The following is a 57671-nucleotide window of genomic DNA, read 5'->3' as shown; positions in this document are numbered from 1 at the left end:
GGGACACCTCTCCCCAACGAGAGGCATTTATCTGTAAGGATAGCATTGATGGCTACTCAGCAACCGGCAACGCGGCCGGCCAACCCGCGTTTTTCCTCTGGCCCATGTGCCAAACCCCCCACATTTGATGTCACAAAACTGGCCGACGCCGCTCTGGGTCGCAGCCACCGCGCAGCCGTTGGCAAAGCCAAGCTGAAGGACGCCATCGAAGGCACCCGCGACGTTTTGGGCATCCCCGCAGATTACCGCATTGGCATTGTGCCAGCGTCCGACACCGGCGCGGTTGAAATGGCGCTCTGGTCCCTTTTGGGTGCACGCACAGTTGAAATGCTTGCATGGGAAAGCTTTGGCGCAGGTTGGATCACTGATGTTGTGAAACAGCTGAAAATCGACGCTGATGTGAAAACCGCCGAGTATGGCCAGATCGTTGATCTCGCGACAGTTGATACCAAAAACAACGATGTTGTCTTCACATGGAACGGCACCACCTCCGGCGTGCGTGTGCCAAATGCGGACTGGATTGCCGATGACCGCGACGGTCTGACCATTTGTGATGCGACCTCCGCAGCCTTCGCCATGGACCTGCCATGGGACAAGCTGGATGTGACCACGTTCTCTTGGCAGAAAGTACTAGGCGGCGAAGCAGCCCACGGCGTGATCGTGCTCTCCCCGGCTGCCGTTGCGCGTCTGGAAAGCTATACCCCCGCATGGCCACTGCCAAAAATCTTCCGCCTGACCAAAGGCGGCAAGCTGATCGAAGGCATCTTCACCGGCGCGACCATCAACACGCCGTCGATGCTGGCCGTCGAAGACTACCTCTTCGCGCTGGACTGGGCCCGCTCTGAAGGTGGCCTGAAGGGTCTGATCGCGCGGGCTGACGCCAACGCCAAAGCGGTGTTTGATTTCTGCGACGCCAACGACTGGATCGCCAATCTGGCCGAAGACGACACGACACGCTCCAACACCTCCGTGTGTCTGAAGTTCACCGATGACCGCATTCAGGACGGTGCAGCCTTTGCCAAGGCCGTGGCCAAACGTCTGGAAGCGGAAAACATCGCTCTGGACATCGGCGCCTACCGCGACGCGCCAGCCGGTCTGCGCATCTGGTGCGGTGGCACAGTTGAGACTGCGGATCTTGAAGCCATGCTGCCATGGCTGACCTGGGCCTTTGAGGCCGAGATCGCCGCGCAAGCGTAAGACCCTTTGCCCGGCGGCAACGCCGGGCCGCGCCCGACCCTTCCGTTTTGCCGAAGGCAAACTTTCAGTTTGACGGGAGGGCGCTTTCAGCCCCCAGCCAGGGTCAGGCGCAACCCTATCAAACCCATTCAGGCCACACCCGGCCCCCGACATCAAAGGACGCTCCACATGGCTCCCAAAGTACTCGTCTCCGACAAACTCAGCGAAACCGCCGTTCAGATTTTCCGCGATCGTGGCATCGACGTCGACTTCCTGCCGGACCTCGGCAAGGATAAAGACAAGCTGGCCGAAGTGATTGGCCAATACGACGGTCTGGCGATCCGCTCCGCCACCAAGGCGACCGCCAAGCTTCTGGAAAAAGCTGACAACCTGAAAGTCATCGGCCGCGCCGGCATTGGCACCGACAACGTCGACAAAGAAGCCGCCTCCAAAAAAGGTGTGATCGTGATGAACACGCCGTTTGGCAACATGATCACCACCGCCGAACACGCCATCGCGATGATGTTCGCCGTGGCGCGTCAGATCCCTGAAGCCAGCGAATCCACCCACGCCGGCAAATGGGAAAAGTCCAAGTTCATGGGCACCGAGTTGACCAACAAAACCCTTGGCGTGATTGGCGCGGGCAACATCGGCGGCATCGTTTGTGACCGCGCCCGTGGCCTGAAGATGAAAGTGATCGCGTACGATCCCTTCTTGTCCGAAGAAAAAGCTGACAAAATGGGCATTGAAAAAGTGGAGCTCGAAGAGCTGCTGCCACGCGCTGACTTCATCACCCTGCACGTGCCGTTCACTGACGCGACCGCCAACATCCTGTCGGCCGAGAACCTCGCCAAAACCAAAAAGGGCGTGCGTATTGTCAACTGTGCCCGCGGTGGTCTTGTCGACGAAGAAGCGCTTGCCGAGCTGCTGAAATCCGGCCACGTCGCGGGCGCAGCTTTTGACGTGTTCAAAGAAGAGCCAGCCAAAGAAAACGCCCTGTTCAACCTTCCAAACGTTGTCTGCACGCCTCACTTAGGCGCGGCCACCACTGAAGCGCAAGAGAACGTGGCGCTGCAAGTGGCTGAGCAGATGTCCAACTACCTGCTGACCGGCGCTGTGGAAAACGCGCTAAACATGCCCTCCGTGACTGCGGAAGAAGCCAAGGTCATGGGCCCATGGATCAAGCTTGCGGAGCACCTTGGCTCTTTCTCCGGGCAGATGACCGACGAGCCGATCACCGCCATCAACATCCTGTATGACGGTGTTGTCTCTGATATGAACCTTGCTGCGCTGAACTGTGCTGTTGTGGCGGGCATCATGAAAAAGGCCAACCCCGACGTGAACATGGTTTCCGCGCCAGTTGTGGCCAAAGAGCGTGGCATTCAGATCTCCACCACCAACCAGGACAAATCCGGCACCTTTGATGGCTACATCAAAGTGACGGTGGTGACTGACAAACGTGAGCGCTCCATCGCGGGCACCGTATTCTCTGATGGCAAGCCACGGTTCATCCAGATCAAAGGCATCAACATTGACGCCGAAGTGGGCGCAAACATGCTCTACACCACCAACGAAGACGTGCCTGGCATCATTGGTACGCTGGGTCAGACCTTGGGCGAAAACGGCGTGAACATCGCGAACTTTACCCTTGGCCGCGCAGATGTTGGTGGCGAGGCTATCGCGCTTCTTTATGTGGACGAACCTGTGCCAGCAGACGCCCGCGCCAAACTGGCTGAAACCGATATGTTCCGCCAAATCAAACCACTGGTGTTTGACGTCGCTTAAGCGCTGGCATCTAATAACTGAAACGCCGCTCCTTTTGGGGCGGCGTTTTTCATTCGCCGATTGGTTGCACTCCCCGACAGAGCAGTGAACAGTGTGGTCATTGATCAAAGCCAGTTACCGAGGACCGCATCATGATGACCACTTTGCTTGAGAAATCCGAAGACAACACCCCAACACCTGCCCGTGTTGAGCAACTGTTTTTCCAAAGCCGGAACGTGATTGTGGCCGGTCAAATCGATGACAAACTGGCACAGCGTACCGTGACTCATCTTCTTGCTCTGGCAGAGGAAAGTGACGCGCCCATCAACATGTTCATCTCTTCCCCAGGTGGCCACGTGGAAAGCGGCGACATGGTGCATGACATGATTGGCTTCATCAAACCCACTGTGCGCACCATTGGCACCGGCTGGGTGGCCAGCGCAGGGGCGCTGATCTTTGTGGGCGCCAAGCCAGAAAACCGTTTTTGCCTGCCCAACACCCGCTTCCTTCTGCATCAACCTTCTGGTGGCATTGGCGGTCAGGCCACCGACATGGAAATTCAGGCGCAACAGATCCGTATCATGCGCGAGCGGTTTGATGTGCTCTTTTCAAATGCAACAGGTCAGACCAAGGAAAAAATCGCAACGGACACGGCGCGTGATTTTTGGCTCACAGCCCAAGAAGCCATCGATTACGGGCTATGCGGCAACATCATTCAGTCAGCAGACGCGCTGAAATGACGTCTCCTATCTACGCCATCGGCGACATCCACGGCTATCTCGACAAACTAGAAGAGGTTATGGACCAGATTGTCGCTGACGGCGGACCTGACGCAGAGGTTGTGTTTTTGGGCGATCTCGTTGACCGGGGGCCAGACAGCAAGGGTGTGATTGATTTTGTGCTCAATGGGCTGAAACAGGGTCGTAACTGGACCGTATTGAACGGCAACCATGACCGCATGTTCCGCTACTTTATGGAGCCATCCCCCCGCGTAGACATGCGCCTGCGACCGGACCTGTATTGGTTGCACGAACGGCTTGGTGGACGCGAAACTCTGGCCTCTTACGGGCTGCATTTTGGTGCCGAAGCCCGCCTGTCAGAAATCCACGCCGCTGCGCGTGCAACTGTGCCGGCAGAGCACGTCGCGTTTCTGACCAAGCTGCCATATACTGAGCAAAGCAAGGGTCTGCTCTTTGTGCATGCAGGTATCGTCCCAGAGGTGCCTTTGGCGGACCAATCAAATGATGATCTGTGCTGGATTAGAGACGATTTTTTGTCCTATCTACAGCCACACCCTTGGCTGGTCGTGCATGGCCACACACCTGTTGAGCACGCCTCACACCACGGCAATCGTGTGAACCTCGACACAGGGGCCGGGTACGGACGACCCGTTTCAGCCGCAGTTTTTGAGGACGGCAGAGTATGGTCATTGCAGCCCGAAGGTCGCCAAGAGCTTTTGCCAAATCCATAACAGCTACAATGGCAAAAACGCGCACCGAAGTGTGTGTTTTGAATTTGGCTTGCCATACAAGTGGGGCACTTTTATACCCCACTCCGGCGCCGCTGTAGCTCAGCTGGTAGAGCACGTCATTCGTAATGATGGGGTCGTAGGTTCGAGTCCTATCAGCGGCACCAGTTTCCCCACCTTGTCATCCGGTCCAGACCTCCGCCCCGGGCAGATCGTTGTAAACATGCGCCAGTCGGATCAGGCCGTCTGCACCCACACACTCTGTCTGCCAGGCTTTGGAACTGACACCCAACATGCGTGGCATCAGCATTGGCCAAAGCTGATTGTCCTCTGTGGTGAACTCAGACCAGAAAGTGCCCTGCACGCCGATGATGCGCTCTGCGAGGTCCGCATCTGGCACCGGCTCCCAGTTGATCGTGTCCGTAAGCGAGACAAACGCAGCCCAATTTGCGCCCCAGTCATCCTTGTCACTGGTTTGCGCCATGTCGAGATAGATGTGCTGTGCCGGGCTCATGACCACATCATAGCCATTGCGTGCCGCCTCCAAGCCAGGTCCCTGCCCAGTCCAGCTGAATAGGATCGCACCGTTGGCGATGCCGCCATTGGATCCTTTCGCAGCCTCCTCCCAGGCACAGGGGCGCTGGCCGTTTTCAACTGTCTTGGCCCCCAATTTCTGCATCATCCAGCCTTGCAGATCGTCGGTGGTTTCCAGCCCCTCACGTTTCATCAGGTCACGTGCCAGCGGGCTGCCCATCCAAGTGCCTTCCGGCAATTCATCACACCCCAGATGCAAGTGCTGGAACGGGAACAATGCACCTACTTCGGCCATGATGGCTTCCAATACATCCCAAGTCCGTGCAATCGCCGGGTTCACCGCGTTGCCTTTGTAGCCCTGCACGCTGACTTCGGCGCCATTGTCACTTGGATCGCGCAATTCGGGGAATACATGCGTCAGCGCAATCGCATGTGCAGGCACTTCAATCTCAGGCATCACTTCGATGTTGAGCGCCTTGGCATGCGCGATGATTTTGCGCGCCGTGTCTTTGGAATAGCTGCCGCCGGCCTCGATTGCGCCGGAGAACAAGGCTGGCAACAGATGCCCTTCGCCGCACAGCGCTGTTTTTTGCCACAGCTCCGGGAAACATTCGATTTCAAGGCGGAACGCTTCATCATCGGCAAAATGCCAATGGAAGCGGTTGAATTTCAACAGCGCCATCAGGTCGAGCAGGTCCAGTATGGTCTGCGGCTCATAAAAATGACGCGCTGTGTCCAGATGCTGTCCCCGCCAGGCAAACCGTGGCGCATCTTTGATCACACCACAAGGAAGTGATCCGTGTTGCAGCAAAGTCAACAAGGTGATGGCGCCGTAAAACTCGCCACCAAAGCCGCCGGCACGCAGGATCACACCATCGGTGGACACCTCCAGCTCATAGGCGTCTTCCGGCAAATCTGCGTGTTCAACTGTGACCTCTGTATCGCCGACAAAAGACCAACCACGGCGCGTAGCCAAGGCCGCCGCACTTTCAAACGCAGGGCTGTCACAGGCAAACCCAGAGGTTTCCAAAACACCTTCGGAGGCAGCCCAACTCTGTGGTTGGGGCACCAAAGGCAAACCTTCAACCGGCCCGAGATCCGGCAAAACTTGCGGACGGCACCCGGACTCAGGGATGGGCAATGCGATGATCTCTTTTCCGCACCGCAGATACGGCCCCAATGGCAACCAGGCGCGGTTGGCAGGTTTAAAGCCGCCAGCATATTGGATCACCAGTTCATAGGCGTCACCCGCCGCCAAATTTGGCAAGGCAATCTCTGTATAGCTGCCGAGCGTTTTCATCACTGTTCCGCCTGAAACAGCCTCAAATGGGCCCATGCCAGAGAAACAAAAAACCGGGGCGATCAGGTTACGCTCCGGTGTAAAAACACATGTGATGGTGTCGCCCGTGATACGGCTGTCGTAGTGCATGTCAGTCCAATCTGAGTTCGGAAACAAAGTCGTAAATGTCGGAGCGATACAGCCCCCGTGTCAGTTCAATTGGGCGACCAGAACCGAGGTAACCGGTTCGCACAATCTGCAGGACCGCACTGCCTTCCGGCAATTTCATCAAGTCTGCATCAGTCGGAGACAGGTTGAGCGCTGTGACCCGCTGGATCGCCCGCCTGGGTGCACTGTTGTCTCTGCGCAGAATCTCATAAAGTGAGGTCTCGATCAGCTCCGGATCACGCAGGATGTCGCGTGGCAAAGACGAATACTCCAGCGCAATGGGAACACCGCCGGCACTACGCAAACGGTTGATCCGTGAAACTTTTTCATGCGCGGCCAAACCTAGCGTGACCATTTCATCCGGGTTTGGCGAAAACAGACCCCGGGACAGCACTTCCGAGGTGGCTGTCATGCCACGTGCCTGCATGGTTTCGGTAAAAGACACCAGCGAGGACAGAGACTGCTCCAAACGCGGCGAGGCTTCAGCGACAAAAGACCCCGCGCCGCGCCGCTGCTCGATCAACCCTTCTTCGACAAGCTGCGCCACCGCTTTGCGGACGGTCACTCGAGAAATATCTGCCTTGTCCGCCAAATCCCGCTCCGGTGGCAGCTGATCACCTGGCTGCAGACGACCGGTGCGTATCTCTGTGGCGATGTGCCGGGACAGTTGCTGATACCGCGGTCCGCGACCCGCGCGATACCAAGTCTCCGGGTTAAAGATCGTGTCTGCAATGGTCATTTGATTTCCTGACATGGTCTAAAAAACAGTACCAATCTGCCAAAGTTACGCAAGTCCCCTTTGGAAACTATCTTTTACCTCACTGTATTTAATGGGAAATTTTCCTACCGGTTGCTTTGGTATTATATTGGTAGCATTTTGGCTTTTTTGGGGTACCATATTTGCAACGCGGTGATTCGCTCACTGATTCGCCGCACGAAACCAAGGGGGGAAATTGATGGCCGAACTATCCGCACAGGCATCACAACCAGCCGCCAACACCCGCAAACGCGCCATGTCCGAAAATCTTTTCGGCTGGATGTTGGTGGCTCCGGCGATGATCTTTATTGCTGTGATTGTTGCCTGGCCATTGGCCGAAACAATCCGCTTGTCCTTTATGGATGCTGGTTTGGGTGGTGAAGAATTCATCGGGCTTGAAAACTATCAAGATCTGGCCGACAGCCGTAAGTTCCACCAAACCGTCATTCGTACCTTCTATTGGATGTTCCTTTCTGTGGGCATCAAACTGATCATGGGTTTGATTGGCGCGACGCTCCTCAATGCCGCCATCCCAGGCCGTGCCTTGTTCCGCGTGCTGGTCATGCCCCCTTGGGTCATCCCGGTTGCGATTGGCTGTATTGGTTGGTTGTGGCTCTACAACGGTTACTTTGGCGTTTTGTCCGGCGTGATGATGAAACTGGGCATCACCGATGGGCCATTTGAATTCCTCGCCTACAAATCCTCCGCTTTCTACTCCGCCGTTGTGACGGACGTCTGGGTCGGCACACCAATGGTGACACTATTCTTCCTTGCCGCGATGCAGGGTGTATCCCGTGACCTTTATGAAGCCGCATGGGTGGACGGCGCTGGTCGTTGGTACCGCTTCCGCCGCATCACCATTCCTCAGATCATGCCGGTGATTGTCTCCATGGCATTGCTGTCCGCGATCTTCACCTTCAACAGCTTCGAAATCATCTGGATTTTGACCGAAGGTGGTCCACGCAGCGCAACCACCACCCTGATCATCGACACCTACAAGGTTGCAATCGGGAACTACAAATTTGGCGAAGGCGCCGCACGGGCCGTGGTTATCGTTGTCCTGCTGGCCGTGTTCTCGCTCATCTACCTGTTCTTCCTGAACAAAATCAACAAACGCTACGGGGCGAAATGATATGATGGATCGCTACACAAAACTGCAGCTGGTCGGTATCTACGCGGCGCTTGCTGTCTTCCTGACCTTCATCCTGCTGCCCTTCTTTGAGATGTTCATGGCGTCCCTGCGTCCTCTGGAGCACTTGTTCCGCAGCCCCTATCAGTTCTGGTCAGACGACTTCAGCTTGCAGGCCTATAAAGACATGTGGGTGACGGTGCCGCTTCTGGGTCGTTACATCTTCAACTCGATCTTCATCGCAACCTCGGTGACCGTCATTACAATGGTTTTTGTGGTGCCAGCGGCCTACGCCTATGCCCGCCTCGACTTCCCGTTCAAAAACATCAGTCTTGGCATCTTTCTCGGTGTGAACATGTTCACCGGCGCTGTTTTGCTAATCCCGCTCTACCGCGTGCTGCGCACCATGGGCCTTTTGAACACCTACTGGGCGATGATCGTGCCCGGCGTGGCCTTCCTGATCCCCACCGGTATCTGGCTGCTGCGCTCCTATCTGGAAAAAATTCCACGCGAACTGGAAGAGGCGGCTTTTGTGGATGGGGCGTCTCGCATGTACACCCTGCGCCGCGTGGTTCTGCCTCTGGCCGTGCCCGGCCTGATCGTGGTCAGCGTCGCCGTGTTTATCGGTGCCTACGCCCAGCAGTTCCTGTTTGCAATTACCTTCAACCAGACCCGCGAGCTGCAGCCGCTGCCTGCTGGTCTATTCGAATTCATCGGCTACCAGTCGGTGACTTGGAACGAAATGATGGCCGCGGCCTTGGTAGGTGTCCTACCGGTCATGCTCATCTTCCTGTTCCTACAAAAATACCTCGTCGCCGGTTTGACGGCAGGCGCGGTGAAAGAATGAGTTTAACCAAGGGAGAGAAGACTATGAAATTTGTGAAACTCACATTGGGCGCAGCCCTGCTGTCCGGGGCCGCAAGCGGCGCACTGGCAGCAGACACCGAACTGCACTTCATCATGTGTGGCGGCGAAGTCCGCGAAGCTGATCAGGCTGTCGTCGATCAGTTCGAAGCAGACCACGAAGGTGTGTCCGTCAACCTCGAAGCCGTGCCATGGGGCACATGCCAGGACAAATCTCTGACACTGGCCGCTGCGGGTGATCCACCCTCCATCGCCTACATGGGCTCGCGCACCTTGCGTCAGCTGGCCAACAACGACCTGATCGTTGCGGCAAACATCGACGCGGCTGCGCCTTACCAGCCAGGTGTTCTGAACACCGTGACCATCGAGGGCACTCAGTGGGGCTACCCACACGCGTTCTCCACCAAGGCGCTCTACATCAACTGTGGTATCGTTGAAGAGTCCGGCCAGGAATGTGTCGCTCCAGCAACTTGGGATGACATGTACGCAATGGCCAAAGGCGTTGTGGACAACACCGAAGTGGCAGGCGTTGGCCTCTCCGGCAAAGACTTCGACAACACCATGCACCAGTTCCTGAACTACCTGTACTCCAACGGTGGTACCGTGATCGACGGTGCATCCGGCAAAAACATGCTGGACAGCAAAGAGACACGCGAAACTCTGGAATTCTACGGCAAGCTCGTAGACGTTGCACAGGACGGCCCAACCGCATGGGAACGCAGCCAGCTGCGTGATCTGTTCAACGATGGCAAGATCGCTATGTATGTCACCGGTCCTTGGGGTTACGGTCAGCACAACGAAGACATCAACCAGATCGTTGCGCCTATTCCTGCTGGTCCTTCCGGTGAAAGCGGTTCCATCCTGATCACTGACTCGATTGTTGTGTTCAAGGGTTCCGGTCACGAAGATCTGGCCCATGATCTGGCACAGCGCATCACTTCTGGTGACAGCCAGTACGACCTGGACAGCAGCTGGGGTCTGACACCGATCCTGGACTACACCAAGCTGGGTAAAGATGATCCGTACTACAACGACGGCATCTGGCCGACCTTCACTGCTTCGATCGCTACAGGTGGCCCAGAGCCACTCGTAGAAGACTTCAAATCACTGCAGTCTGTGTTCACCAACATGGTTCAGGGCATCATCCTGAAAGACGACACAGTCGACAACCTGGTGACCATCGCAGCTGAAGAGCTCGACGACGCCCTCTAAGGGTTCCTCCCTGCTTCGGGCGCGCCAACTTACGCGGCGTGCCCGGAGTGCCTCCACTCACGAAACTTCTCAGACAAATGGACAGACCCATGGCGACGCTCAACCTGAATGCTATCAACAAGTCCTTCGGTTCCGCCAAGGTGTTGCACGACATCAGCCTGGCAATCGAGGACAAAGAATTTGTGGTCTTCGTTGGCCCCTCCGGCTGCGGCAAATCCACCTTGCTGCGCATCATTGCCGGCCTCGAAGAATCCACGTCCGGCTCAATTCATATCGGCGACGAAGACGTCAGCGACGCAGCCCCTGTGGACCGCGGTATCTCGATGGTGTTCCAATCTTACGCGCTCTACCCGCACCTGAGTGTTTATGAAAACATCGCCTTCCCACTCCGCGTGCAGAAGATGCCAAAAGACGAACTCGAAGAACGCGTTCAACGGGCCGCCGGCATTCTTCAACTCACGGAAAAATTGGACCTGAAGCCGGGCCAACTGTCCGGTGGTCAGCGTCAGCGTGTCGCGATCGGCCGCTCAATTGTACGCAATCCAAAGGTCTTCCTGTTTGACGAACCGCTCTCCAACCTCGACGCCGCCTTGCGGGGCGACATGCGTGTGGAACTGAGCCAACTGCACAGCCAGCTTGATGCCACCATGGTGTATGTGACCCACGACCAAGTCGAAGCCATGACCATGGCAGACCGCATTGTCGTTCTGAACGGCGGCAAAGTGGAACAGTTCGGCTCCCCGATGGAGCTGTATCACCACCCCGCCACCAAATTTGTGGCTGGCTTCATTGGTCAACCCAACATGAACTTTGTGCCAGCAACCGTTCTCGAAACCTCCGGTGCGCTGACTGTGGAACTCGACGGTGGACACAAGATGTCCCTGCCAGTGGACACATCAGGTGTGCGCAAAGGCGACACCGTCGAAGTTGGCATCCGTCCCGAGCACGTGACCCTAAGCGATGAGGGTTTGGACATCACCGTCAATGTGCTGGAACGTCTTGGCGGCATTTCCATCACCTATGGCACAATTGGCAACGGCACCCGTTTCTGCGCGTCCCTGTCCGGCGATGCTCCAATTCAGCAAGGCAAGAACATGCGCCTCTCCGTGGCGCCTGAAGATTGTCATGTGTTCCAATCCAACGGTAATGTTTTGCGCCGTAAATCAGCCCCAGCTTTGGTGGCATAAGGATCTTCCATGCGCGTTGTCACAGCAGGCATAGGCCTTCGGGCCGGGCATGTGCTCTCCATTCTTAAGGAGGCCATGCCAGAGGTGGAATTTGTCGGGTTCTATGATCCGCAGCCCACACATTTAGAGATGATTGGCACGGACGTGCCGCATTACGACACAGTCGAGACTATGCTGGCTGAAACAGCGCCGGATCTCTTCTTTGTAGGCTCCCCCAACAGTTTCCACCTTGAGCATATCAAAGTGGGGCTGGCTGCCGGCGTGCGCATCTTTACGGAAAAACCCGTGGTCACCACCAAAGAGGAGACCATGGAACTGGCCGCTCTGTTGGCCGAACATGGCACCAACAGCGTGATGGTCGGCCTCGTGCTGCGCTATTCCCAGCATATGGTCGATCTGCGCCACGTGCTGGATCAACTTGGCCCCATCACTTCCATGGAAGCCAGCGAGCATATCGCGCCTTATCATGGTGCGTTTTTCATGCGCGATTGGCGGCGCATGGTGCATTGGTCCGGTGGCTTCATGCTCGAAAAATGCTGCCACGACATCGACATTTACAACATGGTGACAGGCTCGCGTCCCTCCCAGGTCGCAAGCTTTGGCGGGCGCAAATCATTTGTTCCGGCATTTGCGCCCGCTTCAAACACCGAAAACGAAATCATGCACCGCAAGAAAAGCGTCTGGCAGAGCATTGATGACCCGTTCCATTCGGACGGCGACATCATCGACTACCAAACCGCCATTTTGCAGTACGAAAGCGGTGCCTCCTTGTCTTTTCACACCAACCTGAACGTGCCGGATGAGCATCGTCGGTTCTGTGTGATGGGGGCAATGGGCATGGCAGAGGGTGACTTTGTACGAGGTTACCTGAAAGCCACAGCACGCGATGGCTCTGTGATTGCGGATCATGACTACACCCAGATGGACAGCGCCCGGGCCTCGGCCCACTACGGCGCGGACCACATGATGGTGGATGACATCGTCGCCTTCCTGAAAGGCGAAACTGAGACTCTACCGGTGGGCGTGGTTGACGCACTGGAAGCAGGCCTCGTGGCGATGGCGCTGGACGAAGCGCGCATCGACGGGAAAATGATCAATATGGCCCCGATCTGGGCCGAATTCGACAAGTTTGGATTGCGAGAATGACAATGAACAGCATCGTACCTGGCGCAATGATGGCCAAAGAGAGTGCAGAGGCCATTGACGTCTTTGCCAAAACCGCGACGCAAGACGTCTCGCTGCCAAAACTGGACGCCGTGCATGCAATCTACACCATTGCGCGTGGCTCCTCTGACGCCGCCGCCAACATCCTGTCTTATGAGTTTATGCGCGAACTTGGTGTGCCAGTGACTTCTCTGCCGCCCTCTGTCTTCTCCATCGGCAAAGGTGTGTCCATGGACAACGCGGCTGCGCTCGTGGTGAGTCAATCCGGCGCATCCGAAGACCTCGTGCGCAGCGCCAAAGGCGCTGCCGCGCGTGGCGCCAAAGTCCTCGCACTAACCAACATCCCGGACAGCCCAGTTGAAGCTGCCGCCGACGCAACAATCGCGATTGGCGCAGGTGCCGAAAACGCTGTGCCAGCCACCAAAACCGTGGTTGGCTCTGTAGCCGCTGGCATGGCTCTTTTGGCAGGAATAGACTCTAATTATGATGCCAAAACTTCGGCGGAGGCCTTGTCGTCAGCCCCCTCTGCCCTGCCAGACGCGGATGCACTGCGCGCCGCCTTTCTGCGCGCGCGCCACTTCTTTGTGATTGGCCGTGACACCGGCTTTGGTGCTGCCCATGAAGTGGCCCTGAAGCTCAAAGAATGCTGCGCCCTGCACGCCGAAGCTTACTCTGCGTCTGAGGTTCTGCACGGCCCGCTGCAACTGGCCACCAACCCGCTGATGGTGCTGATCATGGACACCGGCCAAGCCGACATTCAGGACAGTCTTGATCAAGCCGAGGCCCGTTTCACAGCTGTTGGCTGTGACGTGCACCGCCTGCGCGTGACCGACCTGATCGACACCGAGATCAAGCCTGCCGCCGCCGCCGCTTATCTGCTCGCACTGGTCTACCCGGTTATCCTTGAAACCGCGCTGGCAATGGGTTTGAACCCAGATGCGCCGGAAACCCTGTCGAAAGTGACCCAGACAACATGAGCACCAACTTGGATACCTGGGCCACATGGCGCGAAATTCACCAGCAGCCCGCCGTTTGGCGAGCCTGGGGCGAAGCGCTTGACGTAACTGGCCTACGCAGCTGGATTGTAGCGCAGAACGCAGATGAAGTTTGGTTCTGTGGCGCTGGGACCAGTGCCTATATTGGTGACATCATCGCCGCAGCTGTGCCGGGCACCCGCTCTGTGCCCTCAACCGATCTGGTTGCCAATCCGCGCGCCTTTTTGAGCGGAAACCGTCCCCTGGTGGTCAGCTTTGGCCGCTCTGGCAACTCCACCGAAAGCCTCGGCACGTTGGACGCGCTGGATGCGCTGGCGCCAGATGCTTCACGGTTGCACATCACCTGCAACCCGGATGGCGCATTGGCCACCCGCACATCGCCGGGGCCTCTAAAGGTCATTAACCTGCCCGAAGTCACCCATGACGAAGGCTTTGCCATGACCAGCAGCTTTTCGACGATGTTGCTGACGGCATTGGCCTTGTTTGACGAAGCCTGTGACGTACCAGCCCGCTTTAATGCGCTGGCAGATCAGCTCGAAAGCCTATTGCCACAATTTGGCACCCCGCGCCCCGATCGCGCGGTCTATGTGGGCTCCGGTCCGCTGGCTTTTGCTGCCCGCGAAGCCGCACTCAAGGTTATGGAACTCACCGCCGGTCAAACCCCGGCGCTCTGGGACAGCTCCCTTGGATTCCGTCACGGTCCAAAGTCCTTTGTGCGTGACACAACTTCAATCACAGTGTTCAGCAGCCCGCAGACCCCGACAAACGCCTATGATACTGACCTTGTGACCGAACTGCGCGCGCAGTTCCCGGACGCCCGCGTGACCAACATTGGCCCCAAGGGCGACATCGTCATCGACATGCCATTTGGCACCGCTTGGGCGGCACCGCTTTGCATTGCGTCCTCTCAAATCGACGGTGTGCAATGGGCGGCGGACCTTGGCCTGAATGTGGACAACCCTTTCACCGGCCAAGGCACGCTGTCACGCGTTGTTTCAGGCGTCAAACTGCACGGAGTGGACTAATGACCGTTGCGGGGATCGATCTTGGCGGCACCAAATGTGAGGTACGCCTGTTTGATACAGACTGGAACGAGGTGGCCCGCCACCGCGAACCTACGCCCAAATCCTATGAAGGCCTGGTGCAAACAGTGGCCAATCAAGTGGCCTGGGCCGAAGCAGAATCCGGAGAAAAGCTCCCGGTTGGCATTGGCGCAGCTGGTCTGATCAATCCCCAAACCGGCTTGGCGCTGACCGCCAATTTGCCTGCCACCGACAAGCCGTTTCCGGCGGACATCAACGATGCCGCTGGTCGCCCCATCACCTATGTGAACGACTGCCGCGCTCTGGCACTCTCTGAAGCAGTTTTTGGCGCTGGCAAGGGCCAGAACATCGTTATGTCGCTGATCCTCGGCACGGGTATCGGTGGTGGTATTGTGGTGGATCAGTCTCTGTTGCAAGGCCCAACATTAACCGGTGGTGAATTTGGCCACACCTCCGCGCCTGCCCATATTGTGTCCCGTCACAACCTGCCGATCCGGCGCTGTGGTTGTGGGCGCCTGGGCTGCATTGAGACTTATGTCGCAGGCCCCGGCCTCGCGGCTTTGGCCGAAACGCTGACGGGTCAGAAGGTCACGCCGCCGGAGATCGCAGAACGTCGCCATGGTGACATGTCTGAGGTCTGGGATGTGTGGTGCACTTTGGCTGCCGAGATGATTCACAGCCTGACGCTGACCGCTGATCCGGATGTAATTGTGCTGGGCGGGGGCCTCAGCCAAATCGACGGCGTGATCCAGGATCTCTCGGTTGCCGCACAAAAAGCCCAAATTGGGGATTTCTCCACCGCCCGCCTGACATTGGCACAAGGCGGTGACAGCAGCGGTGCCCGCGGTGCCGCCTATGCCGCTTGGCAGGAGGCCAACACATGACACACGCGCTGCGTTCCATCATCCAGAAAAACCGCGCCGGCACACCGGTGGCAATTCCTTCCGTGTGTTCCGCCCATCCCGATGTGCTGCGCGCTTCACTGGTGTTGGCAGAACGACTGGACCGACAAATCGTGATCGAATCCACCTCCAATCAGGTCAACCAGGACGGCGGCTACACCGGCATCACACCGGAAGGCTTCATCCGCTTTGTTTACGACATTGCCGACCGTGCAAACGTGGCTCGTGAGCGCATTATCTTTGGCGGCGACCACCTTGGTCCGCAAGCGTGGCGCTCCATGTTCGCCGACGCTGCTATGGACAAAGCCCGCGTTCTGGTGCGCGACTATGTCAAAGCCGGATTTGGCAAGATTCATCTCGATTGTTCCGAAGGTTGCGCCGGTGAGGCGCCGCAGCTGACCGACGATCAAACCGCCGAACGTTCCGCCGATCTCGCCCGCGTCTGTGCTGAGGAGAGCGACGACCTGCTGTTTGTTGTTGGCACTGAAGTGCCCCCCCCCGGCGGCGCTCGTGCGGATGAGGACGGCGACATTCCCCCGACCAACGCACAAGATGCGGCTGCAACGCTAAAAGCCCATATCGATACATTTGGTGATCTGGCCCCCTCCATTGGCGGCCTTGTGGTGCAGCCGGGTGTCGAATTTGGCCCCACAGACGTGCACCATCTGCCTTTTAGTCGCGATCCTGGCTTCCTTGCCGCCATCGCCGATCACCCAACTGTATGCCTGGAAGCACACTCAACCGACTATCAACGCCCCTACACCTTTGTGCGCCTTGCGGAACTTGGATTTGCCTTTCAGAAGGTGGGCCCAGCGCTGACCTTCGCATATCGACAGGCCGTGTATGCGCTGGATGCGTTGCGCAAGCCCTCGGGTGTGCTGCGCGCAACGATGGAAGAGTTGATGATGAGTGATCCAAAGTATTGGCAAGGGCACTACCACGGCGACACGGACAGCCTGCGTCGCCAACGCCACTTCGGTCTTGCGGATCGCATCCGCTATTACTGGCCGCAACCCAAAGCCCAATCCGCTGTGCAACAGCTCCTGTCAGACACGCCAGATTCCTTGTCTGAAGCCGCAGTACGCGCCGCTTTTGGCACCACCACTCTGGAACGCGCAGAAAAGCTGTCTGGTTCCCACGCGCAGCGCTTGATCGATGCGCAAATCGAACTGGCGCTGGACCCATATTTCTTTGAGGTATCGTCATGACCGATCGTTGGATCGCCCCGGACCGTCTGTTTGACGGTCACAGCATTCAATCTGGTGTCGCGGTGCGCATCAAAGACGGCCAGATTGCGGAAATTGGCCCGGTGCCAGAAAATGCCAGCAAAATATCCGGCCTGCTGACCCCCGGCTATGTTGACCTTCAAGTCAACGGCGGCGGTGGTGTGTTCCTGAACGAAACCCCAACCCGAGGCGGCATCGCAGCCATCGCAGAAGCCCATCGCCGGTTTGGCACCGTAGCGCTTCTGCCCACCGTAATTACCGACAACGCAGACGTACTGGAAAATGTCGCCAATGCCGCCATTGCAGCTCAAGGCCTGCCCGGCGTAGTTGGGCTTCACATCGAAGGCCCGCATATTTCCAAAGAGCGTCGCGGCACCCATGAGGCGAGCTTCGTGCGCCCGTTTGATGACCGCACCATGGCTGTGGTGACTCACCTGCGTGATATCAACATCCCTGTGATGATCACTCTGGCGCCAGAGGTCACGTCACTCAAAACCATCTCCAAACTGGCCGGCACCGGCGCAGTGGTCTCTATAGGGCATACCAACGCCACCGCCGATCAAGTGAATGAGGCCATCGAAGCTGGCGCAACCTGTGCCACTCACCTGTTTAACGCCATGTCGCCAATGACCAGTCGCGAACCGGGCGCGGTCGGCGCGGTGATCAACTCAAATGTCTATTCTGGCATCATCTGCGACGGCCACCACGTGGCCGACAGCATGGTAGGCTTGGCTGTACGTGCCCGCCCTCAGGCAGATCGCATGATCCTTGTGTCAGATTCTATGTCCACCGTGGGTGGGCCGGATCACTTCGATCTGTACGGTCATCGTGTGGTGCTGAAGAACGGCCGCCTGATCAACAAGGAAGGCAGCCTTGCCGGCGCCCATGTCACTCAGGCTGAGGGCGTGCAGCGATTGATCCACAAAGTGGGTCTCTCCGAAGAAACCGCACTTCGTATGGCCATCTCCACTCCCGCTGCCTGTATCGGTCTGCCAGAAGTTGGACAGCTGGCAAACCGCCGCACGGACGACGTGCTCTTGCTCGGCGCAGATCACGCCGTGGAAGCCACTTTGACCGAAGCGCTTGAGGCCCAAAAGATCGAAAATGCCGCGCAATAGTCTCACTTTTGAGGTCTGCATCGACACCGCAGCTGGCTACGCCGCTTGCGCAGATGTTGTGGACCGCATCGAACTGTGCAGCGCTCTGGATGTGGGCGGATTGACCCCATGCCCCGGCCTGATCGCCGCCGCACAGGACAGCGCTGTCCCCTCACATGTCATGATCCGACCTCGTGCCGGGGATTTTTGCTATGACGCAACAGATCAGAAAGCTATGCGGGCTTCGATCGAGGCCGTCAAAAAAGCTGGCTTGGCAGGTGTCGTGATTGGCGCCTCCAAAGGCGATCAGCTGGACATTGTCACCCTGCGTGAGCTGGTTGCCGCAGCCGAAGGACTCGAGGTCACTTTGCATCGAGTCATAGACCTCCTGCCGGAACCACTGTCCGCAATGGAACAGGCCATTGATCTTGGAATACACCGCATCCTGACCTCCGGTGGCGCCCCGCGCGCCGAGGATGGTCAAGCCACTTTGCAAGCCATGCAAGCAGCGGCAAAAGGGCGGATCGAAATCATGGTGGGCAGCGGTGTTTCAGTCTCTAACTTGGCAGAACTGGCGACAAATACCGGCATCACGTCTTTCCACGCCTCCTGCGGCACTGCGATTCCAGTGGCAGAACATCTGCACCACTTTGGCTTTGCCAAAACGCAAAAGGTCACTGACCGAGACACGGTTCTAGCCTTTCGAAAAACGCTGGACACTCTTTCCGCCTGATCAGCTGCGCAAGGCCTCTGCCAGGGCGTGATACGACTGCTTTGGGGTGCGCTCAAACGTGTCAAAATCCACGTGGATCAGGCCAAAACGCTTTTCATAGCCCAGCGCCCATTCGTAATTGTCCATCAGGGACCAAACATAATACCCAGCCAATGGTACCCCTGCGGCAATAGCCTCTTTGGCCGCCGACAGATGGCGGTTGAGATAATCAATCCGGTGTGGGTCTGCCACTACGCCACCCAAAATCTCATCCGGCGCAGACATGCCGTTTTCGGTCACGTAAATTGGCAAGTCACCTGTATATTCCTGCGCCATGCGTTCCAAAAACGCTCGCAGCGCGTCAGGATATATTTCCCAGCCCATTGAAGTTTTGGCCAAATTGCCCACGCTCTGCTGATAACGCGGCCAGGGCGCATTTGCATCATCATGAACCAATGTGCGCGTGTAGTAGTTGAGCCCACTCCAATCCACCGGTGTACTGATCACATCAAAATCATCCTGCCAGCCCATTGGCAAATGCGGCTCTAGCCCCTCTAGGGCCAACTCTGGGTATTCCCCTTTGAAAATCCCGCCCAAGAAAAACCGGTTGTAAATCGCATCATAGCGGGCCGCCGCCGCGACATCTTCCGGCGCATCACTGGCGGGCGTGGCCCATTCAAAGTTACACACCGCGCCGAGGTTGTTCATACCCAAGCCACGCATCCTTTGGATCGCCGTGCCATGTGCCAGCATGATGTGATGCATCGCCCGCGCGGTAGCCCGAATGTCCCGCAATCCTGGTGCATGTGCCCCGACAAAATGGCTCAGCCAACCGACACACCACGGCTCATTGATGGGCGCGACAGACCACACGCGATCTCCGATCCGGCCCATCACCACTTCTGTAAAATCGCCAAACCACTGCGCCACATCGCGATTGCGCCAGCCACCCAGGTCGGCCAGCGCAGAGGGCATCTCCCAGTGATACAGCGTTGCCGCAGGTTTGATCCCGCGCTCCAATAGCCCGTCCACCAAGCGGTCATAGAAATCGAGCCCGGCCTCGTTAACAGCACCCCGCCCCTCCGGCAGCACCCGCGCCCAGCTGGTGGAAAACCGGTAAGCATCCACGCCCAGACCAGCAATCAGATCAAGATCTTCCTGCAGGCGGTTGTAATGATCACAACCCAACGCGCCGTTTTCTGCGCGCACCACATTGCCCGGTGTGGCGGCAAAATCATCCCAATGTGTGCGCCCTGCGCCGCCAAATTGATGTCCTTCAATCTGATAGCTGGACGTGGCCACGCCAAACTGAAATCCAGCGGGAAAATCGGAACGTTTGTGCTGCATCAGTCTCTACTTTTCTTGTTCTAAAGCTTGCCGAAGCGCTGGCGCCTGCCCCGTAGACCGCCCAACTGCCAGAACCGCCTCCAACATCTCTTGATGCACCGGTGCGCCAGGGGTTGCGATCTTGTTGATCAAGGCTTGCGCCACATGACGACCGGCTTGCCGTACTGAAGAGCGCACCGCCGTAAACGCAGGCTCATCTCCATCATTGCTGAAGTAGCTGAGCGCGTCATCATGGATTACGACGGAAACATCTTTGCCCATTTCCAACCCAGCATCGGAAATCGCGCGTCGCACCCCAATGGCTGGAATAATCGAAGACACCACAAAAGCAGTGGGTGGATTATCCTGAGCCAACAAACTGCACGCGATTTCAAACCCAAAGTTCTCGGTCATTTCTTCATGAAACATCAACGCTGGATCAACCTGCATCCCACGTTCTTCTAAAGCCGCGACATATCCTGCACCCCGCCGTGTGGCAAAATCCATGTCCGCCAAACCATTGAGCAGCGCAATCCGGCGATGCCCCAAGTCCAATAGGAACTCAGTCACACGTTGGAACGCACGGGTGTTGTTCACATCCACCCAGCTGTAATCCGCCTCAATCTCGGTAGAGCGGCCATGCACCACAAAGGGCACGCCCAGTTCCCGCAACAGGGCAATCCGGCTGTCGTTCACCTTTGGACCGTGCACGATGATCCCATCTACAGCGCCGCGTGACACCAATTTGCGATAGCTCGCTTCCTCAGAGTCGTCATCCACCACCGACAACAGCAGATCAAAGCCGTTGTCTGAATAGATCTCCCCGGCCCCGGCAATAAAATCCGCAAAAATCGGATTCACCATTTCGTGCTTCTTGGACACCGGCAAAACATGCCCAATGGTCATCGCCTTGCCCGTCGCCAGCGTTTTGGCCCGCGTATTCGGCGCGTAATTGTGCGCCCGTGCGGCTTCCATCACTTTTTGCCGGGTTGATTCGCGCACTTCCGGATATCCGTTGAGCGCACGACTCACTGTTGTCTGGGACAATCCCAGCAAATCCGAAAGGTCTTTTAGGTTCATTGACTTCGTTTTCATTTATCAAAGCGCTTTGATTTATGAGTCGTGCATCTTTGTTGTTTTTGCACGCCCCGCACAGCGCTCCTCCCTTTTTCCCTAATAAAACATATGGATCACGGTGACAAGCAGGCCATTTTCTTGACCGTTGCTTTTTTCAAAGCGCTTTGGTAAATTGGTTTCCAGTTCATGAAACTGGGAGGAACTCTCATGAAACCGACATTTTATGCAGGCGTGGCCGTTCTGGCGCTCACCGCCGGTACCGCCATGGCTGACGGCCATCTAAAATTTGCACCCGGCGAAGGTGCTTTCAGCTGGGATAGCTACAATGCCTGGGCTGAAAACGCCCCAGACCTGTCCGGCCAAACCGTGACTGTGGCAGGCCCATGGTTGCAGCCAGAGGACGAAGTCTTCCGCTCAGTGCTGGCCTATTTCGCCGCCGCCACAGGCGCCGAAGCGATCTACACCGGCTCCGACAGCTTTGAGCAGCAGATTGTGATCGACGCCGAAGCAGGTGCCGCACCCAACATCGCGGTCTTCCCACAGCCGGGTCTCGCCTCTGATCTGGCGGCACGTGGCCTGCTGCACCCGCTGCCAGCTTCGATGAACGCCTGGACCGTGGACAACTACGGCGCGGGCCAGAGTTGGGTTGATCTCGGCACATACGCCGACAAAGCAGGCGCAGATCAGCACTACGGCTTCTTCTATAACGTAAATGTAAAATCCCTCGTCTGGTACGTGCCAGAGAACTTCGAAGATGCTGGCTACGAAGTGCCAGAGTCCATGGAAGACCTGCGCGCCCTGACCGAGCAAATTGTGGCCGACGGCGAAACACCTTGGTGTGTGGGCCTGGGGTCTGGTGCAGCCACCGGTTGGCCAGCCACCGACTGGGTGGAAGACATCATGCTGCGCACCCAGCCAGCTGATGTTTATGATGACTGGACCACCAACAAAATTGCCTTCAACGACGAGCGCGTTGTCGCAGCGATCGAAGAATTTGGTTGGTTTGTAGGTGATGACGCCAAAGTGTCCGGCGGCGCCGGTGCTGTGGCCACCACAGATTTCCGCGACAGCCCAAAAGGCATGTTTAACTCGCCACTGGACTGCTACATGCACCGTCAGGCGTCTTTTGTGCCTGCTTTCTTCCCTGAAGGCATCGAATTTGGCGAAGACGTCGATTTCTTCTACTTCCCATCTTACGACAGCAAAGACCTCGGCAACCCGGTTCTGGGTGGCGGTACGCTGATGGCGATCACCGATCCATCTGATGCCACCTCCGCGCTGATGGAATTCTTCCAACTGCCAGTGGCACACGAAGTCTTCGCGGCACAATCCGGCTTCCTCACACCGCACAAAGGCGTGAACCCAGAAACCTACCTGAACGATGCGCTGCGTGGTCAGGCGGACATTCTGGTGAACGCAACCACCTTCCGCTTTGACGGCTCCGACCTGATGCCAGGCGGTGTGGGCGCGGGCTCTTTCTGGACTGGCATGGTTGACTTCACCAGCGGCAAAGACGCTGCAACAGTCGCCACCGAAATCCAGGACAGCTGGGACGCGCTGAAGTAAGCCACGCGCTTATCAAACTGCTGCCTCGCGCACTTCTGCGCGGGGTGGCCAACCAAAACTCGGGGGGAGAGCGTCATGTCACCAGCACTGCTGGGTCTTGTGACCATCGTCATCGGAGTGGGCGGATGCCTCGGGTATTTCTACTTCTCCAATCTATTTCTGGACAAAGTTCTGTTTCCGGCAAGCGGCCCTAATGCTGGGCGCAATATCAACCGCGCAAATATGATCCGCCCTTGGCTGTTCCTTGCTCCCGCGATCCTCGCCCTTGGCCTTTATCTCGGCTACCCGGTGTTTGAAACGTTGCGCCTGTCCCTAACGGACCGCACCCAAGACGGCGCTTTTGTCGGCTTCGCCAACTACCAACAGATGTTTGCCGAACCCAAATTTTGGGAGGCCATGCGCAACAACATGCTCTGGCTAATTGTGGTCCCTGCCGCGTCCACCGCCTTTGGTCTACTCGCGGCACAGCTCACCGACCGCATCAAATGGGGTGCTTTTGCCAAGTCGCTGATCTTTATGCCCATGGCGATCTCCTTTGTTGGCGCCTCTGTGATTTTCAAACTGGTTTATGACGCCCGCCCCGCAGGCAACGAGCAGATCGGCATCCTCAACGCCGTATGGATGCAATTTGACGGCGGCTTTGGTTCTCTCTTGTTCCTCAAAATGCTCCCAGTTGTGATCCTTGCGGTTTTTGCCGCCCTGGTCGCCTACATTGGCTGGCTGCTGCTCCGCCCCATTGTTACCGGCAGTGATAACATCCTTGTGAAGGCACTTCGGGCCATTTCCGGCCTGATTAGTCTCTGGATTGCCGTGGTTGCACTGCGCAATATCCTCGATGTGATTGGCATGGACTTCCCTTATGGCCAGCCACAATCCTGGCTCACCATGCCATTTTACAACAACTTCTTCCTGATGGTGGTGCTGATCTGGATTCAGACCGGCTTTGCCATGGTGATCCTCTCTGCTGCGCTGCGTGGCATCCCGGAAGAAACCGTTGAAGCGGCCATTGTCGATGGTGCCAACCCGTTCCAGATCTTTTTCAAGATCAAGGTGCCGCAAATCATGCCCACCATTGTTGTGGTCTGGACCACCATCACTCTGGTTGTGCTCAAGGTGTTTGACATCGTCTTTGCGATGACCAACGGCCAATGGGAAACGCAGGTGCTGGCCAACTACATGTACGACAAACTGTTCCGCGCCAATGACTGGGGCGTCGGCTCCGCCAGCGCCATCATCATCATGCTGCTCGTCTCCCCGATCCTGATTTGGAACGTGGTGCAGGCCCGCAAAGAAATGCGCTGAGGAGAGAGATCATGGACAATATCGCAGGACGTAAATCTGGTCTCTCTTGGGCAGTGAACCTCTCCGTTGTGCTGCTTGTGGCACTTTGGCTGTTCCCAACCGTGGGCCTTCTGGTCTCCTCTTTCCGCACCGCTGATCAGATTTCAGCCTCCGGCTGGTGGAAAGCCCTATTCCCGGCTGAGCAAGTGGTGCAGTTGCGCACCGGTGGCGCTGAAGTGGCCATTCAAGAGGGCACACTCTGGGTGGTCGAAGGCAACCTGCTTGAGGACTCAGAGGAAGGCCCGACGCCCGGCACCGAAATCACGCGCTTTGGCGTATCCTCCAAAGCCGTGGACGCCTTTGCTGTCGGCGAAACCGCCAGCTTCACCAAAGACACCAAGACCTTCACCATGGACGCAGCCGGCAACTATCGCTTCACCTCTACCAAAGAGCTGAAGAAGCGCGGCCAGCGCGTGTTCGTCACCGCCACCCTGCCGCCGGATTTCACGCTGGCCAACTATGATCAAGTGCTCATTTCTGGCAACAGCAATGACAGTATGACCAAAGCGTTCCTCAACACGCTGACAGTCACTATTCCAGCCACAATCATCCCAATTGTGATCGCCGCCTTTGCTGCCTATGCGCTCGCATGGATGGAATTTCCCGGCCGTGCCTTGCTGATCGCGGCGATTGTTGGCTTGTTGGTTGTGCCTCTACAACTTGCATTGATCCCGCTACTCAAGCTGCATCTCAACGTGGGCATTGGTAAAGGCTACCTTGGCGTCTGGCTTGCGCACACCGCGTTTGGCCTGCCGTTGGCAATCTATCTCTTGCGCAATTACATGTCCGGCCTACCCCGCGACATCATCGAAAACGCCAAGGTCGACGGCGCCACCGACTTTCAGATCTTCACCAAGATCATCCTGCCGCTGTCTTTCCCGGCGCTGGCCTCCTTTGCCATCTTCCAGTTCCTCTGGACCTGGAACGACCTTCTGGTCGCCAAAGTGTTCCTGATCGACAGCACCGGCAACACCACGGTGATGACCAACCAGATTGTCGAACTTCTGGGCACCCGCGGCGGCAACTGGGAAATCCTCGCCACGGCGGCTTTTGTTTCAATTTCGGTACCACTGCTCGTGTTCTTTGCGATGCAACGCTACTTGGTGCGCGGCCTTCTGGCCGGCTCCGTCAAGTAAAACAGACACTAACTTGGCCCAATGGCCACTTCTTTGGACGATCACATGACTTATCAGGACCCGACCATGACCCAAGATTCCGCGCTTATCACAGACCCCGATTGGTGGCGTGGTGCGGTGATCTATCAGATCTACCCGCGCTCCTACCAAGACAGCACCGGCGACGGCATCGGTGACCTCGCTGGCATCATCCAGCGTCTACCCCATGTGGCCTCGCTTGGCGTGGACGCCATCTGGCTGTCCCCGTTTTTCACCTCGCCCATGTTGGACTTCGGGTATGACGTGTCAGACTACCGCGATGTTGATCCAATGTTTGGCACACTCTCTGACTTTGACGAGCTGATTGCCAAAGCACATGAGCTGGGCATCAAGATCATCATCGACCTTGTGCTGTCCCACACTTCGGATCAGCACCCGTGGTTTATCGAAAGCCGCGCAGATCGCACCAACGACAAAGCCGATTGGTTTGTCTGGGCGGATCCAAAGCTGGACGGCACGCCGCCCAACAACTGGCTCTCGATCTTTGGTGGTCCAGCCTGGCAGTGGGACACCTCGCGCCAGCAGTATTTCCTGCACAACTTTCTGGCCGAACAGCCGGATTTGAACTTCCACAACGCCGAAGTCCGCCAGGAACTGCTTGATGTGGCTCGGTTCTGGCTCGATCGTGGTGTCGATGGCTTCCGTCTAGACACCGTGAATTTCTACTACTGCGACGCGCAATTGCGCGACAATCCGGCCCTGCCGCTGGAGGAGCGCAACGACAACATCGCGCCCGCCGTGAACCCATACAACCATCAGGAACATCTTTACGATAAGAACCAGCCGGAGAACCTTGGCTTCCTGCAAGACCTGCGCAGCTTGCTCAATGAATATGACGCCATCACCACCGTGGGTGAAGTTGGCGACAGCCAGCGCGGCAGCGAAATTCAGGCCACCTACACCGGCGGCGGCGACAAGCTGCATATGGCCTATGATTTTGCCCTGTTGTGTCAGGCACATCCCACCGGCACCCGCGTGGCTGAGATCATGCAAACCGCCGAGAGCTTTGGCAGCGACAGCTGGGGCTGCTGGGCTTATTCCAATCACGACGTGGAGCGCCACAGTTCCCGCTGGAACCTGTCCGACGCCGCCCAGCGCACCTATGCGGCTTTGCTGATGTCCCTGCGTGGCTCTGTCTGTATCTATCAAGGCGAAGAGCTTGGCCTATCCGAAGCCGACGTGGCATTTGAAGACTTGCAGGACCCCTACGGCATCCGCTTCTGGCCAAAGTTCAAGGGCCGCGATGGGTGTCGCACACCCATGGTGTGGAAGTCCGACAACCAAAACGGCGGCTTTTCCGAGGGCACGCCCTGGTTGCCCGTGAGCGCGGATCATCTGTCCAAATCGGTCCAGGCGCAAGAAAACACGCCGGGCTCCATGCTGACCTTCTACCGCCGCCTGATCGCTTTCCGCAAAGAGCAACTGCCGCTGCTAAAAGGCATCTTTGAGTTGCTTCACGCTGATGACACCCACATCCGGTTTGTGCGCGAACACAACGGCCAAAGCATCCTTTGCGCTTTCAACCTCTCAGAAGAAGAGCAAAGCTTCGACCTGCCAGCCGGTGCTTGGACCATGGATTCCAAAGCCCCCTTCACCATCAGCCGCGACGGCGCCAAAGTGACCCTGCCCGCCTGGCAGGCCGCCTTTGCCGTGACACTAGGCTCTAACACAGGAGACTCCTCCGATGGCTGATCTCATACTCAAAGACATTGCCAAATCTTATGGCCCAGTGAATGTCCTCGCCAACATCGATCTGGAAATTGAAAAGGGCGAACTGGTGGTCTTTGTTGGTCCCTCTGGCTGTGGCAAATCCACTCTGTTGCGCATGATTGCTGGTCTGGAACACATCACTTCCGGCACGCTCGAAATTGACGGCACCGTGGTCAACGACGTGCCGCCAAGTGAGCGTGGCATTGCCATGGTGTTTCAATCCTACGCGCTTTACCCGCACCTGACCGTGCGCGAAAACATGTCTTTTGCGCTTAAAATCGCCAAGATGAGCTCCGAGGAGATCAACGCGCGCGTCGACAAAGCCGCCAAAACACTTCAGTTGCACAACCTGCTGGATCGCCTGCCCAAGGAGCTTTCCGGGGGGCAACGCCAGCGTGTTGCCATTGGCCGTTCCATTGTGCGCGACCCTAAGGTTTACTTGTTTGACGAGCCGCTCTCAAACCTCGACGCCGCCCTACGTGTGGCCACCCGCATCGAGATTGCCCAACTCAAAGACTCTATGCCCGACAGTACCATGGTCTACGTGACCCACGATCAGGTTGAGGCGATGACGCTCGCAACCCGCATCGTGGTGCTGGCCGGTGGTGGCATTGCCCAAGTTGGCACACCGCTGGATCTCTATGAACGCCCCGAAAATGAATTTGTTGCCCAATTCATCGGCTCCCCAGCCATGAACCTCCTCCCCGGCAAGATCACTGGCACCGGCGATATCACTACTATTGCATTGGATGCTGGGGGCACGGCCACCTCCACCGTGCCTTCCTTGCCGGAGGACATGGGGCGACAAGTCAACATTGGTGTGCGTCCAGAAGATCTCATCATCACCGAAGATGACGCGCTCTACACCGGCACTGTGAACATCACCGAAGCCTTGGGCGAAGTGACCCTACTTTACTTCGAAGCACAAAATGGTGCGGAACCGGTGATCGGGAAATTGCAAGGCATCCACCGAGACTTAAAAGGTAAACAAGTGTCCCTGACCGCCGATCCGGCCAAAGTGCACCTCTTTGCTGACACACAGTCACTTCTGTACCGAGATCGCACGATCAAACGCATCGAGAAGAATGCACACTAATGGCTGATCACACGTAATACGGGAAATTGGTGGTGTTCCGGCAAACATCTGGCGTGAAAAGGATTTTCACGGCAATCTTTGATCATGGTGCACGACAAGACCGAATCACATGGCTCAAATCTGACCCCCAAAGGGGCGCCAGAAAGCTTTTTTACAAAAATTCGATGGCAATTTGCATCATACCGGCAGAATTCCGGCCAAACCCTCCATTCGTTAAGCGATGGTTTAGACTTTCCTAATACCGCCTTTAGGAGGTGATAGAACGTCTCGGATGCCCATGATTGCTAGGATCACTCTCTGCTTTGCCGCTTGTCTGGCTTGGATCAACGCTTCTTTCGCGTTGGCAGAGACTCTGAATCTGGGCACGCTAAACGAAGGTATCCGCGGCCAAATGCGGGTGTTTCAACCTCTTCTGACATACTTGGAAACCGATCTGGAAGACGCTGGCATAACCGAAGTGCGCCTTGTTGTTCACCCCAGCGCCGAACTTATGGCGGCAGCCATTGCCCGCAAAGAAGTGGACATCTTTATCGACAGCCCGCTCGTTGTGGCCAAAGTGGCGCAACTTTCCGGCGGCACGCCTTTCTTGCGCAATTGGAAAGGCGGCCATGCCGGCTACTATTCAGTAATTTTTACACATGTGAACAGCGGCATCACCGCGCTAGAAGAGCTTCGCGGAAAGCGCATTGCCTTGGAAGACCGCGATTCATCTTCTGGGTTCATCGTGCCAGCCCATATCCTTCTTCAAAGTGGACTGCGATTAAAGAAACTGCGCGCTCCAGGAGCAGCCCACTCGGGAGAAGAAGTTGGCTACTTTCTGACCTACAATGACAAAAACACCATGTTTGCTGTGGCGTCCGGACGTGCCGACGCGGGCGCAACAAACCAAATGAACTATCTTGACCTCATGGAGGCCAGACCGAATGACTTCCGGTTATTGGCCATTTCTGAGCAATTTCCACGCAGTGTTCTCATGCACCGCCCAGGCATGTCGAAGGCACAGCTAAACTCACTACGCCAAAGTCTAACGTCCATGTCCTCTCACCAAAAAGGCCGCGACGTTCTCAATACCTTTCAAAACAGTTCAGGATTTGATGAATTTGCTGCGGGATCCAAATACACTTTTGCGCCTATATTTGAGATTCTACAGGATCTCGAAGACGCGGGGATAAAATAGCCATGTCCGCACCAGAGGACCAAACCAACCGCATGCTGAATATCCGCAAATCTCTGACCTATGGTCTGGGGCGTCGTATGACGCTGTATTTTGGCCTCATGATTGGTGCGTTTGTCTCTACCCTGATCTACCTGAATACCATCACCCAGCTGGAGTTGGTTCATACCCGCTTCTCTGAACGTTCAGATTCCCTTGGGATCCTGATTCAGGAAGTCACCCTTCCCTACCTGTTTGAAGGCCGCCCCGCGGAACTTGATATCATCTATCAAGAGCTCATGCGCCAGCCAGACATCCTGTCATTGCGGTTCATCGACCCAGACGGTTTTTTACTGGTCAATGGCTCTTCAGAGGGTAACGCGCTTTTCTTGGGTCGAGTCGACGACGAACTCGTCACCGAAGCCACCGCCTCAGAGACCACCCACATTCGCAATCTGCAGGGCCGCATTCAGGTTGCAGTGCCTGCGATCTACGGCAACGTAAATTACGGCACCATCCGCTTTGACTTGGACGGCACGGCCGCCAACCGCGAAGTAAATCTCGTGCTACGCCGCAACCTGATGTTTGGCGTGTTTTTCACCCTCACTGGCATTCTCTTGTCCATCTGGATTTCGCGCCGCCTGACAGAGCCTCTTGCGCGCCTCAACAGCGCCACAGAGCGCGCCGCCAAGGGCAACCTAAACCAGTCCATTGTGATCCGCACCAACGACGAAGTTGAAAGCCTCGCGGACAGTTTTAACCTGATGTTGGGTAACCTGCGCGCCTGGGTAAAGTCCCTAGAGGACACTCAAACCAAGCTTGAGATTTCATCTGACGACCTAAACGACAAAAACGCCGAATTACAGGTTGTCGCGGAACAGGCCAAATCCGCGGAAAAGGCCAAATCCCAATTCCTGGCCCGGATGAGCCACGAAATTCGCACGCCAATGAATGGTGTGTTGGGCATGACAGAGCTGCTTGCGGACACCGAGTTAACAAACAATCAACTAAGTTTGGTGGACAGCATCCATACCTCCGGCTCCACCCTCCTAAACATCATCAACGACATTCTAGACTTCTCCAAAATCGACAGCGGTCACATGACCCTACGGGATGATCCCTATCGGCCCACGGAGCTTCTGGACAACACCGCGCAGATGCTTTCATTCCAAGCGGGTCAAGCGGGTGTTGATCTTATCACCCGTGTGGCACCGGATTTGCCCAAATCGCTTCTGGGGGATGAGTCCCGCCTTAAGCAGGTCATCATCAACCTTGTTGGCAACGCCTTGAAGTTCACCGACGACGGCTATGTTCTGATCAACCTCACACTCAAAGAGGAAAATGACGCCCCGGTCATGCAAGTGGATGTCTGCGACACCGGCTGCGGTATCCCCGAAGAAAAACTCGCCGCCGTCTTTGACCAGTTCACACAGGTCGACGGCTCTTATAGCCGCAAGCATCAGGGCACCGGCCTTGGATTGGCCATCGCCAAGGGTTTTGTCGAGCTGATGGGCGGCCGAATTTGGGTAAAATCCACGGTTGGGACTGGCACCACCTTCACGTTCAACGTACCTCTTATGGAGCCCGACATACCACTCCCCCCTCGCGCACTCGACAGCGCGGACCTCAGCGGTATGAAAGTCCTGGTTCTGCAATCCGAACCCACGGCCTTGTTTGTCATGAACGAAATGATGTCCGCGTGGAACGCTCAAGTTGCGACCTTTGAAACAGCCAAGACCGGTCTTGAGAGCCTGCGAGACGCACAAGCAAGCGGTGCGCCCTATGATGTGGTTCTGACAGAAATGGGCATGCCAGACATGGGACGCAAAGACCTATTTCGTGCCATTTACGAGGCAAAATCCGGTCCCGAGACCCGTGTGATTGCCCTGCGCCCGATGAACGACGCCATCCACCGCTCCGGTGAAGAAAACCTGCTTACCAACTGCGAAGTGATCAAACCTGTGCAGGCTCCCAAGTTGCTGGAGGCCCTAACAGCCCCACATGCAGGAGGCATCAAGCAATCCGCCGAGGAAAACACCACTATCGACGCGAGTGCGACCATTGGCACCGCACACAAACAAGTTGCCAGTGAACTTGAAGCACCCTCGTCAGACAAAACCATCTTGATCGTGGACGACAACAAAACCAATCGGAAGCTGATTGAGATTTTCCTCAACCGCCTAGGCATCACACACCATTCTGCCAGTGATGGGGAAGAGGCCGTGGAAATCTACCGCGATTGCCACCCGGATTTGGTCCTGATGGATGTTTCCATGCCAGTAATGAACGGTCTGGATGCCACCCGCGAGATCCGCCGTCTGGAAAACGCCAACGGGGATTTCCAAACCCATATCATTGGTTTGACCGCCCATTCCGCACCAGAAGACCGCGAAGCCTGTCTGGACAGCGGCATGAACGCCCACATGGCCAAACCCATTAAACTGGCACAGCTCAAGGACGTGATCGCAGAACTCTGATTGCAAAGTTGTGCATCGCTTGGCAACACTGTCCCGACGACAAACGGGGGGGCAAACGATGCCGCAAAATGTGGTAGTGATCGGGGCAGGCATTGTTGGTGCGGCCACCGCACTGTGGCTCCGCCGCGCAGGGCACAGTGTAACCCTTCTGGACAAAAATACCCCCGGCATGGGCGCCTCTTTTGGCAATGCCTGCCTGCTGGCAAGCTGTGCTGTGGTGCCAAACGCCACGCCTGGTCTCATGACAAAGGCGCCAGGCTACCTGCTCAACCCAAATTTCCCGCTGTTTTTGAAATGGGCCAACCTACCGCGTCTCACACCATGGTTCCTGAAATATCTCGGCTTTGCCAATGACACCGACGCCCGCCGCTTCACCCACGTTTTGGCGGACCTGATTGGTGACAGCGTGGACCAGCACAAGGCACTTGCCAAAGGCACCGCCGCCGAAGCCTTCATTGCTGACACAGATTATCTCTACGCCTACAAAGACCGCGCCGCCTTTGAGGCTGACAAATACACTTGGGACCTGCGCGCCAGCGTTGGCTTTGTCCCCGAGATCATCGAAGGCCCAGCCGTGCAGGACATCGAGCCAATTCTGGACGCACAAACCTCGTTCCTCGCGGTGAACAAAGATCACGGCTACATTCTAAACCCGGCAGCTTACGTGCAGGCTTTGGTGGACACATTTACAGGCATGGGTGGCCGTTTTGTGCAGGCCGAAGTGCGCGATTTTGACCTCTTCGGCGGGCAAGTATCTGCAGTGATGACCGATCAGGGCCAGTTTGATTGTGACCGCGCCGTGCTCTCCTCCGGCATCTGGTCCAAGCCCCTCATGCGCAAGCTGGGCTTCACCGTGCCACTGGAAACCGAGCGTGGCTATCACATCACTTTCAAAGAGCCTTCCATTCGTCCCAACCATCCGATGATGATTGCCTCCGCCAAATTTGTCGCCACACCTATGCAGCACGGGTTGCGGTGCGCCGGGATTGTCGAATTTGGGGACCTGTCAGAAACAAAATCTAAGGCCCCTCTTGCGCTGCTGCGCCGCAGGGTCGCCGAAGTCTTCCCCACCATGACTGCAGAAAGCGACGAGGAATGGCTCGGCTTCCGCCCGTCCCTACCTGACAGCCTGCCGATGGTTGGCGAGATCGGCAACAGTGGTGTTTACGCGGCCTTTGGGCACCAACACGTCGGCCTCACCGGCGGGGCCAAAACCGGCCGTTTGGTGGCGGACTTGATATCTGACACTCCGCCCAACATCGACTTGTCACCTGTAAGCCCAATGCGGTTCACCTGACCCACAAAACAGCGCCGCCCAAAGGTGACGCTGCTTTCAGTCTCAATCAAAGCTTTTAGGCCGACTTGCGCTCTTCTGCAGAGTCCTCGTCAGGGGCCTCAGACGCCTCGCCCTCAACCACGTCCACTTCGCCGGCATCTTCAGTTTCTGCCTCCGAGTGATCCTCCAGCGCGCCGATGATAAGCGGCAACATCGCTGCGCCGGTTTCACTCAACCCTTCGGTCTCCGGCGGCGCGGTCCAACTCAGCGTGTCAAAGCTGTGGCAATTGTCACAGGTTGGCGCCCACTCAGCATGGATATTGTGGCAAGTGTCACAGACCCACTGCGACCCCCGAGGCGAACTGAGCGCCTTGGCCAGATAGCCTTTCACAACCGCATCATTGGAGCCCTCACCGCGCTCAATCGCCGCCATGATGGTCAGCGAGCGTTGGGTGGCATCCGTTTCCACCAAATCGCCCAGCGCCCGACGCGCTTCCGGGAAATCTTCCGCTGCAATATACAGCTCCGCCATCAGCATTTTGCTTTCGGCATGGCTGGCGGTGTTTTTGGTCAGGGTCTTGAACCGCTTGATCCGCGCTTCCGGAGTTTCGTCCGGCGCGATCTCAGCAAAGGCCGCCGCCAGATCTGGATGTGGTTGCGTATCCCAAGCTTTCTTAATCAGACGTGTTGCATTACGCGGCTTGCCTTTGCCCACATAACCCCGTGCGGCCATCACAGCCGCCGGGATCAAGTCCGGCGACAACCGATTGGCCTCGATCGCCTGTTCCTGCGTCTCAATGCTGGCATCTTCAGCGATCAAATCCTTTGCTTCGGACAACGCCAACACGGCATCGCGCCGACGATGCACGTCACGTGGTAAGGTACCGTGACGCAGCTTGGCATTCAGTGTGCTGCGTGCGCCTTTCCAGTCTTTGGTTTCGGTCTGCAAACGCAACAGCGTGTCCTGCACTTCCACGTGGCGTGGCTTAATCGCAAAGGCATTCTCCGCCAGCTTCAGCGCCACCTCTGTGTTCCCGGCATCCAGCTTCTGCTTCATCAAGCCACGGATGCCTACAAACCGCGTGCGTTCATCGGCAAGCAGCTTCTTGTAGGTTTCCTCAGCCTTGCGTGTGTCACCGCTCATCTCTGCCGCCTGCGCCACAATCAGGTTGGTCAGCTCCGGCTTGTGCAGCTTCTTCTCTGCCAGCCGCGCCTTCTCCATCGCCGTGCGCCCCTCACCGGAGGCCAGCGCAGTCACGCTGTCGGCCAGCGCCTGATAGCCCTTCTTTTCACGATTACGGTCAAAGTAGCGACTGATCGCGGTTTCATCCCCGTTCAGGAATTTCAGCGTCGCCACCAACAGGCCCAGCGCCTTGATCACCAGCCAGACCGCCGCGACCAGCGCAATCAGCGCCAGCGCAGTGTGAAATGGCCCAAGGCTGTATTCGACCCCTGCCACGGTGACCATCACCCCGCCATCGCTTTCCAGCAAATAAATCGAGCCAAAGGTCAGTCCGGCGACAATGGCAACAAACGCAATAATTTTGATCAAAGACCAGAGCATATAACGACCCTCAGTTGGAGTTTAGGGTTTGCGCCAAATCTTCGGCGGCTTGAGTCGCGGCGGCGCGGGTTTGTGCTTGCGCGACCCAGTCTGCCATCACGGTTTTTGGCCCCTCGGCCAATGTATCCAGTTCAGAGAGTGCTGCAGTCAGATCACCCGCTTTCAGCGCCGCTTCAGATCGGCTCAGAACCGCATCGGTGTCGGTGCCCTCACGCGCCTCAACGGAGCGCGCACCAAACTGTGTCTTCAGAAAGTTGCCCAGCTTGTTGCCGGTGCCTGCATCCACCTTATCCTCACGCGCCTTGGCCAATGCACCACGTGCCGCATCCGGATAGCTCTCTAACAGCGTCGCCAGCGTGACCACACCGCTGTCCGCATGATCTTCCAGAACCGGCGCAATGCCTTCGCCTGTCGAAGACCGCAAATCAACCGCCGCAGCACGATACGGCGCGCCACTGTCCAGCGCCGCCACAATCCGTGTCACCGATGAGCGTGCGAGCGCCGCCTTAGCTGACAAATCTGCCTTGTCTTTCAACTCCGCTGCTTCTGCTTTCTGCGCAGAGACCGAATCTTTGAGGTCTTTCACTTCACGCTCGTAAGCCGCGATTGCCGCCGCACCAAGCCCTTCGCTCAACGGACGTTTCTCAATGTCCGTCAATCGCGCTTCCAACGTGGCGACCGCTTCGGACACAGACCCCAATTGGGTTGTGTATGCCGAAAGAACCTCGGTCATCTTGGTCACGTCCGCTGCCGCTTGATCCGCAGCTTCACGCGCACCGCCAGAGAGGTCACTGGTTACGCTCAGCCTCTCATTCAACGCCGCTATTGTCTCGTTCTGCGTCTCAAATTTCGCTACCATCTCGGCCAGGGCCGCATCCGTATCTGCGCCCAACCCAAGCTGTTCGCCAAAATACACTGCGCCGCCAAATCCGATGCCAGCCGCAATCACGCCGCCAAGCACCAAAGGGACAAACCCACCTTTGCGCGCCGGTTCTTGAACGGCCTGCGCGGGCGCGTCTTGATTGATGTCCGCCGCTGGAGTGTCCTCTTCAGGTGTCTCAACAGCCTCTGATGCCTCCGACTGATCTGCCACGGCATCATCTGTTCGCGGCTCTTCAATCTCTACGGGATCTTCGCCCTCCGCAGCCTCTCCGGTCTCTTGCGCAGCGCTGTCATCCGATGCCACTTCAGGCGTGATCTCTTCGACAATCTCCGCATCCTCGACCACATCTTCTGCGTCGGCTTGCGTATCGGTCTGATCCTGTTGATCAACCTGACCTTTGCTTGGCTTGTCCGATTTATCCGTGGTTCCCACTGGTCACCCTTTCGAATCCGTTTTTTTGCAAATGCAGCACCAATCTAGGCGAGCAATCCGTGTGTCTCAATGCATCACCCTGCGTCTAACAGTCCCGCCACCGCCTCCGCCATGGCATTTGCCTCTTTTTTCTCCGCCAAAACAACTGTTTCCGCCGGTAAATCCCCCAGTGCGTCCCGCACCGCCTCACTCATCACAACCACATGAAGAGGGGCATGATAGGGACCCTGACTGGCAAACTGCGCCGCCGCACGTGGAGAAAAAAGGGGAGCAATCACTGGATTCTCCCGCATTAGGGCCGTTTTTGCGCACTTTGACAGCGAATGAGCTTCTTGCCGATAAACCACGACCTCATGTGTTTGAATCCCGACTTTTGTCAAACGCCCGGCCAGATCCCCACGCGCAACCTCGCCGCGAATATGCAGAAGAGGACCTTTAGGCGCGTCGGCCAAAACCCGCGCATAAAGCGAGTCTGCATCGCCATCCGCCGCCTCTGCCCGCCAGCCTTTGGCCCGTGCTGCCGTCGCTGTGGCCTCGCCAACGCACCAGGCGGGCAGGTCGTACCCGTCCACCGCTGCCACCGCATTGCGTGAGCTGAATATGACTCCCGTTATATCGGTAAGGTCCACATGAGCCTCAGAGGGCACAATCTCCACAATGGGCGAGATTTCCACCTCCGCAGTGATCCCCAACTCTGCCAAGAGCACAGCAAACCCCTCCGCATCGGCCAAAGGCCGGGTCAGCAAAATCAAAGGGGTCACATCTGTCATAAGGCCCACCACTGTTGTTTGAGGCGCTCTCTGGTGTTACCTGCCAACAAACCTCCGCGCAACGGCAAGGACCTGTGACACATGGACGGCCCGCTCACCATTCTTGGCATTGAAAGCAGCTGCGATGACACCGCTGCCGCCATCTTGCATCAACCCATTGTGGGCGACGCCGAAATCTTGGCCTCTGTTGTGCATGGCCAAACCGATTTGCATGCGCCTTTTGGCGGTGTGGTTCCGGAAATCGCAGCCCGCGCGCACGCCGAAAAGGTTGACCTCTGTGTTGAGGAGGCGCTGACAGCGGCCAATGTATCCCTGTTGGATGTGGACGCCATCGCCGTCACCGCAGGCCCCGGCCTCATCGGCGGCGTGATCTCCGGTGTGATGTGCGCCAAAGGCCTTTCCGCCAGCCTGAACATTCCGCTCATCGGCGTGAACCACCTTGCCGGTCATGCGCTGACCCCACGCCTCACCGATCAGGTGGCTTTCCCTTATCTGATGCTCTTGGTGTCGGGCGGCCACTGCCAATTCCTGATCGCACACGGTCCCGAATACTTCTCCCGCCTCGGCGGCACCATCGACGACGCCCCCGGCGAGGCCTTTGACAAAACCGCGCGCCTGTTAGGCCTGCGACAACCCGGCGGCCCCGCCGTGCAGGCCGAAGCCACAAAAGGCGACCCAAAACGCTTCCGCTTCCCCCGCCCGCTGCTCGATCGCCCTGGCTGTGACATGTCTTTCTCTGGTCTCAAGACCGCCCTCCTGCGCCAACGTGATGCCATCATCGCGGAAAAAGGTGGCCTGCCGGTTCAGGACCGCGCCGACATGTGTGCTGGATTCCAAGCTGCCGTTGTGGATGTCTTGGCAGAGAAAACCCGCCGCGCATTGGACATTTATCTGACCGAGAACCCCTCCGAACCTCTGCTTGCTGTGGCTGGTGGTGTGGCGGCAAACACGGCGATTCGGGCTGGATTAGAGACTGTTTGTACAGACAAAGGCGTCACCTTCACCGCCCCGCCTTTGGCGCTGTGCACCGACAACGCAGCGATGATTGCCTACGCCGGGTTGGAACGATACCACACCGGCGCCCGCGACGGTATGGACCTCTCTGCCCGTCCGCGTTGGCCCCTCGATCAAACCTCCCCCGCGCTTTTGGGCAGCGGCAAAAAAGGAGCCAAAGCATGATCTCCGTTCTTGGCTCCGGTGCCTTTGGCACCGCCCTGGCTGTGGCCTTTGCCCACAGTGGCACCAATGTGACCCTTTGGGCCCGCAGCGCGGATGCCGCCAGAACCATGATGGACACCCGCGCCAACCCACGCTTGCCGGGCGTTAAATTGCCAAAAACAGTCTCTGTTACTGCCGATTTTGCCGATGCACTCACCGATGTGGTTCTATTGGCCGTGCCCATGCAAAAGCTGCGCGGGCTCTTGGAAACCCACCCGGAGCTCACCGGCCGCACCCTAATCGCCTGCTGTAAAGGCGTCGAGCTTGGCACACAGCTCGGCCCCGTTGCCGTGATCCGCGATGTGTTGCCAGAGGCCACCCCTGCCATCCTCACCGGGCCAAGCTTCGCCGCTGACATTGCACGTGGTCTGCCGACCGCGCTCACACTGGCCGTCCCGGACGAAAACACCGGAAAATCCCTACAACAGAGACTGATTTCGCCCAACCTGCGCATTTACCGCACCACGGACACCGTCGGTGCAGAGCTGGGCGGCGCACTCAAAAACGTGATTGCCATCGCCTGCGGAATCGCCATTGGCGCGGGTCTGGGCGACAGTGCTCGCGCCGCTCTGATGACCCGTGGCTATGCCGAAATGAAACGCATGGCACAGGCCTTGGGGGCCAAACCTGACACACTTTCTGGGCTATCAGGTTTTGGCGACCTCACTCTGACCTGCTCGTCTGATCAATCGCGCAACTACAGCTTTGGCCTCTCTCTGGGGCGCGGCGATGCCTATGATCCCACGGTCACCGTCGAAGGGGCCGCAACTGCCCGCGCCGCGCTGGCCCGCGCCAAAGCCATGCACGTTGACATGCCCATCACCCAAGCCGTCGTCGCCATCCTTGATGGGGGCTTGCAAATTCGCGACGCCATGGAAATGCTGCTCGCAAGACCCCCCAAGGAGGAATAATTCATGCTGATCGCACTCATCGCCAAAGACAAACCCGGCGCGCTGGACATCCGCAAAGCCAACCGCGACGCCCATGTTGCCTATCTGAAAGGCTCCGGTGATACGATCATGATGGCGGGCCCGTTTCTGGATGACACCGGTGGCATGTGCGGCTCCCTGATCATCCTGAACGTAGCTGACATGGCTGAGGCCGAGACCTGGGCTGCAAATGACCCCTACAAAGCTGCCGACCTGTTTGAGTCGGTAGAGCTCAAGGCCTGGAACAAGGTGCTGGGCTGATGCGCTACTGGCTGTTCAAATCCGAACCCTCCACCTGGGGCTGGGACCAACAGGTGGCCAAAGGCGACGCCGGTGAGGAATGGGACGGCGTGCGCAATTATCAGGCGCGCAATTTTATGCGGGAAATGGCCGTGGGTGATCGCGGCTTTTTCTACCATTCTCAAAAAGAAAAATCGGTGGTTGGCATTGTTGAGGTCTGCGCCAAGGCGCATCAGGACAGCACCACAGAAGATGACCGTTGGGACTGTGTCGACATCAAAGCCATCGCGCCAGTGAAGATTCCAGTGTCCCTCGACATGATCAAAGCCGACCCGCGTTTGACCGAAATGGTGCTGGTAAAAAGCTCTCGTCTGTCTGTGCAGCCAGTCACCGAAGAGGAATGGAACATCATCCTCGAGCTCAGCGGCACACAAGACTGACCTCAGAGAGCCAGGGTCTTTGCGCTATCCAAGCCGTGCTATGCCCTCTGTAACAACACAAAATGGCGCCGCTCACCTAAGAGCCGCGCCAAACATCCGCCCGGAATTGCTCCGGTAAATAAAACATAGGGGGCCTGTCTCCGCTCCAGCCAGACCCCCTATGCCACCCCGCGTGTATCCCATACCACCACACGCGTTCTGTAAACTTGGGTCCGGCCATCCTAGCCCGACAAGACTTGTGTAGCCCAATTGAACCAATCAGTTCAATTATCAAGTACCTACAATCCGAGCGGTTCCAGCAGCACTTTGGCAACCAAACGCAAAACGCGCCCGAAACCCTCAGGTCCCGGACGCGCCAAACCGCGAGTGGTGGTTTTACCCGTAGTGGGCCTCTTTGCCGAAGTGTTTCGTCAGCATGTAGTAAACAACAGCCCGATACTTGTTACGCTCTGACTTGCCGTAAGTCTCAATCACAGAGTTGATGGCATCCATGAGTGCGGGGCCATCGCTCATACCCAACTTCTTGATCAGGAAGTTGTTTTTCACCGTTTCCAATTCCTCTGGCTGGGAGCCAGCCACAGTGGACGCGTCATCATTATAGATCGCCGGACCACAGCCGATGGTCACCTTTTCCAACAGCGTCATATCCGGCTCGATGCCACATTTGTTTTTCAGATCGTCTGCATATTTCGCGATCAACTCGTCCCGTTTGCCCATCTGATATTCTCCCAATTGTCGATAAATGCGCTCAAAGTTGCGTTCTGCGCGGTGTCCTTGAAGCTTGTTCTACAGTTGACGTGGACGTCAATTAAGGGGAAAGACCGCGCCCGTTCCCCCTTAGCACAGATCATACTGGCCATTTACAGAATCGCTGCCTAGGCTGGTCTTCTTGCCAAACCACAGCACGGGAGAGCGGTATGTTGCGTTGGGGTATCCTTGGAACCGGCTTCATAACTCACGCCATGCTGGGCGCCATTCGCGACAGCGACAGCTCTTCTGTGACGATGCTGTGTGGCCGCAACGAAGCCGCGCTTTCGGACCTCTCCGCTCAGTATAGCGTCACTGAAACCACGACCGATCAAACAGAGCTCTTTGCCAACCCGGATGTGGACGTGATCTACATCGCCCTACCAAACCACCTGCACCGCGCCGCCACCGAAGCCGCCATGGCCGCAGGCAAACCGGTGCTCTGTGAGAAATCCCTGACCACTACCATGGAGGACGCCAATGCGCTGATCGCCTCCGTGCAAGCTGCCAACATCTTCTTTGCCGAAGGTCTCATGTACCTCGCGCATCCCGTCATGCAGCAACTGGTCACCGTCCTGCGTGATCCGTCTGTTGGCGAGCTGCGCTCCGTCTCCGGCTTCTACGCCGCTGACATCTGGCAAGTGGTGAACTCCGCAGGCGGTGGCACGCTCTACAATCTCGGCTGCTACCCGGCCTCGCTTTTGCACTTGGTGGTGCAAACCATGTGTGGCGAAGAGACCTTTGCCAACCGATCCATCGCCGCGCACGGCAACATCGGCAAAGACGACACCTTACAAGACGCCAGCCTCTCCGTCCGCTTTGACAACGGTGTGTTCGCCAATCTGATGAGCACAGACAGTCACGGCATGGCCCACGCGTTTGAGATCGTGACCACCAAAGGCACGTTGCGATTTGCCACCAACCCCTGGCTGCCAGTTGCTGGTGAAAATCACATGATCTGGCAACCGTATGACGGCCCCGCCCGCGACATCGTTGTCAAAACCGAACACGACGCGTTTTATCATCAGGTCAAAATGGTCGAGCGCGCGCTAGCAACAGGCCCTAAAGAAGCCCCGCGCCCCTCACCCCGCCTATCCGACAGTCTGGAGATCATGCAATTCCTAACAGACTGGGAAGCGGCCGCGCTAGGAAAGGACATCCCCCAATGATCGGTTACGTCTGTGTTGGCAGCAACGACATCCCCCGCGCCAAACGCTTTTACGCGGCGTTCCTGCCCGCCCTAGGCTACAGCGTAAAAGAAGGCCCCGAAGGCCTCAGCTACGCACTGCCTGTCCCCGAAGGCCAACGCCCACTGCTGCCCGATTTCTACGTAAAACCCCCGTTTAATACCCAAGCCGCCTCCGCTGGCAACGGCACCATGGTGGCCTTTGAAGCCACAAGCCAAGCGCAGGTCCGCCGACTGCACGCCGCCGCCCTCGCCGCTGGGGGGACAGACGAAGGCCAACCCGGCTTTCGCGCCAACTACGGCCCCCATTTCTACGTCAGCTACCTGCGCGACCAAGACGGCAACAAAATCGCGATTTATGCAAGCGATCCAAATGAGCCTGGGCGGGACGGGTGACAGATTCTCTAGATTTTTCACTTGCGACCAGCAGTTGGGCGATAATTCAGACTGAAAAAGCGAGAAGAGGTGGCAACGCCCTGATTTCAGGGCATGCACGCTTTTTATCAGGGATGGAAAGGCTGTGGGCGACTTTGTTGTGGCATCAATCGTCGCCCCAGAACCCACGTTCAAGCGGAGCAAAATAGATTCCGGCACCTTCCTGCAGGCCGAATGCGTCCAAAGCTTCATAAAATGCCTCTTCTGCTGGGTCGCCGTCTCCTTCAATAGGCCCGAACGGCTTTCCAGCTCGTGAGCCAATTGCCAATACGTAGTCCACAGGCCCTGCCCAAGTTTGATAGACAACGAAAATCCAGTCGCTGTCGGAAACACCCAAACTGTTGAGGTAATTGATGCAATCGGAGAACGACGGTTGCATGTTAGGAGTCAGAATGCCGCATCCCACAAAGGGATCAGTGATTTCACGATAGACATGACCTTCACGAAAAGTTGCTGAGTTAATTTGACGGTTCTTGATGAAGAACCCTGAAAATGAATAGCTCATGGGGCTTCGCTTAGTCCTTCTCGAGATAAATTCACACCAAGCCGACAAAAGCCTCTACCCTAAGTTGCCACTGTCCTTCTAGGTGATTTGGTATCAAAACTGATTTTCCCGTTGTTTTCGCCCCGTCCAACAAAAAACGGCGCCCCAATCCGGGACGCCGCTCTCAAAATCAGTCACTAATTCAGCTTAGTAGCGGTAGTGTTCCGGCTTAAACGGACCCTCAGGGGACACACCAATGTACGCCGCTTGCTCTGGGGACAGCTTGCTGAGCTTCGCGCCCACTTTGGCGAGGTGCAACGCAGCCACTTTCTCATCCAGATGTTTGGGCAGGATATAGACTTCGTTCTGATAGTCGTCGCCTTTGGTGAACAGCTCGATCTGCGCCAGCACCTGGTTGGTGAAGGATGCGGACATCACAAAGGACGGGTGACCGGTGGCATTGCCAAGGTTCAACAAACGACCTTCCGAGAGCAGGATCAACCGGTTGCCAGATGGCATCTCGATCATATCCACTTGCTCTTTGATGTTGGTCCATTTGTGGTTTTTCAGGCTTGCGACCTGAATTTCATTGTCGAAGTGGCCGATGTTGCCAACAATCGCCATGTCCTTCATCTCGCGCATATGCTCGATGCGGATCACGTCTTTGTTGCCGGTGGTGGTGATGAACAGATCCGCGTCCAGCGACTCTTCCAGCAGCACAACCTCATAGCCGTCCATCGCCGCCTGCAAGGCACAGATCGGATCCGCTTCGGTCACTTTCACACGTGCACCTGCACCAGAAAGCGACGCAGCAGAGCCTTTGCCAACGTCGCCATAGCCACAAACCACGGCCACTTTACCAGCCATCATCGTGTCGGTTGCGCGGCGGATGCCATCAACCAGGCTCTCTTTACAGCCGTATTTGTTGTCGAATTTCGACTTGGTGACAGAGTCGTTCACGTTGATCGCAGGGAAAGGCAATTCGCCCTTTTTGTGCAAATCATACAAGCGGTGTACGCCTGTGGTGGTTTCTTCAGACACACCCATGATGTCGGCGCGTGTTTTGGTGAACCAGCCAGGGCTTGCCGCCATACGCTTTTTGATCTGCGCGTGAATGGCTTCTTCTTCCTCAGACGTTGGCACGCCGAGGTCTTCGCCAGCTTCCGCCTTTGCACCCAACAGCACGTACAGGGTTGCGTCACCACCATCATCCAAGATCAGGTTTGCGCCCTCAGGGAACATGAACGACTTGTCCAAGTAATCCCAGTGCTCTTCCAGCGACTGACCTTTGATCGCAAACACAGGAACGCCTGCCGCCGCAATTGCCGCCGCTGCGTGGTCCTGTGTGGAGAAGATGTTGCAGCTTGCCCAGCGCACATCCGCGCCCAGCGCCACCAGCGTTTCAATCAGACACGCGGTCTGAATGGTCATGTGCAGCGAGCCAACAATGCGCGCGCCCGTGAGTGGTTTGCTTTCGCCAAATTCCTCGCGCAGCGCCATCAGGCCCGGCATCTCGGTTTCGGCAATATCAAGTTCCTTGCGGCCAAAATCGGCCAGGGAAATATCTTTTACTGTGTAATCGGTCGCCATTGCGCCCAGCTCCTTACGGGTTTGCTTTGGCGACCAGATAACACTCAGAAGGTCTTTCTACAACGTTACTAGGCGCTGGACCTTAACCTTCGATTCCGTCAGGCGGCAGCTCCGCCTCTTGTTGAAACCAGTCCGTTCCGGCCGCCAAGATGCAGGACAGCCCCTGCGCATTGGTCATAATCACCGTAAATGTCCCAGTTTTCTCAGATGACCACACCTCCAGCATGGTCAACTTGTTGTCATTGGAGCCCTGTAGCCCGCCTGCGACCATCGCTTCGGCGTATTTGCTCTGCAACCGCTCCACCACGATGTCACGCATCGCACATCCGGCGGCATTGGCCGGCGGGGCTGCTGCGGCCATGCCAAACAGCAAGGCTGCTCCTACTACTCGCTTAAACATAGCGCTCTCCTTTCTCGCGCAGATTGACCCAATTGGATCAATGTCGTTGAGGTTGGAGAGGGGGACACGCGGGAGGAAGCCGATTTGAAAACGTGCCCCCCTCGCTAGTGATGTCGGTATCGCGTCGCGCTTTTACAAAACACGCCTGATCACGTTGTTTTGTGGCAGCACGTGATCCCGACACAATATAGGGTGCGTTCCAAATGTGGCATTTTTGTGACCAAGCAGACAAGATACCCTTCAGCGTGGCATCCGCTCGCCGCCGCATAGCGCCACCTATCCCATTAACGGATTGCTAACCAAAAGATTAAGAAATCCCTGCGTATTAGTAATTTGCACACCAATTCCGCGGCATGAACAATACATGTTTCGGTCTGCTTTCTTCATCCCCGCCGTCTTGTTGATGGGCACGTTTATCGTGATTGCAAATGCGCTGATCACATCTGGTGTGGCCGCAGGTTGACGCCTGCACATCCCCGATCATCCTGACTGTTGCGCATCGGCTCATCGCTGGCGTACACCGGTTTCACACAACCGGGAGACACCCCTTTGGCACGAGCATGGCAGCGCATGTTGTCCGGTCGCAGACTGGACCTTCTGGACCCCACCCCCGTGGACATCGAAATTGAAGACATCGCCCACGGGCTTGCCTTTGTTGCGCGCTGGAATGGCCAGACACATGGCGATTTTGCCTACTCCGTGGCTGAACACTCTCTTCTGGTCGAAGAGCTTTATGGCCGTATGTATAAATCCGCCACGCCCAAAACCCGCCTAACCGCCTTGCTGCATGACGCGCCTGAATATGTGATCGGCGACATGATCTCGCCAGTGAAAACCGCTGTGGGTCCAAGCTACGGCGAACTAGATGATCGCCTCATGGCCGCAATCCACATCCGCTTTGGTCTGCCTGCTGAAACACCCAAACGGCTCAAGACGCAAATTAAGAAGGCCGACAAGATCTCTGCCTGGATGGAGGCCACCCAAATCGCCGGCTTCTCTGTTGCGGAGGCCAACAAACTCTTTGGTGTACCCGATCCCAAAGTCATCCAAGGTCTGTCGATCCGTCTGCGGCCACCGATAGAAGTACGCAAAGATTACACCAGCCGCCACGAAGCTCTGCTTTCGGCGCTTTAAGCTTATTTAGTCCCTGATATCGAGTGTTCTATGTCCACAATAATTATCCATAAAGGCAGCGCTGCTGACCTGCGTCAGACCGCAGAGCTACTCAACGAAATCATCGCCATTGGCGGTTCCACTGCAATGACCAAGCCGATGTCTCGCGACGAGTTGGAAGGCTGGTTGATGGCCGATCAAGACTGCAGCACGTGGCATGTTGCAATGACCGAGGATGGCATAATTTTGGGTTTCCAATGGATCGGCCCTTGGGGAGATTTGCCTCCCGAGGCCTGTGGAATTGGAACGTTTGTCAAAGCTGGCCGCACCGGCCTTGGTATTGGCTCCAAACTGTTTGATGCCACCGTGCAGGCTGCGCAGACATTAGGGTATACATGGATGGATGCTGAAATCCGCGCCGACAACCAGGGTGGGTTGGCCTATTACCAGAGCCGTGGCTTTGAGGACTACAAGCGCCGTACCGACGTGCCCCTGGATGACGGCACTTTGGTAAACAAGATTTGCAAGCGTTACGATCTCTAAGCCATCACATCGCCGGCAGCACATCGCGCCGCACCAACGCGCGCAGCGCAAAGTTGCTACGCATATTGCGCACACCTTTTACCTTCATCAACCGGTGCTCCAAAAAGGCGTCAAAGGCGTCTAGATCCGCAGCCACCACCCGCAGCAGAAAATCCCGCGACCCGGTCATGAGATAGCATTCCATGACCTCCTCAAACGCGCTGACGGCACGCTCAAAATTCTTGATCACATCCGCGCCCTGTGCGCCCAATTCCACGGAGACAAAAATTGTCACCGGAAGCCCGATCTTGCGTGGGTCAACGCGCGCCCCATAGCCGGTGATCACGCCATCGGTCTGCAGCCGCTCCAGCCGCCGCGCACAGGGGGTGGCGGACAGCCCAACACGTTCTGCCAAGTCACCAATCTTCATGCGCCCATCCAGCTGCAAGGCCCGCACGATTCTACGATCAATAGCATCCATAGGGAAAATCTCCAATAATCGACCACAATTTGCGTACTATCTCTAAATGTTACCCGTGAGCATAGGTGTATTTAGAGAAAACCTCTGTCGATCCTGTGTCAATTTGCCGCCACTTCGCGCCTGGGAAACAGCAGCAACAACAAAGGAAACGCTCGATGCAGATCACCCGTTTGGCCACCCCAACCCACGAAACCGTATTGCGTGTGCATGATGCCAGTATTGGCCTCACCGGTTTTATTGCGGTGCATTCAACCAAATTGGGTCCAGCTGCAGGTGGCCTACGCATGCGTCCCTATAACAGCGAAGACGCCGCACTGACCGATGCGCTGCGCTTGGCCGAAGGCATGACTTACAAAAACGCCGCCGCAGGCCTGCCTCTGGGCGGCGGCAAAGCGGTGATCATGGGCGACGCCGCGCAAAAGACCTCCGCACACCTGCTGACATTCGCGCGCGCCATCAACACGCTCGAAGGCGATTACTGGACTGCGGAAGACATGGGCATGAGCCCGGCTGATATGGCGCTGCTGGCCACCGAAACCAAATATGTCGCCGGTCTGCCAGACGGCCCACATGCCTCCGGCGACCCCTCCCCGATCACCGCCCGAGGGATCTTCAATTCCATCAGGGTCACCGCCAAACACCGCTTTGGCAGCGAAGATCTCACTGGCCGCACAGTCGCGGTGCAAGGCCTCGGTCATGTCGGCACCTATCTTTGTGAGTTCCTGCACACAGCCGGCGCCAAGCTGATCGTCGCGGACATCGATGCCAAGCGCGTGGCGGCACTGGCCGCCAAATACGACGCTCAGACAGCCGGTCCTGACGACATCCTGACCGTCAACGCTGATATCCTTGCCCCCTGCGCCATTGGCGCGATCCTAAATGTCGACAGCATCGCAAAACTAAACGTCGCGGCGGTCTGTGGTGGCGCCAACAACCAACTGGCCACAGCTGAAGACGGTGCCCGCCTGCACACCCGTGGCATCCTTTACGCGCCTGATTTTGTCGCCAACGCCGGTGGCATCATCAACGTCGCCACCGAGGTACTCGCCACCGGCAACCGCGCCGCTTATGTCGATGAGAAACTGTCCGCGGTCGAGAGCACGCTGGACCGCATTTTCGCGCGCGCCAAAACCATGGATTGTAGCCCGTCGGACGTCGCTGTTGCGATTGTGGACGAAATGCTGGCCGACAAAGCAGCATGACACCCCAAAACAAGAAGCGGAACGTCGCATAGCGGCAAATCCGCCCATATACTCCAATTTGCCCGGCCATTTGCGCCGGGCTTTTTTATTGCATCTGATATACACCTTTAATACCGTCTCGTATTTATGTGTTTTTGTATTCTGCGACACTTTGTACCAAACCGCTGCTCTCCTTTTGAAGGCGCTGCACGCTCCCAAGAAAAATCACCTGCAAACTCCCATATTTGAACAATTTTTTTGTGATGACTTCGGCAACCATAAGACGTGTTCAATTCTCATGTGGACTGCAGCGCAATTTCTGAGGCGTATTTCCAATTCGCGTTAACTGCCCATTCAGACCGGCCATGCCACCTGCAAAACAACAACACAAAAGCAAGAAAACCCTAAAGGCATCGCTATGACGCTCAAATCGCAAATTCTGGCACTGATCATTATTCCTTTGGTTGCTTTGGCTGCCATCGGCAGTCTCAAGGCACGCAATGACTGGACCCGCTTGACCAACGCAGAGGCCACACAGGTCATCACGGAAGACTCCGTGGCGCTTCTCGAAGTTGTACACCATCTTCAGGTCGAACGTGGTCTGTCTGCGGTCCACATCACCGCAGCGGATCAAGGCACAATGTCTGATCTGAGGGCCACCCGCGCCCTCGCTGACACAGCAGCTCAGAAGGTACCACCAAGCGCTGTTCATATTCTGAAACATCTGACCCCACTTGAAACGCTGCGCGCCGATGTCACAGACCGCAAAATCCAACCCGGAGAAATGGGCGCGGGCTATTCCGGCATGATTGCCAAAGTGCTTTCTGATGTGAGTGATTTGCTTCTGCATCAGAACAACGCGGAACTCAGCCAAATCAGCTCCGGCTTGGTGAACCTGTCTTACGCCAAAGAAGCGGCTGGCCAACAACGCGCAGCTGGGTCCGGCGCCTTTGGACAGCAAACTTTTAACCTTGCCGCCTTCCGTTGGTTCACCCGTACCGGCGCCGTCGAGCGTCAACTTCTGGACATCGCCGACCTGTCGCTCGCAAGCCATTTCACAAATCTGGATATTCGAGCTGGTCTAGCGCCAACAGGTCTGCCGGGCATTCGGGAGGAGGTCTTAAACACGGGCCCTGGCCATCTGGCGCCAAACTACACGTCCAAAGATTGGTTTGATCGGTCAACCCGGTGGGTGTCGTCTTTGCGTGGCGTGGAAAACACCGTCTCCGACAAGATGATCGACATTGCTATTGCTGAGGCCCGCAATGCGCGTAACTCCCTCATACTGACTTTGGCTGTTTCTGCCGCTTGCCTGTTGTGCAGTGCAGGCATTGGTTGGCGCCTCATCGCAACTTTCACCTCTCAGTTTTCGGCTCTTCAGGAAGACCTAGACAAGCTTGCACACAAGGAATTCGACTTTGTTCCTGCCAACCTCGAAAGCCGCGCCGAAGTGGGTGGCCTCAGCCGCAGCATGGAAAAGACGCGACTTGCCTTGGCGCAGGCAGAGGATCAATTACGGCAAATCGAAGAAACCCGCATCGCTGATCGAGGCGCGTTTGTGAGCAGCCTCGAGGATGGCCTTGCTCATTTGGCACGCGGAGAACTCGACTGTACAATCGAACAGCTCTTTGCCGAAGAGTACGAAAGCCTGCGCAACAGCTTCAATGAATCTCTGGAGCATCTCCAAACCACCATCCAACTTGTCACAACCACCGCTGATAGCATCAATGTTGGCGCCGCCGAGATAAGCCAATCCGCGGATCATCTGTCCCGCCGCACCGAAAGCCAGGCCGCCACTCTGGAAGAAACAGCCGCCGCCCTTGAGGAACTCACCACCTCGGTTCAAGCATCAGCCAACAGTGCCCGCAGTGTCGAAAACGCCATGTCAGAGGCCCGAGAACAGGCGCAGTCAAGCGGCGAAGTTGTCCAAAAGGCAGTCACTGCGATGACCACAATTGAGGAGTCCTCAACCCAGATTGCGCAGATCATTGGGGTGATTGATGACATCGCCTTTCAAACCAACCTTCTTGCCCTGAACGCAGGTGTGGAAGCCGCCCGTGCCGGGGACCATGGACGTGGATTTGCGGTTGTCGCATCTGAGGTCCGCGCCTTGGCTCAGAAATCCGCAGATGCCGCCACAGAAATCAAATCTCTCATCAGTGAAAGCACCCGTCAGGTTCAAGACGGCGTGGCCCTTGTGGGAGACACAGGCACGTCAATTACCAACATTGTGGACCGTGTTAATGACATCTCCAAGCTGATCAGCGGCATCGCCAGCGGCACTGTTGAACAGGCCACCGGCCTGCACGAAATCAATGGCAATGTGCATCAGCTGGACGAGGTGACCCAAAAGAACGCCGCCATGGTCGAAGAATCCACGGCAGCTGGTCACCTTCTGCATGCAGACGCCAACAAATTGGCTGAACTGATGAGCCAATTCCGGGTTGACGCCACGACCTCCGATGCCAACGCAGAAGAATTTCGTCAGGCATCCTGATCGGCAGACAATAAAAGAGAAAAGGCGCGGCCTCCTTATGGAAACCGCGCCTTTGATATTTCATTTTCCGTTGCGCCCAGGTACTGCGGCAAAAATTCGTTAACTCTTGGCCCACTGCTGCAAAACAGTCGTAAAACCGACACTATACCGACGTTGTTTTGGAGCCGTTTTGGCCAGATCTTAACGCGGCGAACGCTTCGCCAAAATCCGCTGCAACGTCCGGCGGTGCATGTTCAACCGGCGTGCGGTTTCACTCACATTCCGATCACAAAGTTCATACACCCGCTGAATATGTTCCCACCGAACGCGGTCCGCACTCATCGGGTTTTCTGGTGGTGGCGGCAGCTCGTCCGGACCACTCAAAAGCGCGTTCATCACATCTGTCGCATCCGCTGGCTTGCTAAGATAATCCGTCGCCCCAATCTTCACCGCTGCCACCGCAGTGGCAATGGCGCCGTAGCCGGTCAGGACAACAACCCGGCTGTCCGCCCGTTTCTCCCGAATGACCTCAACAACATCTAAGCCATTGCCATCTCCAAGGCGCAAATCCACCACGGCATAGGCTGGCGGACGGGCCGTGGCAATTGCTTGCCCGGCCGCAACGGACCCAGCCGTCTCCACCTCAAAACCGCGTTTTTCCATGGCCTTAGCGAGACGCCGCAGAAACGGTTCGTCGTCATCTACCAACAATAGTGATTTGTCCGGCCCGATCTCCGACAGCGCGTTTTCCGTCATGTGCCTGTTCCCCACTGCGTGTTTGGACAAGTATTAGCGCCCCTTGCCGAGTGGGTCAAACAGACGAGCTGCCACTACATGTTGTCGACAAAGCAGGCCACGGTTTCTGCCATCTTCTCTGGCGTCACGTCCCGGCGGAAATACTCGACAAACCCATGCTCCGGCAGAGTCAGGTAGGTGAAAGTGGAGTGATCCACGAGGTAAAATTCCTCATCCCCATCTTCCGCCGGCTGCTTCTTGTAGTAGGTTCGGTAGGCTTGGCTGGCTGCTTTGACCTGCTCAGGAGAGCCGCTTAGACCAATCATGCGCTCATGCAGATACCCTGCGTAGTCGCCCATCACTTCTGGCGTGTCACGTTCCGGATCAATTGTGATAAACACCGGTGTCACGATCTTGCCATCTGTTTCAAGGATATCAACAGCTTCCGCGTTGCGAGTGTTGTCCAACGGGCAAACGTCCGGGCAGAATGTATAGCCAAAGTACACCAGCGACGGCTTGGTCAAAACATCTTTGTCCGTCACGGTTTCACCGGCGCCATTCACAAGTTCAAACGGCCCACCAATGGCGCTAGTTCCGCCAGCAACCTGACCCTGGCGACATTGTGCAAACTGATCGCCATCGCCATTGCCGCGGCTTACGTACCACATTCCGGCCAGTGCAAAGATCGCCACAAACGCGGCAATTGCCGCCACAATCCGAACCATGTCAAACCTCATCAAGTCTAGTTGCGGGATATGGCGTTGAGACCTATCAAGGTTGGACAAAGACACAAGCGGAAAGGCCCAGTAATGACGGATTTGTCAGGGGAGCTGCTCAATGCAAATCGTCGCAGCAACTGGATTCGCTTGCGCACATTCATCCTGCTGCGCTGGATCGCGATTTTTGGACAGATTATAGCCCTTTTGGTGGCCCAGTTCGGCTTTCACTTGGAGCTCTATTATGGCCTTTGTTACATGGCCGTTGGCGTTGCAATCATTGGCAATTTGGTTGCCACCTTAGTCTTTCCTGAGAACAAGCTGCTCACTGAAAAAGAAAATATGGCCATGTTGCTCTTTGACGTATTGCAACTCTGCTTCCTGCTGTTCCTAACCGGCGGATTACACAACCCGTTTTCCTTCTTGGTTGTCGCCCCGGTCTCCATCGCGGCCTCCGTTCTGTCTGTACGATCAGCTGTGTTTTTGGCGTGCCTGACCGTCGCTTTGGTATCGATCTTACTTGAATTTCACATGCCACTTCGCACAGACAACTTTTTTATTCTGCGGGTGCCAGATGTTTTCCTGTTTGGAAACTGGGCCGCCATCGTCATAGCGCTGTTCTTTTCCTCCCTCTACTCCCGTCGTGTCGTGTCAGAAATGTCCTCCATGGGCGAAGCGCTAGCCGCCACCCAAATGGCCCTGTCACGGGAACAAAAGCTCACTGATCTTGGAGGTGTTGTTGCCGCTGCGGCTCATGAACTGGGCACCCCCCTGGCCACCATTAAGCTCACCAGCGCGGAATTGATGGAAGAGCTCGAAGGACAAGACGATTTATATGAAGACGCCGCCCTCATCCGCCAACAAGCAGACCGATGTCGCGATATTCTGCGCTCCATGGGACGGGCAGGGAAAGATGACTTGCACCTGCGCAAAGCCCCGCTTTCCACCGTGATCGAAGAAGCCGCTGAACCGCACATGACCCGTGGCAAAGAAATTATTTTTGATCACTTTGATCTTTTAGACGGCCCGGAAATCCTGCGTCGCCCAGAGATTATTCACGGCTTGCGCAATTTGATTCAAAACGCAGTCGATTTTTCTGAAACATCCGTTTGGGTTGAAACTGAATGCACAGGTGAGTCGGTTTCTGTACGCATCATGGACGACGGACCAGGGTATCCATCCCACCTTATTGGACGTATTGGTGACCCTTTTGTGCGCTATCGCAAATCAGAAAAAGAAGTCAAAAGGCGCCCCGGATATGAAGGTATGGGACTCGGTCTCTTTATCGCCAAAACGCTTCTTGAAAGATCTGGTGCTGAAATCAGTTTTGCCAATGGATCAAGGAAGTTGCATGAAGATGGCGAAAGCTCAGAGCGCCGAGGAGCGGTTGTAGAAGTTATTTGGCCGAGAGCAAAAGTTGATGCCGCAATGAACCTCTCGGCCGTAGGAAAAGGCGACAATCCCTTACATCAATCTTAAGCCAGAGCACGTGCAAACTTGTAAAAGTTACAATTTTCAGTAATCTATTCACGTGAGTTTATTACGTACTCCTCGTTGTTTCCAAATAACTTTGAGGTTTGTTATGTTTGTGTTTAGCGTTTTGTTTTTTGCACTTCTTGTACTTGCGAGCCTCGCAACGGTGGCCGCAACCCGAGACTCTCAGAAATTTGAGGCACAGGGCTCAGGTTCTCCCATGGAGCCTCCCGAATCTTCGCCTCAAGTTGCGCGGTTTTTATTTCGTGCAGGCAGCTTGGTGGATGCAAACCCAGCTGCACTCCAACTTTGCTCGGAAACACCAACCGACCGGTTTGACTGGGAAGCCCTTCGTAAAAAGCTGTCCGCGAGCTTTCCCGATTTCCCATATGCCCAAGGCGCGTCACACGACAGAGACATCACTGTTTTGAAGTCGAAGGATCCCACCGACGCGTCAATTGTCACGCTGGATCAATGGAACGATGTGGCACGCGTTACTTTGGAGCAAGACGATGCGCCCGATTTGGCCCGCAGAACTGCCATTTTGCAGGCCATGTTTCAGGCCCCCAATCCAATTTGGAAAGCCAATGCTAAGGGGGTTGTTGTGTGGCGCAATTCCGCGTTCAAAGCGCTTGGTGCGTCGTTGGGATATGCAGCAGATGCGCAAAATCTTTTTGACATCAGATCCGTTGAACCAGGAGAACCTGCCCAACGATTTCAGTTATCCAATTCAGAAGGTACTCGCACGCACTGGTTTAACGTTACCGCTGTGCATGCGGGTCCAGACGTCATGTATTATGCCACCGAGGCGGATGCCGAAGTTTCAGCCCAAGACGCCCGGCGCAACTTTGTACAAACTTTCTCAAAAACTTTTGCAGAGCTGTCTGCAGGTCTTGTAATTTTTGACCACAACCAAAAATTGGTGTTGTTCAACCCCGCTTTGACAGAACTTACAGGCGTGTCTGCGGATTTTTTATCCAACAGATGTGATCTGTTTGCCTTCTTTGACCAACTGCGCGAACGCCACGTGGTCCCTGCACAAAACGGCCGTGTAGAATGGCACACACAAGTGGCACAGATTTTGCAACAGGCCCAAAGCGGCGCGTTTTGCGAAACATGGACCCTACCGTCGGGCGTGACCTACAAGGTCTCCGGCCGCCCCCATCCCGATGGCGCTCTTGTGTTCCTTTTTGAAGACATTACAGCCGAAATCACTGTGACCCGAAGGTTCAGAAGCGAGCTGGAACAGGTACATAGCGTTCTGGACACGGTAGACGACGCCCTGGTGTTGTTCTCCCCCACAGGGCAGCTCCGGCTGTGCAATCAACGTTACCGCGACTTGTGGAAAAGTGACCCGGACAGCTCTTTTGCCGAATACACGTTCCGTGACGCGCTCCAACATTGGAAAACGGACTGCTTACCATCTCCAACCTGGTCAGATCTTAAAAATCGCATTCTTTCCACATCTGATCGCAGCGCATGGTCTGCCCCGGTAACCAAAGTTACCGGTGAAGTGTTGAGTATCGAAGTGGCGCCTGTGGTCGGTGGGGTCACGCTGCTGACGTTCAAGGAAATCAATCCTGTGTTTTTGCCGCTGTCCGCGAGCCATTGACCCTGAAACACGCTTGCAGGTCTTGGAGAGCGTTTTTACTGTGGCGCCATGACGGCATTCTCACGCACAGTAACTCTGAAATCTCCCTCTGAAACCCAGGCTTTGGCTATTCAGATCAGCGCCACACTTTCAGCCGGTGACGTTTTGCTTCTTGAAGGGCCAATCGGTGCTGGCAAAACCCATTTTGCACGTAGTTTGATCCAAGCTTTGTTGCCCGTACAAGAAGACGTGCCTTCACCAACATTCACGCTTGTTCAAGTGTATGATGGGCCTGAATCAGAGATATGGCACGCCGACCTTTACCGTCTTTCTGCTCCGGATGAAGTTGTCGAACTTGGGCTGACAGATGCCTTTGAAGAAGCCATTTGTCTTGTTGAATGGCCCGATCGGTTGGCGGAACTGGCGCCAGAGAATGCGCTCTATCTGCGGTTTGATGTCTCCAAGCAAGCCGAACACCGCCAGCTAACCATATCCTGGGCATCCCCTCACTGGTCGAAAAAGCTTGAAAGGATTGCAAAGTGAGCCCTCGCGACATCGCGATCAGATCCTTTTTGGCCAATACAAAATGGTCCACGGCTGAAGTTTGCAATCTGGCCGGTGATGCATCTGCTCGCCGCTACAAACGTCTCAAGTTGGGAAAGAGCGAAACCGCCGTCCTGATGGACGACCCGACGGAGAATGGAAATTCGACGGAGAGATTTGCCAAGATCGCGGCATTTTTGAAGGGCAAAGGGTTATCAGCACCGGAAATTTTCTCGTCGGATCACACCCAAGGCTTGCTGCTGATTGAGGACCTCGGTGACGATCTTTTTGCACGCATCATCCCAAAAGATATCACCAAAGAAGGCCCACTCTACTTAGCGGCCTCAGATGTGCTGACCGCGCTACACCAGTACGCGCCTCCCAGTGGCCTCCAGAGTATGGACGCACCAACTCTAGCTCAGATGATCGAACCAGTATTCTCTTGGTATATCTCCGGTGCAGACCTGCCCTGGCAACACGCTTGGGCGACGCTTCATCAAACTATGTTGCCAATTTTTGAGACCCATTTTGACACCCCTGACGTCATGGTTTTGCGCGACTACCATGCTGAAAACCTCCTCTGGTTACCCAATCGACAAGACGAAGCGCGTGTAGGCTTACTGGATTTTCAGGACGCTCTCCTCGGTCACAGGGCCTATGACCTGGTGTCTCTCTTGCAAGACGCCCGACGGGATGTGCCGATGGACATAGAAAACCGCACCAAAGCCCATTTTGTGCAATCCTCCGGCCTTGATCCGGAGAAATTTGATGTCGCATACGCCTTACTGGGCGCACAGCGAAATTTGCGGATCATCGGCGTTTTTGCCCGCTTATGTATGCACTATGGAAAGCCAGACTATGTGGACCTAATCCCGCGTGTGTATGATCTGGCGTTGCGCAATCTGAAACATCCTGCGCTGCAAGAACCTGCTGAGATTTTGACAAACACCCTGCCCGCTCCAACTCCTGATATTCTCAAGAAACTGAAAGCCAAATGCGCGACAATCCCAACGCCGTAATGCTCTTCGCCGCCGGTTTTGGCACGCGTATGGGTGAACTCACCCGCGACACACCAAAACCCCTTTTAAAAGTTGCAGGCAAAACCCTACTGGACCGCACCCTCGAATTGACCACCGTTATTGCGGCCGAACGCACCATCGTGAACGCGCATTACCATCATCAGAAAGTGGCCGAACACCTAAAGGGCACCGGTGTTCAGGTCTCGATAGAACTCCCTGACATTCTGGAGACCGGTGGCGGTCTGCGCAATGCATTGCCATTGCTCGGCGACGGGCCGGTTTTTACCAGCAATACGGACGCGGTGTGGCATGGCCCAAACCCATTTGAAATGCTCCGTGACGCTTGGCGACCAGACGATATGGACGCGCTTCTACTGTGCCTGCCAAAAGAAAATGCCATTGGCCACAAAGGCACTGGGGATTTTGTCCTGAACGAAGTAGGTCAAATCAGGCGCGGCCCAGGCGTCGTGTATTCCGGTGTTCAGATCCTGAAAACCGGCGGGTTGGCGGATATTGCAGAGACATCGTTTTCCCTCAATGTGCTCTGGGACAAGATGTGTGCCTCCGGTCGCCTCTATGGCCTGACCTATCCCGGAAAATGGTGCGATGTTGGATCCCCCGAAGGATTGCAACTCGCGGAAGGCTTGTTAGAGGCAAAAGATGTTTGAACCCAGCACAGCCCCACGTGTTTTTGCGCTTCCACCCGGTGCTGACTTTCCCCGCTACCTTGTAGAAGGGCTGCGTGCGCGCTTCGCTGATCAACACCCCGACGCCATCGCCAAAGCCACCGTGATCGTAAACACCGCCCGCATGGCCCGCCGGGTACACGCCTTGTTTGACGCAGGGCCAGCCACTCTTCTGCCACGCATCCAACTCCTGGGGGACTTCGCGAACACCGCATCCGCCCATCTTCCAGCCGCAACGCCGCCGATCCGGCAACGTTTTGAGCTGATCCAACTGGTCACCCGACTGCTGGAACAGCAGCCTGATCTCGCGGCCCGCGCGTCTGTCTACGACCTCGCCGACAGCCTTGCGGCTTTGTTTGATGAAATGGCGGGCGAAGGGGTCTCAGTTGACACAATCGAAGCGTTGGATGTCAGCGACCAATCCGGCCATTGGGCACGCGCCCAGTCGTTTTTTAGAATTGCCCGCCACTTCATCGAAGACATGGACAGCGCGCCTGGGCAAGAGGCCCGCCAACGGCGTGCCATAGAAGCTATTGTAGCCTCATGGGATCAAAGCCCTCCGCAAAGGCCCATCATTTTGGCTGGGTCCACCGGATCACGTGGTACAATGCAGCTGCTGATGCAAGCCGTTGCGCAACTCCCACAAGGTGCAGTGGTTCTGCCTGGTTTTGATTTTGATATGCCCCCCGAAACTTGGGATCATCTGTCTGACGGGCTTCAAAGTGAAGATCACCCGCAATACCGCTTCCGCAACTTGGTCCAAAGCCTTGGCTTGGCACCGCAAGATGTGACGCTCTGGCACGGCTGCAAAGCACCATCTCCCGCACGTAACAAAGTTGTCTCTCTCGCACTTCGCCCTGCGCCGGTGACCGATCAGTGGTTGAGTGAAGGCCCAACACTTGGTGATTTGTCGCACGCAACTCAGGACGTCACGCTGGTTGAA

At 56.4% G+C, this 57671-nt stretch carries 53 protein-coding genes and 1 tRNA gene (1 of these 54 cut by a window edge); 40 read left to right on the top strand and 14 right to left on the bottom strand.

Annotated features, from left to right (window positions below):
• The first annotated feature begins 48 nt into the window (after window positions 1–48).
• The 5 genes from QOL67_RS03425 (at window position 49) to QOL67_RS03405 (ending at window position 4575) form a co-directional block, all read left to right on the top strand.
• Window positions 49–1197, top strand: coding sequence for a phosphoserine transaminase (locus QOL67_RS03425; RefSeq protein WP_283424536.1), 1149 nt, complete (start codon window positions 49–51; stop codon window positions 1195–1197).
• 168 nt (window positions 1198–1365) lie between these two features.
• Entirely contained in the window at window positions 1366–2961 is a 1596-nt protein-coding gene (serA, locus tag QOL67_RS03420; RefSeq protein WP_283424535.1) for a phosphoglycerate dehydrogenase, read from the top strand.
• A gap of 131 nt (window positions 2962–3092) precedes the next feature.
• Window positions 3093–3680 (top strand): ATP-dependent Clp protease proteolytic subunit, encoded by a 588-nt coding sequence (locus QOL67_RS03415; protein ID WP_283424534.1) that lies wholly within the window; start codon window positions 3093–3095, stop codon window positions 3678–3680.
• On the top strand, window positions 3677–4411 hold the full coding sequence (locus QOL67_RS03410) for a metallophosphoesterase (protein WP_283424533.1): 735 nt from the start codon (window positions 3677–3679) through the stop codon (window positions 4409–4411). Before QOL67_RS03415 ends, QOL67_RS03410 begins: the two co-directional genes overlap by 4 nt.
• A gap of 88 nt (window positions 4412–4499) precedes the next feature.
• Window positions 4500–4575, top strand: a tRNA-Thr gene (locus QOL67_RS03405).
• A 14-nt stretch (window positions 4576–4589) separates the two neighbouring features.
• On the opposite strand, the gene QOL67_RS03400 is transcribed toward QOL67_RS03405, so the two are convergent.
• Together QOL67_RS03400 and QOL67_RS03395 are read right to left on the bottom strand one after the other, a co-directional pair.
• Window positions 4590–6371 (bottom strand): beta-N-acetylhexosaminidase, encoded by a 1782-nt coding sequence (locus QOL67_RS03400; RefSeq protein WP_283424532.1) that lies wholly within the window; start codon window positions 6369–6371, stop codon window positions 4590–4592.
• 1 nt (window position 6372) lies between these two features.
• Window positions 6373–7128 carry a GntR family transcriptional regulator gene (locus tag QOL67_RS03395; protein ID WP_283424531.1) on the bottom strand — a complete coding sequence of 252 codons (756 nt, stop codon included), beginning with the start codon at window positions 7126–7128 and terminating at the stop codon, window positions 6373–6375.
• A 217-nt stretch (window positions 7129–7345) separates the two neighbouring features.
• Between QOL67_RS03395 and QOL67_RS03390 the strand changes: the two genes are divergently transcribed.
• The 11 genes from QOL67_RS03390 to QOL67_RS03340 all read left to right on the top strand — a co-directional run bounded on the left by QOL67_RS03390 (window position 7346) and on the right by QOL67_RS03340 (window position 18698).
• Window positions 7346–8278, top strand: a complete 933-nt coding sequence (locus tag QOL67_RS03390; RefSeq protein WP_283424530.1) for a carbohydrate ABC transporter permease — start codon at window positions 7346–7348, stop codon at window positions 8276–8278.
• Between the two features lies 1 nt (window position 8279).
• Entirely contained in the window at window positions 8280–9122 is an 843-nt protein-coding gene (locus QOL67_RS03385; RefSeq protein ID WP_283424529.1) for a carbohydrate ABC transporter permease, read from the top strand.
• Between the two features lie 23 nt (window positions 9123–9145).
• Window positions 9146–10351 (top strand): ABC transporter substrate-binding protein, encoded by a 1206-nt coding sequence (locus tag QOL67_RS03380; RefSeq protein ID WP_283424528.1) that lies wholly within the window; start codon window positions 9146–9148, stop codon window positions 10349–10351.
• A gap of 89 nt (window positions 10352–10440) precedes the next feature.
• Window positions 10441–11538: an ABC transporter ATP-binding protein gene (locus tag QOL67_RS03375; RefSeq protein ID WP_283424527.1), complete on the top strand. Its 1098-nt coding sequence runs from the start codon at window positions 10441–10443 to the stop codon at window positions 11536–11538.
• Between the two features lie 9 nt (window positions 11539–11547).
• Complete coding sequence (locus tag QOL67_RS03370; RefSeq protein WP_283424526.1) at window positions 11548–12684, top strand: Gfo/Idh/MocA family protein; 1137 nt, start codon at window positions 11548–11550, stop codon at window positions 12682–12684.
• Window positions 12681–13679 carry an SIS domain-containing protein gene (locus QOL67_RS03365; RefSeq protein WP_283424525.1) on the top strand — a complete coding sequence of 333 codons (999 nt, stop codon included), beginning with the start codon at window positions 12681–12683 and terminating at the stop codon, window positions 13677–13679. The genes QOL67_RS03370 and QOL67_RS03365 overlap by 4 nt, the downstream gene beginning before the upstream one ends.
• A complete protein-coding gene (locus QOL67_RS03360; protein WP_283424524.1) occupies window positions 13676–14722 on the top strand; it encodes an SIS domain-containing protein in 1047 nt (348 codons plus the stop codon). Before QOL67_RS03365 ends, QOL67_RS03360 begins: the two co-directional genes overlap by 4 nt.
• Window positions 14722–15624, top strand: coding sequence for an ROK family protein (locus QOL67_RS03355; protein WP_283424523.1), 903 nt, complete (start codon window positions 14722–14724; stop codon window positions 15622–15624). Before QOL67_RS03360 ends, QOL67_RS03355 begins: the two co-directional genes overlap by 1 nt.
• On the top strand, window positions 15621–16850 hold the full coding sequence (locus QOL67_RS03350; RefSeq protein WP_283424522.1) for a class II D-tagatose-bisphosphate aldolase non-catalytic subunit: 1230 nt from the start codon (window positions 15621–15623) through the stop codon (window positions 16848–16850). Before QOL67_RS03355 ends, QOL67_RS03350 begins: the two co-directional genes overlap by 4 nt.
• Window positions 16847–17986 carry an N-acetylglucosamine-6-phosphate deacetylase gene (gene nagA / locus QOL67_RS03345; RefSeq protein WP_283424521.1) on the top strand — a complete coding sequence of 380 codons (1140 nt, stop codon included), beginning with the start codon at window positions 16847–16849 and terminating at the stop codon, window positions 17984–17986. Before QOL67_RS03350 ends, nagA begins: the two co-directional genes overlap by 4 nt.
• On the top strand, window positions 17973–18698 hold the full coding sequence (locus QOL67_RS03340; RefSeq protein WP_283424520.1) for a copper homeostasis protein CutC: 726 nt from the start codon (window positions 17973–17975) through the stop codon (window positions 18696–18698). The genes nagA and QOL67_RS03340 overlap by 14 nt, the downstream gene beginning before the upstream one ends.
• Here the strand turns inward: QOL67_RS03340 and QOL67_RS03335 are convergent, their stop codons facing one another.
• Together QOL67_RS03335 and QOL67_RS03330 are read right to left on the bottom strand one after the other, a co-directional pair.
• On the bottom strand, window positions 18699–20024 hold the full coding sequence (locus tag QOL67_RS03335; RefSeq protein ID WP_283424519.1) for a GH1 family beta-glucosidase: 1326 nt from the start codon (window positions 20022–20024) through the stop codon (window positions 18699–18701). It lies immediately after the preceding gene.
• 6 nt (window positions 20025–20030) lie between these two features.
• Complete coding sequence (locus tag QOL67_RS03330) at window positions 20031–21083, bottom strand: substrate-binding domain-containing protein (RefSeq protein WP_283424767.1); 1053 nt, start codon at window positions 21081–21083, stop codon at window positions 20031–20033.
• A 204-nt stretch (window positions 21084–21287) separates the two neighbouring features.
• Between QOL67_RS03330 and QOL67_RS03325 the strand changes: the two genes are divergently transcribed.
• From QOL67_RS03325 to QOL67_RS03290, 8 genes are all read left to right on the top strand, one after another.
• On the top strand, window positions 21288–22646 hold the full coding sequence (locus QOL67_RS03325) for an ABC transporter substrate-binding protein (protein ID WP_283424518.1): 1359 nt from the start codon (window positions 21288–21290) through the stop codon (window positions 22644–22646).
• Between the two features lie 75 nt (window positions 22647–22721).
• Window positions 22722–23948, top strand: a complete 1227-nt coding sequence (locus QOL67_RS03320; RefSeq protein ID WP_283424517.1) for a carbohydrate ABC transporter permease — start codon at window positions 22722–22724, stop codon at window positions 23946–23948.
• A gap of 11 nt (window positions 23949–23959) precedes the next feature.
• The gene (locus QOL67_RS03315) at window positions 23960–25123 is read left to right on the top strand and encodes a carbohydrate ABC transporter permease (RefSeq protein WP_283424516.1); all 1164 of its coding nucleotides are present in this window, start codon (window positions 23960–23962) and stop codon (window positions 25121–25123) included.
• A 66-nt stretch (window positions 25124–25189) separates the two neighbouring features.
• Entirely contained in the window at window positions 25190–26854 is a 1665-nt protein-coding gene (locus QOL67_RS03310; RefSeq protein ID WP_283424515.1) for an alpha-glucosidase family protein, read from the top strand.
• Window positions 26847–27968 carry an ABC transporter ATP-binding protein gene (locus QOL67_RS03305; RefSeq protein ID WP_283424514.1) on the top strand — a complete coding sequence of 374 codons (1122 nt, stop codon included), beginning with the start codon at window positions 26847–26849 and terminating at the stop codon, window positions 27966–27968. The genes QOL67_RS03310 and QOL67_RS03305 overlap by 8 nt, the downstream gene beginning before the upstream one ends.
• A 271-nt stretch (window positions 27969–28239) precedes the next feature.
• Window positions 28240–29145, top strand: coding sequence for a phosphate/phosphite/phosphonate ABC transporter substrate-binding protein (locus QOL67_RS03300; protein WP_283424513.1), 906 nt, complete (start codon window positions 28240–28242; stop codon window positions 29143–29145).
• Between the two features lie 2 nt (window positions 29146–29147).
• On the top strand, window positions 29148–31598 hold the full coding sequence (locus QOL67_RS03295; protein WP_283424512.1) for a hybrid sensor histidine kinase/response regulator: 2451 nt from the start codon (window positions 29148–29150) through the stop codon (window positions 31596–31598).
• A 58-nt stretch (window positions 31599–31656) separates the two neighbouring features.
• Window positions 31657–32895 carry an NAD(P)/FAD-dependent oxidoreductase gene (locus tag QOL67_RS03290; RefSeq protein ID WP_283424511.1) on the top strand — a complete coding sequence of 413 codons (1239 nt, stop codon included), beginning with the start codon at window positions 31657–31659 and terminating at the stop codon, window positions 32893–32895.
• A 55-nt stretch (window positions 32896–32950) separates the two neighbouring features.
• On the opposite strand, the gene QOL67_RS03285 is transcribed toward QOL67_RS03290, so the two are convergent.
• The 3 genes from QOL67_RS03285 to QOL67_RS03275 form a co-directional block, all read right to left on the bottom strand.
• Window positions 32951–34438 carry a heme biosynthesis protein HemY gene (locus tag QOL67_RS03285; protein ID WP_283424510.1) on the bottom strand — a complete coding sequence of 496 codons (1488 nt, stop codon included), beginning with the start codon at window positions 34436–34438 and terminating at the stop codon, window positions 32951–32953.
• A gap of 10 nt (window positions 34439–34448) precedes the next feature.
• On the bottom strand, window positions 34449–35753 hold the full coding sequence (locus tag QOL67_RS03280) for a COG4223 family protein (protein ID WP_283424509.1): 1305 nt from the start codon (window positions 35751–35753) through the stop codon (window positions 34449–34451).
• A 74-nt stretch (window positions 35754–35827) separates the two neighbouring features.
• Window positions 35828–36523, bottom strand: coding sequence for a uroporphyrinogen-III synthase (locus QOL67_RS03275; RefSeq protein ID WP_283424508.1), 696 nt, complete (start codon window positions 36521–36523; stop codon window positions 35828–35830).
• Window positions 36524–36604: 81 nt separating this feature from the next.
• On the opposite strand from QOL67_RS03275, the gene tsaD reads away from it, so the two are divergent.
• From tsaD to QOL67_RS03255, 4 genes are read left to right on the top strand one after another with little or no spacing between them, the layout of a single operon-like run.
• On the top strand, window positions 36605–37702 hold the full coding sequence (gene tsaD / locus QOL67_RS03270) for a tRNA (adenosine(37)-N6)-threonylcarbamoyltransferase complex transferase subunit TsaD (protein ID WP_283424507.1): 1098 nt from the start codon (window positions 36605–36607) through the stop codon (window positions 37700–37702).
• The gene (locus tag QOL67_RS03265; RefSeq protein ID WP_283424506.1) at window positions 37699–38652 is read left to right on the top strand and encodes an NAD(P)H-dependent glycerol-3-phosphate dehydrogenase; all 954 of its coding nucleotides are present in this window, start codon (window positions 37699–37701) and stop codon (window positions 38650–38652) included. The genes tsaD and QOL67_RS03265 overlap by 4 nt, the downstream gene beginning before the upstream one ends.
• A 3-nt stretch (window positions 38653–38655) precedes the next feature.
• Window positions 38656–38931 (top strand): YciI family protein, encoded by a 276-nt coding sequence (locus tag QOL67_RS03260; RefSeq protein WP_283424505.1) that lies wholly within the window; start codon window positions 38656–38658, stop codon window positions 38929–38931.
• Complete coding sequence (locus QOL67_RS03255) at window positions 38931–39350, top strand: EVE domain-containing protein (protein ID WP_283424504.1); 420 nt, start codon at window positions 38931–38933, stop codon at window positions 39348–39350. The genes QOL67_RS03260 and QOL67_RS03255 overlap by 1 nt, the downstream gene beginning before the upstream one ends.
• Window positions 39351–39725: 375 nt before the next feature.
• Here QOL67_RS03255 and QOL67_RS03250 read toward each other — a convergent pair whose 3' ends face one another.
• Window positions 39726–40067: a DUF2853 family protein gene (locus tag QOL67_RS03250; protein ID WP_283424503.1), complete on the bottom strand. Its 342-nt coding sequence runs from the start codon at window positions 40065–40067 to the stop codon at window positions 39726–39728.
• A gap of 200 nt (window positions 40068–40267) precedes the next feature.
• Here QOL67_RS03250 and QOL67_RS03245 point away from each other — a divergent pair, with 200 nt between their 5' ends.
• Window positions 40268–41266, top strand: coding sequence for a Gfo/Idh/MocA family protein (locus tag QOL67_RS03245; RefSeq protein ID WP_283424502.1), 999 nt, complete (start codon window positions 40268–40270; stop codon window positions 41264–41266).
• Window positions 41263–41679, top strand: a complete 417-nt coding sequence (locus tag QOL67_RS03240) for a VOC family protein (RefSeq protein ID WP_283424501.1) — start codon at window positions 41263–41265, stop codon at window positions 41677–41679. Before QOL67_RS03245 ends, QOL67_RS03240 begins: the two co-directional genes overlap by 4 nt.
• A gap of 145 nt (window positions 41680–41824) precedes the next feature.
• Here QOL67_RS03240 and QOL67_RS03235 read toward each other — a convergent pair whose 3' ends face one another.
• The 3 genes from QOL67_RS03235 to QOL67_RS03225 all read right to left on the bottom strand — a co-directional run bounded on the left by QOL67_RS03235 (window position 41825) and on the right by QOL67_RS03225 (window position 44192).
• Entirely contained in the window at window positions 41825–42223 is a 399-nt protein-coding gene (locus QOL67_RS03235; protein WP_283424500.1) for a hypothetical protein, read from the bottom strand.
• Window positions 42224–42409: 186 nt separating this feature from the next.
• Entirely contained in the window at window positions 42410–43792 is a 1383-nt protein-coding gene (gene ahcY / locus QOL67_RS03230; RefSeq protein WP_283424499.1) for an adenosylhomocysteinase, read from the bottom strand.
• An 82-nt stretch (window positions 43793–43874) separates the two neighbouring features.
• Window positions 43875–44192 carry a hypothetical protein gene (locus tag QOL67_RS03225; protein ID WP_283424498.1) on the bottom strand — a complete coding sequence of 106 codons (318 nt, stop codon included), beginning with the start codon at window positions 44190–44192 and terminating at the stop codon, window positions 43875–43877.
• Window positions 44193–44762: 570 nt separating this feature from the next.
• Between QOL67_RS03225 and QOL67_RS03220 the strand changes: the two genes are divergently transcribed.
• Together QOL67_RS03220 and QOL67_RS03215 are read left to right on the top strand one after the other, a co-directional pair.
• Window positions 44763–45326, top strand: a complete 564-nt coding sequence (locus tag QOL67_RS03220; RefSeq protein WP_283424766.1) for an HD domain-containing protein — start codon at window positions 44763–44765, stop codon at window positions 45324–45326.
• Window positions 45327–45356: 30 nt separating this feature from the next.
• On the top strand, window positions 45357–45848 hold the full coding sequence (locus QOL67_RS03215; RefSeq protein WP_283424497.1) for a GNAT family N-acetyltransferase: 492 nt from the start codon (window positions 45357–45359) through the stop codon (window positions 45846–45848).
• Window positions 45849–45852: 4 nt separating this feature from the next.
• On the opposite strand, the gene QOL67_RS03210 is transcribed toward QOL67_RS03215, so the two are convergent.
• A complete protein-coding gene (locus tag QOL67_RS03210; protein ID WP_283424496.1) occupies window positions 45853–46308 on the bottom strand; it encodes an Lrp/AsnC family transcriptional regulator in 456 nt (151 codons plus the stop codon).
• 155 nt (window positions 46309–46463) lie between these two features.
• On the opposite strand from QOL67_RS03210, the gene QOL67_RS03205 reads away from it, so the two are divergent.
• The gene (locus QOL67_RS03205; RefSeq protein WP_283424495.1) at window positions 46464–47510 is read left to right on the top strand and encodes a Glu/Leu/Phe/Val family dehydrogenase; all 1047 of its coding nucleotides are present in this window, start codon (window positions 46464–46466) and stop codon (window positions 47508–47510) included.
• A gap of 397 nt (window positions 47511–47907) precedes the next feature.
• On the top strand, window positions 47908–49986 hold the full coding sequence (locus QOL67_RS03200) for a methyl-accepting chemotaxis protein (RefSeq protein WP_283424494.1): 2079 nt from the start codon (window positions 47908–47910) through the stop codon (window positions 49984–49986).
• A 180-nt stretch (window positions 49987–50166) separates the two neighbouring features.
• Here the strand turns inward: QOL67_RS03200 and QOL67_RS03195 are convergent, their stop codons facing one another.
• Entirely contained in the window at window positions 50167–50721 is a 555-nt protein-coding gene (locus tag QOL67_RS03195) for an ActR/PrrA/RegA family redox response regulator transcription factor (protein ID WP_164643671.1), read from the bottom strand.
• Between the two features lie 74 nt (window positions 50722–50795).
• Window positions 50796–51425, bottom strand: coding sequence for an SCO family protein (locus QOL67_RS03190; protein WP_283424493.1), 630 nt, complete (start codon window positions 51423–51425; stop codon window positions 50796–50798).
• An 84-nt stretch (window positions 51426–51509) separates the two neighbouring features.
• Here QOL67_RS03190 and regB point away from each other — a divergent pair, with 84 nt between their 5' ends.
• The 6 genes from regB to addB all read left to right on the top strand — a co-directional run.
• Complete coding sequence (gene regB / locus QOL67_RS03185; RefSeq protein ID WP_283424492.1) at window positions 51510–52895, top strand: sensor histidine kinase RegB; 1386 nt, start codon at window positions 51510–51512, stop codon at window positions 52893–52895.
• A 214-nt stretch (window positions 52896–53109) separates the two neighbouring features.
• Window positions 53110–54501, top strand: coding sequence for a PAS-domain containing protein (locus QOL67_RS03180; protein WP_283424491.1), 1392 nt, complete (start codon window positions 53110–53112; stop codon window positions 54499–54501).
• Between the two features lie 48 nt (window positions 54502–54549).
• On the top strand, window positions 54550–55023 hold the full coding sequence (gene tsaE, locus QOL67_RS03175) for a tRNA (adenosine(37)-N6)-threonylcarbamoyltransferase complex ATPase subunit type 1 TsaE (protein WP_283424490.1): 474 nt from the start codon (window positions 54550–54552) through the stop codon (window positions 55021–55023).
• Window positions 55020–56042, top strand: coding sequence for an aminoglycoside phosphotransferase family protein (locus tag QOL67_RS03170; RefSeq protein WP_283424489.1), 1023 nt, complete (start codon window positions 55020–55022; stop codon window positions 56040–56042). Before tsaE ends, QOL67_RS03170 begins: the two co-directional genes overlap by 4 nt.
• Complete coding sequence (locus QOL67_RS03165) at window positions 56018–56710, top strand: nucleotidyltransferase family protein (RefSeq protein ID WP_283424488.1); 693 nt, start codon at window positions 56018–56020, stop codon at window positions 56708–56710. The genes QOL67_RS03170 and QOL67_RS03165 overlap by 25 nt, the downstream gene beginning before the upstream one ends.
• On the top strand, window positions 56703–57671 hold the beginning of the coding sequence (gene addB / locus QOL67_RS03160) for a double-strand break repair protein AddB (RefSeq protein ID WP_283424487.1). Its footprint extends 1956 nt past the window's final position; 969 of the gene's 2925 nt are visible here — the first part of the coding sequence; it begins with the start codon at window positions 56703–56705; its stop codon lies off the right edge, out of view. Before QOL67_RS03165 ends, addB begins: the two co-directional genes overlap by 8 nt.

The sequence above is a fragment of the Shimia sagamensis genome (genome assembly GCF_900182745.1).
GTDB lineage: Bacteria > Pseudomonadota > Alphaproteobacteria > Rhodobacterales > Rhodobacteraceae > Shimia > Shimia sagamensis.
Note: the sequence above shows the minus strand (reverse complement) of the source record. Positions and strands in the feature narration are given on the sequence as shown.

Excerpts from the sequence above, each read along its gene's own strand:
- QOL67_RS03380 (WP_283424528.1), top strand. The coding sequence starts at position 9,146 with ATGAAATTTGTGAAACTCACATTGGGCGCAGCCCTGCTGTCCGGGGCC.
- QOL67_RS03240 (WP_283424501.1), top strand. The coding sequence starts at position 41,263 with ATGATCGGTTACGTCTGTGTTGGCAGCAACGACATCCCCCGCGCCAAA.
- QOL67_RS03360 (WP_283424524.1), top strand. The coding sequence starts at position 13,676 with ATGAGCACCAACTTGGATACCTGGGCCACATGGCGCGAAATTCACCAG.
- QOL67_RS03260 (WP_283424505.1), top strand. The coding sequence starts at position 38,656 with ATGCTGATCGCACTCATCGCCAAAGACAAACCCGGCGCGCTGGACATC.
- QOL67_RS03365 (WP_283424525.1), top strand. The coding sequence starts at position 12,681 with ATGACAATGAACAGCATCGTACCTGGCGCAATGATGGCCAAAGAGAGT.
- QOL67_RS03310 (WP_283424515.1), top strand. The coding sequence starts at position 25,190 with ATGACCCAAGATTCCGCGCTTATCACAGACCCCGATTGGTGGCGTGGT.
- QOL67_RS03220 (WP_283424766.1), top strand. The coding sequence starts at position 44,763 with ATGTTGTCCGGTCGCAGACTGGACCTTCTGGACCCCACCCCCGTGGAC.
- QOL67_RS03225 (WP_283424498.1), bottom strand. The coding sequence starts at position 44,192 with ATGTTTAAGCGAGTAGTAGGAGCAGCCTTGCTGTTTGGCATGGCCGCA.
- QOL67_RS03340 (WP_283424520.1), top strand. The coding sequence starts at position 17,973 with ATGCCGCGCAATAGTCTCACTTTTGAGGTCTGCATCGACACCGCAGCT.
- QOL67_RS03165 (WP_283424488.1), top strand. The coding sequence starts at position 56,018 with ATGCGCGACAATCCCAACGCCGTAATGCTCTTCGCCGCCGGTTTTGGC.
- QOL67_RS03255 (WP_283424504.1), top strand. The coding sequence starts at position 38,931 with ATGCGCTACTGGCTGTTCAAATCCGAACCCTCCACCTGGGGCTGGGAC.
- QOL67_RS03210 (WP_283424496.1), bottom strand. The coding sequence starts at position 46,308 with ATGGATGCTATTGATCGTAGAATCGTGCGGGCCTTGCAGCTGGATGGG.
- QOL67_RS03290 (WP_283424511.1), top strand. The coding sequence starts at position 31,657 with ATGCCGCAAAATGTGGTAGTGATCGGGGCAGGCATTGTTGGTGCGGCC.
- QOL67_RS03320 (WP_283424517.1), top strand. The coding sequence starts at position 22,722 with ATGTCACCAGCACTGCTGGGTCTTGTGACCATCGTCATCGGAGTGGGC.
- QOL67_RS03245 (WP_283424502.1), top strand. The coding sequence starts at position 40,268 with ATGTTGCGTTGGGGTATCCTTGGAACCGGCTTCATAACTCACGCCATG.
- QOL67_RS03355 (WP_283424523.1), top strand. The coding sequence starts at position 14,722 with ATGACCGTTGCGGGGATCGATCTTGGCGGCACCAAATGTGAGGTACGC.
- QOL67_RS03400 (WP_283424532.1), bottom strand. The coding sequence starts at position 6,371 with ATGCACTACGACAGCCGTATCACGGGCGACACCATCACATGTGTTTTT.
- regB (WP_283424492.1), top strand. The coding sequence starts at position 51,510 with ATGACGGATTTGTCAGGGGAGCTGCTCAATGCAAATCGTCGCAGCAAC.
- QOL67_RS03295 (WP_283424512.1), top strand. The coding sequence starts at position 29,148 with ATGTCCGCACCAGAGGACCAAACCAACCGCATGCTGAATATCCGCAAA.
- QOL67_RS03300 (WP_283424513.1), top strand. The coding sequence starts at position 28,240 with ATGCCCATGATTGCTAGGATCACTCTCTGCTTTGCCGCTTGTCTGGCT.
- QOL67_RS03215 (WP_283424497.1), top strand. The coding sequence starts at position 45,357 with ATGTCCACAATAATTATCCATAAAGGCAGCGCTGCTGACCTGCGTCAG.
- QOL67_RS03195 (WP_164643671.1), bottom strand. The coding sequence starts at position 50,721 with ATGACGGAAAACGCGCTGTCGGAGATCGGGCCGGACAAATCACTATTG.
- tsaD (WP_283424507.1), top strand. The coding sequence starts at position 36,605 with ATGGACGGCCCGCTCACCATTCTTGGCATTGAAAGCAGCTGCGATGAC.
- QOL67_RS03265 (WP_283424506.1), top strand. The coding sequence starts at position 37,699 with ATGATCTCCGTTCTTGGCTCCGGTGCCTTTGGCACCGCCCTGGCTGTG.
- serA (WP_283424535.1), top strand. The coding sequence starts at position 1,366 with ATGGCTCCCAAAGTACTCGTCTCCGACAAACTCAGCGAAACCGCCGTT.
- QOL67_RS03375 (WP_283424527.1), top strand. The coding sequence starts at position 10,441 with ATGGCGACGCTCAACCTGAATGCTATCAACAAGTCCTTCGGTTCCGCC.
- QOL67_RS03250 (WP_283424503.1), bottom strand. The coding sequence starts at position 40,067 with ATGGGCAAACGGGACGAGTTGATCGCGAAATATGCAGACGATCTGAAA.
- QOL67_RS03335 (WP_283424519.1), bottom strand. The coding sequence starts at position 20,024 with ATGCAGCACAAACGTTCCGATTTTCCCGCTGGATTTCAGTTTGGCGTG.
- QOL67_RS03315 (WP_283424516.1), top strand. The coding sequence starts at position 23,960 with ATGGACAATATCGCAGGACGTAAATCTGGTCTCTCTTGGGCAGTGAAC.
- QOL67_RS03190 (WP_283424493.1), bottom strand. The coding sequence starts at position 51,425 with ATGGTTCGGATTGTGGCGGCAATTGCCGCGTTTGTGGCGATCTTTGCA.
- nagA (WP_283424521.1), top strand. The coding sequence starts at position 16,847 with ATGACCGATCGTTGGATCGCCCCGGACCGTCTGTTTGACGGTCACAGC.
- QOL67_RS03385 (WP_283424529.1), top strand. The coding sequence starts at position 8,280 with ATGATGGATCGCTACACAAAACTGCAGCTGGTCGGTATCTACGCGGCG.
- QOL67_RS03305 (WP_283424514.1), top strand. The coding sequence starts at position 26,847 with ATGGCTGATCTCATACTCAAAGACATTGCCAAATCTTATGGCCCAGTG.
- ahcY (WP_283424499.1), bottom strand. The coding sequence starts at position 43,792 with ATGGCGACCGATTACACAGTAAAAGATATTTCCCTGGCCGATTTTGGC.
- QOL67_RS03205 (WP_283424495.1), top strand. The coding sequence starts at position 46,464 with ATGCAGATCACCCGTTTGGCCACCCCAACCCACGAAACCGTATTGCGT.
- QOL67_RS03415 (WP_283424534.1), top strand. The coding sequence starts at position 3,093 with ATGATGACCACTTTGCTTGAGAAATCCGAAGACAACACCCCAACACCT.
- QOL67_RS03390 (WP_283424530.1), top strand. The coding sequence starts at position 7,346 with ATGGCCGAACTATCCGCACAGGCATCACAACCAGCCGCCAACACCCGC.
- tsaE (WP_283424490.1), top strand. The coding sequence starts at position 54,550 with ATGACGGCATTCTCACGCACAGTAACTCTGAAATCTCCCTCTGAAACC.
- QOL67_RS03425 (WP_283424536.1), top strand. The coding sequence starts at position 49 with ATGGCTACTCAGCAACCGGCAACGCGGCCGGCCAACCCGCGTTTTTCC.
- QOL67_RS03285 (WP_283424510.1), bottom strand. The coding sequence starts at position 34,438 with ATGCTCTGGTCTTTGATCAAAATTATTGCGTTTGTTGCCATTGTCGCC.
- QOL67_RS03200 (WP_283424494.1), top strand. The coding sequence starts at position 47,908 with ATGACGCTCAAATCGCAAATTCTGGCACTGATCATTATTCCTTTGGTT.
- QOL67_RS03370 (WP_283424526.1), top strand. The coding sequence starts at position 11,548 with ATGCGCGTTGTCACAGCAGGCATAGGCCTTCGGGCCGGGCATGTGCTC.
- QOL67_RS03180 (WP_283424491.1), top strand. The coding sequence starts at position 53,110 with ATGGAGCCTCCCGAATCTTCGCCTCAAGTTGCGCGGTTTTTATTTCGT.
- QOL67_RS03410 (WP_283424533.1), top strand. The coding sequence starts at position 3,677 with ATGACGTCTCCTATCTACGCCATCGGCGACATCCACGGCTATCTCGAC.
- QOL67_RS03235 (WP_283424500.1), bottom strand. The coding sequence starts at position 42,223 with ATGAGCTATTCATTTTCAGGGTTCTTCATCAAGAACCGTCAAATTAAC.
- QOL67_RS03330 (WP_283424767.1), bottom strand. The coding sequence starts at position 21,083 with ATGAACCTAAAAGACCTTTCGGATTTGCTGGGATTGTCCCAGACAACA.
- QOL67_RS03275 (WP_283424508.1), bottom strand. The coding sequence starts at position 36,523 with ATGACAGATGTGACCCCTTTGATTTTGCTGACCCGGCCTTTGGCCGAT.
- QOL67_RS03325 (WP_283424518.1), top strand. The coding sequence starts at position 21,288 with ATGAAACCGACATTTTATGCAGGCGTGGCCGTTCTGGCGCTCACCGCC.
- QOL67_RS03395 (WP_283424531.1), bottom strand. The coding sequence starts at position 7,128 with ATGACCATTGCAGACACGATCTTTAACCCGGAGACTTGGTATCGCGCG.
- QOL67_RS03350 (WP_283424522.1), top strand. The coding sequence starts at position 15,621 with ATGACACACGCGCTGCGTTCCATCATCCAGAAAAACCGCGCCGGCACA.